The following is a 56249-nucleotide window of genomic DNA, read 5'->3' on the forward strand; positions in this document are numbered from 1 at the left end:
CCGGTATAGAGGTCGTAGGAGACTTCGACGCCGCTACTGAGGGTGGTGTTGATCTGGCTGCCGCTGGTGATTTGCCCGGTGGTGGGAGAAAAGTCGGAGGACTGCCCCTCCTGGGCGGTTAGCGAAGCAGAGAGGTTGACGCCGGGCAGGCGGTCGGCTTGGGCTTCTCGCAGGGCGGCTTGGCTGCGCTCAAGTTCGAGCAGGGCGATTTGCAGCTCTTGGTTGTTGCGGGCAGACAGCTCGATGGCCTGCTCTAGGGTGATGGCCTGAGCCTCTGTGATGCTCACTTCCCCAGGTCGAGTCGGCAGCAGCAGTGGGTTGGCCTCGGGGTCGAGGGCTGAAGAGGTCGGTGGGATTGCGGGTCTGCCAGTGGTTGCCGGGGCAGCAGGTGCCTCCTCAACCTCCAAGGGTTCCGTGACGGGTTCTTGCTGGGCTAGCAGTGAGGCCGGGGTGACTACATCAGCCTTCAAAGTTTGATTAGTGGAAGAGGAAGCGACTGCGGAGACAGGCAGCTTGGCTTGGGCAGAACTTTGGTGGGATAGCGGGAAAACTGCGATCGCAGTTCCCAGCCCCAGAGTCATCAAATAACGGTGAAAGATACCTTGCATAGATAATCGATGTCTGTCTGTTGTGGGGGAATTTGCTGGAGAAATAGTGTGCTTCTTCTAAAGACTTTCAGAGGGTTTCTGTGAAATAGAAGAGTTGCCCTGGCTATAGCTTCAGGGCAGTTATTTCAGAACAGGCAAGGTTCAAAGATTGAGCGATCGGAGCATTGCTTAGGGCATTCGTTAAGTAAAGTTCTAGGGGAAATTGATTGAAGTGCTGGCCATAGTTGACGTTAGATAGCAGCTGATATTCAGATTGCCTTTCAAGATAGGTGTTAAAGAAGGCAAGGCTGAGCAGCTTCAAGTACCGCTTTGCTACAGCTGGGTCAGCGCCAGCCAACTCATTCAGCAAACTGCTTTGCCCAGTAGAGACTGCATCATAGCTATGTCCTCCGCCTTGAATCAGCGCCAGGTACTTGTCAGAGGAATCTAGCCAGGTGAATGGGCAGATTTGCTCTAGCAGCGGTGGTGCAACCCAATCGTCACTGCCCGCCACTATGAGCAGGGGAGTGCTTAAGTGCTTTAAGCCTTCTTCTCCAAATAGAGCACTGCCAATTGGGTTAAACACAAAGGCAGCCTGAATGCGTTCGTCCTGTAATTCATAGTCTACGTTTGGCAGTTGGAGCGCTGAGCACTGCAATAACAGCGATACATTTGCCATATTCAAACTGAACTGAGTTTGGCTGCAAATGTGATTCAGGTTCGTAAAATCGATACTGGCCCCCACTAACGCCAAAGCCGTATAGCCGCCAAAAGAATGGCCCACAACTCCAATCTGCCGTAAGTTCAAGCGGTTTCGTCGGGGCCCAAACTGGTTGCGAGTTTGCAGTTCATCAAGCAAAAAGGTGATATCTCTAGGGCGCTCAATAAATTCGCTGGGTTCTGTCACCTCACGGGCCAAACCTCGTAAAAGGTTTTGCACCTGCTCAGTGTTGCTATTTGGATGCTCCACCACAGCTACAGCAAACCCATGAGAAGCTAAATGTTCCGCCAACTCAATCAGGTCCGTTCGGCTAGCGGCCAACCCATGAGAGAACACGATTACAGGAGCAGGACTGGTTGTAAGAGGTTGATAGAAATCTACGAGGATACGGCGCTGGCGCAGCTCATCAAAGAGCATTAACACCTCTTTATTCCAAGCGATTTCTCCCAACTCGCTAAGACTTGAGGTTGTCATCGCCTCAAAGTCAGTCATTTCCTGATTAGCCAGTTGAGCAATCAAGGTCATGGCCTGATGATTGCGATCGAAAAGCTGGTTGAATTGACCGACGATGTGCTGGGCATAGCTTGCATCAACTCGAAGGGTTGACGTAGGAAACTGCCTGATGACATTGAGCGGGGTTAAGCCCTCTGGTTCCGCTGCGGCTAAAATCAAGGCTCCTCGCAAACCCGAAAATCCATTTTGCCGAGCCCCGGTTTGAATCGTGTCTCCAAAAAAGCGCAGAGTCTCTTCACCAAAGGAAGAGTAGGTAAGCTGCCCGATCTCAACGGGGGATAAAGGGATTGGCTGGATTAAAAACTGGCGAATTTGAGTTAGCTGATCTTCAGGGAGGTAGCGCGCGTAAGCCTGCAGTTCGCTATCAACAGTTCCCTCATAAGCAAAGGCTTCTAGGGAAGAGACTGAAATTGAGAATTCAAAAAGCCTATAGGAAACCACTACCCTCTCTGCAGACCAGCTCGGCAGAGGGCGGATAGCGGCTAAAATTCCAACCGGCAAGGTTGCGATCGCAAAACCATATCTGAGCCATCGATTCCTCAAAACCATTTTCGTTTTCCTATCTCAATAAAGAAGGTGAAATCGGTTTGCTCTGCTCAAATCAGGATTTCGGCCTAGTGAGCCAGCGCTGCTGGGTCAGGGTGATTGGCTAATCGGCCATCCTCCATGTAGACAATGCGATCTGCGATATCGAGAATTCGGTTGTCGTGGGTGACGATTAAAATCGTGCAGCGCTGCTCTTTGGCGAGCTGCTGCATTAGGTTGACGACATCTCGGCCTGATTTTTTGTCTAGTGCGGCTGTGGGTTCATCGGCCAGAATGATTTTGGGGCGGCTGACTAGGGCCCGTGCGATCGCAACCCGCTGCTTTTGCCCACCAGACAAGTTCTCAGCGTAGTAATCGATGCGGTTTTCTAGGCCGACTGCTTTGATCATGTCGGCGGCCACCGTATCTAAGTCTCCCTGCAAATACTGCTCGTGCAGTTCCAGCGCCATGCGGACGTTTTGCTTAGCCGTTAGAAACGTCATCAGGTTGTGGGCCTGAAAAATGTAGCCAATCTGTTTGCGCAGCTGCAGTAGCTGCTGCCGAGTTGCCCCGCAAATCTCCTGGCCCAAAAGTTTGAGGCTGCCTTCTTGGGCAGATCGCAGCCCGCCCATCAGCGTTAGCAGCGTCGTTTTACCCGAACCCGACGGGCCGGTCATAATGATGATCTCGCCTGCCCGGATCTCAAGGTTGATATCAAACAGGGCCTGCTTTCGCAGATCTCCCTGACCAAAGTAATGGTTCAAATTCTGAGCCAAAATAACAGGCTGTTCTACGGCTGCAGCTGTTGCTACAGGAGATGAAAAGGTATCCATGGTGCACCAAATTCGCTAAATGGATTGCGATCGCAAATTCTTCTGATGGGCTTGGGCACTTTGCCCCTCAGCCCGGTTAAAAAATATCGGCTGGGTCGGCGCTGTAGAGCTTGCGCATAGCCACCGTTCCAGAACCGGCGCACATCACAAGGGTCAGCACCAGCACCGTAATCGCCCGGTCGAGCTTCATGCCAATGGGCAGCAGAGTGGCTGCATAGACAACCTGATAAAGCCCAGTCGCCAACAGCACACTGGGCACAAAGCCAATCAGCGCCAAAATTAGAGATTCCTGCAGCAATACCATCAGCAGGTAGCGATCGCTATAGCCCATCGCCTTGAGCGTGGCAAATTCCGGCAGGTGATCGGACACATCAGAGTAGAGAATCTGGTAGACAATCACCACGCCGACGATAAAACCAATCACGGTACCCAGACCAAAAATAAAGCCAATGCCGGTACCCTCAGACCAGTACAGCTTCTCAATGTCGGCAAAACCCTCCGGGGTCAGCACCGTGACATCATCGGGCAAAGTCGCCTGTAGCTGCTGCATAACCCCTTCAACGTCCGCACCTGGATCAAGCTGAATTAAGCCCACCTCAATCTGGCTAGGGGATCGTTCAGGAAACAGGTTGAGAAAGGTGGAATCGCTAACGACAACGTTGCCGTCAGCAGCAAAGGAAGACCCCATCTGAAACACCTGGTTTACCTGAAGCTGCCTGCCGTTTACCTGAACCTGCAGCGGCCCATTTTCAGCTAACAGATCGGGAATCGGGCCATACTCCGGTCGGCCCGCCCGGTCAAAGAGCGCTCCATTCAAAGGCTTGATGGCCTCCAGGTTTTGCTGAATCTCTGGGTTGGTAAAGGCCGGATTGGCCGGATCGACGCCCCAAATCAGGATGGTGCGGCTCAGCAAAGTCTCAGGATTGCGCCACTGGGCAGAAGCAATATAAAGCGGGCTGACGGTGGCCACGCCCGCCACACCCAACGCTTGATAAAGCCGCTCCCGCGGGCTGCTGCGAACAGCAAACAAAGTTTGAAACTGGGGGTTAGCAATCACTAGATCTGCATTTAGATCCTGATAGGGCTTGGTCGCAGCATCAAACAGTGCCCCCTGAAAGCCCATCTGCACAAACATCAAGATGTCGGCAAAGGCAATGCCAGATAGGGCAACTGCTAGGCGGGCCTTTTGCTTAGTTAGCAGCAGCCAGGCCAGGGGAGTTTTTCGGGTGCGAAATGGCAGCATGGGCAAGTTCCTAGGTTATTGAGCGGCTGGCTGAGTGGTTCTATACCGAACGTCCGTTATGCTTTGAGGCGCAGAAGTCTCTGGCTGAATCACGACTTGGACCTGTAGATTGGTCAGATTGGCAACGGTGCGGCTGGCTTCGGGGGTGAGGGCGATGCGAACTTCCACCACCCGACGGTCTAAGTTTTCGCCTGGCTGGTTGCTAAAAACGTTTTGGCGGTCGATCTGCAGGCCCACCTGCGAGACTACGCCCTGCAGCTCTCCACCAAAAGCCTGCCCGGTGACGACCGCAGCCTGGCCTGGCGTAACTCGGCCAACATCGCTCTGGTAGACCTCTGCCACTACCGCCATTTCATCGGTTTGGCCCAGATCGGCAATGCCGCTATCGGTGAGCTTTTCTCCCGGACGGGCATGGACTTTGAGCACCTGTCCGGCGATAGGAGCCCGGATATTGGCCTGCTCTAGGTTGGTTTGAGCTTGCTGGAGAGCTGCGATCGCACCCTCCACCTCAGCCTGAGCCACCTGCACATCTACCGGACGCACCTCCGCAATGCGATCTAAAGTTGCAGTTGCTTCCCGCAGCTGAGCCTGAAGGGTAGTCAGCGTGCGGTTGGCGCTCTCTCTGGCCTCGCTCAGCTGAGCTTGAGCGGTGGTCGCTGTCAGGCGATAGCCATCGAGAGTAGAGGCCGACACCGCCCCTTGCTGGTAAAGCTGCTCAAATCGCTGATACTCCCGCTCAGCGGTTTGCACTTCTGCCTCTAGGCGGGCAAGAGTAGCCGCCTGCACCGAGCGAGATCCCTCAATTTCGGCCTGCAGTCGGCTGATGTTGGCCCGCTGAGCCTGCAGTTCGCCCGTCTGAGCGCCAGCCTGCACTTGGGCTAAGCGAGCCTGGGCTGCTCGCACCCGCTCCTGGGCCTGCTGCACCTCATCCTGCAGTCGATTGCGAGAGTCGAGCACCGCGATCACCTGACCGGCCTCTACCCGATCGCCCTCTCCTACCTGGAGTTCTAGCAGGCGATCGCCATCGAGCGCCATGGGAGCCGCCACTTGAATCACCTCGGTAGCAGGTTCGAGCCGCCCGAGAGCAGCAATTCCTACAGGTGGCAGCACTTCAGCAGACGATTCCGCCTCTTCCCTAGCCTGGTTAAAGGTGGCAACACCGTAAACGGTTAGGCCGCTGACGGCTGCGATCGCACCGATAGCCAACCCCCACGCCCTACGATTCTTTAGCCTCAATACGCCCTGCAGCATCTCACAACCCTCGCCTCATAGCTAACAATCAACGACTTTTGACTCGGAAGCCTGCTGTTTTTCCAGATAGAGCCGCAGCATCTCCAGCAGCAGGCGGGCATGGTCTTGGAACGAAAAGCCTTCTGGCTCATACATCCGGTGCAGCAAAATGCCGTCTACAACACAGCCCAGAAATTCTAGAAGAGGCTTGTCCTCAATACCCAACAGCTCAGCTATCTGCGGCTCGCTCTCCCTCCAGACATCGTGAAATACCTGACAAGGAGACTTATTCTCACGCTGCTGATGCTGATAAAACTCGACCCAAATCAGGTTCTGCTTGATGAAATAGTCTTCGTGCTCAGCAACAAATTGAAGGGCCACTTCAGCTCGTTCGAGCGTTGCCTCTTTTTCACTCATAACAGCGATCGCATTTTTAATGTCCTGCAAAGACATCTCCCGCACTAGCTGTTCAAAGAGGGCTTCTTTGCTAGGGAAGTAGTGGTAAAGCGTGCCAGTAGACACCCCCAACCCTTGAGCAATTTGCCGCATTGTTAAAGCGGCGTATCCCTTCTCGGCAAACAAGTCGAAGCATTGCCTCAGTAACTCCCTACGGTATTGATCATGGTCAACAATCTTGGGCATAATCGCTCGAACGGCTTGGAATATAAAAAGTAGAGCTGCTTAAAAATAACTCCACTCACTGTCCAATATTTTATATCGAACGATTGTTATACAAATTTTATAACGCAGCTGAGCTTCCTTGTAAAGGGGTTGGCCGCCTAAAAAGCCATGCTATGCTAGAAGAACATTTGGGATTATTTTCGGTTGTGTAATTCGTCTTCAGGCGTTTCTCCGGATCTAACTCTCCTCAAATCTCGATTCGGAGATCTTTCATGTCTATCTACGTTGGAAATTTGTCTTACCAGGCTACTGAGGGAGACATTTCCCAAATTTTTGCCGAGTATGGAACTGTTAAGCGCGTTCAGCTGCCGACTGACCGCGAAACCGGACGGATGCGGGGCTTTGCTTTTGTAGAAATGGCTACAGATGCTGAGGAAGATGCGGCAATCGAAGCTCTAGACGGAGCTGAGTGGATGGGTCGCGACATCAAAGTTAACAAAGCCAAGCCGCGTGAAAGCAGAGGCCCTTCTCGCAGCAGCTGGTAAGCCAGCCATTAAAGTTCAACCGCTAGCAGGCTTTTAAGCTTGAGCGTTACAGTCTTGAGGGTAGACAAGGCGTCTACCCTTTTTGTTTACCTCTATTCAATCAATTCGTCTTCTTTAAGACAGACGCAAGCTTATCAGGAGATCGAATGGCACAAGTCACACTAGGCGAAGATGAGGGCATTGAGTCAGCCCTACGCCGCTTCAAACGAAAAGTATCTCGAGCGGGAATTTTCCCAGACATGCGGAAAAACCGCCACTTTGAAACCCCCATCGAAAAACGCAAGCGCAAGGCGCTCTCTAGACAAAAACGGAGACGCAGTAACTTCCGTTAAATTTCTCCGCCATACTGCCCCAAGCTAGCGTCTATGACAACCCTTCTAGCAAGATGGACAAGGCGTAGGGGCGGGTTCTTTTGCAGCTAGAAGTGCAGCCAATTTACAAATACTTGTAAAAGCTGTAGCTCATGCCTGGAAAACATTTAGAGGTTATCGAATGATGAAAGTTCCAGAATTAGTAAGTCGTTACAAAGCCGGACAACGAGATTTCAGAAACCTAAACCTGATTGCGGCAAATCTTAGAAACCTCAATTTTGCCGGTGCGAACTTCAGCGGCAGTAATTTCACTGGCGCAAATTTGACGGGAACCAATTTGAGCTGTGCCAACTTAACTGGCGCAAATCTAACCAAGGCCAAGTTCTCAGAAACCAACCTAACGCGCTCAAATCTCAGCAATTCTGATTTAAGTGGTGTTGATCTGAGCCGGGCCAATCTTAGGCAAGCATATCTCACTGGGGCCAACATGCCGCAGCCTATCTAGCCGTGGCCGATGTAGCCGCAGCTTGCGTAGAAGATTGAAACAGAGGTGCAGCCAGCTGCACCTCTGTTTCGTTAGGGTGTTTTGTTAGGGCCTAGCGGCTGTAAATTCGGGTAAGTTCTCGAATGCGATCGCTAATCTCTTGAGTTAGCAAATCAGAACTGCCGTAGCGCCAGCGCCAATTGCCAGGAATTTTGCTGGGATCATTCATTCTGGCCCAACCCTCTAGACCTAAGAGATCTTGCAGGGGAATGATCGCCAGGTCGCTAACAGTAGACAGCGCCAGCCGAATCAGCACCCAGTTGATCTCGCTAACAGCATCCGGGCTGGCATAGCCCAGGTATTGGGCAAAGAACTGTTTTTCCTCAGGTCTAAGCGTCGCCCACCAGCCCAACGTAGTGTCGTTGTCATGGGTGCCCGAGTACACAACGCTATTGCGGGCATAGTGGTGGGGCAGATGGGTGTCTTCGGGGTTGCCGTTAAAGCCAAACATCAGAATCTTCATGCCCGGAAAGTCAAACTGATCGCGCAGAGCCTCGACCTCCGGCGTAATGATCCCCAAGTCTTCAGCCATGATGGGCAGACTGCCTAGGCGCTCACCCAACGTTTTGAAGAACGCTTCGCCTGGGGCTTTAACCCATTCACCGTTAATTGCTGTGGCTTCTCCCGCAGGCACTTGCCAGTAGGCTTCAAAGCCTCGAAAATGGTCAACCCGTACAACATCAACATATTGCAGGGTCGCCTTAAAGCGCTGAGTCCACCAATCAAACTCGGTGCGCTGACATTCATCCCAATCGTAGACAGGGTTGCCCCAGAGTTGCCCAGTCTCACTAAAGTAGTCGGGCGGCACACCGGCAATGTAGGCCGACTCTAGGGTTTCGGGATTGAGCTTGAAGAGTTTGGGGTGAGCCCACACATCAGAGCTGTTGTGGCAGACGTAGATCGAGACATCTCCGACAATTTGGATGCCTTTGCCGTTGGTATAGGCGCGCAGTCTCGACCACTGCTCAAAAAACTTGAACTGTAAAAAGCGGTGGAACTGAATCTGCTCGTGCAGCGCTTCAGTTTTAGCCTGCAATGCTTCAGGCTGGCGGCGAGCCACAGCCTCTTCCCACTGGCTCCAAGGTTTGCCGTCATTGGCCTCCAGCAAAGCCATAAACAGGACAAAATCATCCAGCCACCAGGCCTGTTCCTGGCAAAACTGGTCAAACTGGGCCTGATTATCCCCAGTCAGTGACGCTTGAAATCGCTCAAAAGCTTTTCCTAGGAACTGTCGCTTGTGGGGAATGACCCGGCTAAACTCCACTCGATTGGGGTTGCTGTTGGGCAGCGGCTCCAGTTCATTGGTTTCCAGCAAGCCCTCTTCTACCAACCGCTCCAGGCTAATCATCAGCGGGTTGCCCGCAAAAGCGCTGAAGTTCATAGTGTAGGGCGAGTGGTCGTAGCCCGTAGGCCCCAGCGGAAGCACCTGCCACAGACTTTGACCACTGCGTTTCAGGAAGTCTACAAAATCATAGGCGGCCTGACCCAAATCCCCAATACCGAAGGCACTGGGAAGAGACGTGGGGTGCAGCAAAACACCGCTGGCGCGTTTAAAACTCATGGCAGACGGGCTGATAAGACAACAGAGGGCGATAGACCTAGAAAGTCCGTAACCCAATCCCTTGATAGGGGAAAAACAGCAAAGAGACAACTATCTTTAGGTGGGCTAAAGAATTCGATAGGGTGCCAGAAAGCATTTCGTTCTGCTGTTTACCGCTGTTTCAGCCCAGCCTTACTTGCCAATGCAGAACCGGCTAAAGATCTCGTCTAGCATTGACTCGGTGATCTCATTGCCAGTGATTTCTCCTAGAGCCTGAATTGCAATTCGCAGGTCAATCGTCCAAAAATCTAGGGGCAGCTGGTTGTTGATAGTTTCCTGCACCTGCTCTAGGGCGGCTTGGGCGCGAGCTAGAGCTGCTGCCTGTCGTTGGTTGATGGCTAGGTCTAGATTTGCCGCCGACAGATTATCCGCCTGCACGGTTTTGAGGATGGTTTGTTCTAGGGCTTCAATGCCTTGATTTTGGGCGGCTGCAGTGTAGACAACGGGAAGTGCCGAATCTGGCAGAGTGGGCAAAGAGCTGGAGTCTACCAGATCCAGCTTGTTGACCACAAAGATGAGAGGCCGGTGTTTGACCGTGTCATACAGCCGCTGATCCTCGGCTGTCCACCCGGCTGCGGCATCGAGGGTGAGCAAAACTAGATCGGCAGACTGGGCCGCTTGGCGGGATCGCTCAATGCCCATACGCTCGACCTGATCAGCCGCATCTCGAATCCCTGCCGTATCCAGCACCTGGACTGGGATGCCGCCGACCACTAGCTGAGACTCAACCACATCGCGCGTCGTGCCCGGCAGGTCAGTAACGATGGCGCGATCGCAACGGCTCCAGGCATTGAGCAAACTCGATTTACCCACATTGGGGCGACCCACAATCGCCACCTTCAGGCCGCTACGCAACAGCTCTCCCTGATGCGCTGTGTCTAAAATGCGGCGTACCTCCGCCAGCGCATCTGTCAGCTGCTGGCAAATGGCCGGTTCATCTAGGGGCGGCAGGTCTTCTTCAAAATCAATGCGGGCCTCTACCTCTGCCAGCATATCCAGACAGGCCGAGCGCAAGGTCTGAATCGGCTGCATCAACCGTCCTTGAAGACCTGCTAGGGCTGCTTGAGCCGCTTGAGGAGACTGAGCCCCGACTAAGTCGGCAATGCCCTCGGCCTGGGTCAGGTCCAGCCGACCGTTGAGAAAGGCGCGCAGGGTAAATTCTCCGGGCTGGGCCAGCCGGGCTCCTTGGGCAATGCAGAGCTGCTGCACTTGCTGCACCGCCATAATGCCGCCATGACAGTGAAACTCCACCACGTCTTCACGGGTGTACGACCGGGGAGTAAGCATGAGCAGCAGCAGCGCCTCGTCGATCACCTGCTGGGTTTGAGGATGGCAGATATGGCCGTAGAGAATGCGGTGGCTTTCCCATGGCTGCTGGCCTAGTGCTCGAAAGAGGGCCTTTGCGATCGCAACTGCCGTTGCTCCCGACAGCCGCACAATGCCGACACTGCCCTGTTGGGGCACAATCGCGGTTGCGATCGCAACAATCGTTTCTCCCTGGGTGATGGAATGAGCCATGGCACTCTTTAATTAAGCCTGATTCCATTGTGGGTGACGGGTTGCGGATTGCGGCGGTTTGAGAGGAGACGCGGAGAGGGGAAGCGGGTGAAGTGGCACAAGGGTTTTAGAGGCAAAAAGCAGCGATCGATACAATGGGCTATAGGGCTTCTACATTGCTAACTCGCTGGTCTATAGCACTCTCTGTCTTTAGAGATAGAGCGGCCTGAGTGGGATTGCACTGGCTTCCTAATCTTTTTTCTGAAACTGCGTCTTATGCCGATTCCGACATCTTCTCGAACTGGGCAACAGCGGAACCGTGTGAGATCGCAGCAAGACTGGCGACGGCGGCTTAAATACTATTATTGGCGTTTGCTGCGGCTTCAGGGCAATCCTCAGGAGATGGCGCGAGGACTGGCCTCGGGCGTTTTTGCCGGGTGTTTTCCGCTGTTTGGTCTGCAGACGATCATTGGCATTGCGATCGCAACCGTCTTGCGGGGCAACCGGATCTTGGCAGCTGCCGGCACGTGGATCAGCAATCCGCTGACCTACGTGCCGCTGTTTGCTTTTAACTATCAAGTAGGGCACCGGGCTCTGGGCGGTGGGCCTGGAGTAGCTTTTACCGACCTCGGTACTTTAAGGGCCTGGATGGAGATGGGCACCGAAGTCACTAGCCGACTAATGCTGGGCAGCACCATCGTGGGCCTATTGACTAGCCTCTTTAGCTACTACCTGGGCAGCGTGCTGCTGCGCCGTCTCCACGAACGCCGCAAACGTGCCCGGCTACGTCAGCGATAGGCCGCTGCCAGTTCGCAGGTGCTGGGATCTGGCTGCTGATAGATCGCGTTTACAGCTTTTGAGGCTTTGCCAGGGAGAATGCGATCGCCCGTCTCTGCAATCCTGAGGGCCTCACATCCAGGCGGTGCCGGAAAGACACAGGCCAGCTTGGCAGCCAGTGGTGGCGGCGCTTCAAACAGCACACTTGTAAAAGAGCCATCATTATGACGGCTGAGCAGCCGCGCCTGCTGCTCAAACAGCCGCAGCGCTACCACCGGATATACCTGTTGGGGAATGCCTAGCAGCGCCCAACCTTTGCTGTCTTTGGCGCGCCGAAAGCGAATGGTAGACCAGGCAGGGGGAGTTGAGACCGAAATAGAAGCGGTTGCCACAGTAGACATAAGCAGAATCTCAGAACGCAGGCTGACGAAGATCTCATACGTGATTCCAGCATAGATCATATGTACTATACTGTCAGCCCCCTCGCTTCCCTGCCGTCACTCGTTACCGCTATGCATCTCCCCCCATTTGAAAGCCCTTGGCGCATCTCTATTGTTGGCTGCTCCGGCGTGGGCAAGACTACCTTGGCCCGGCATCTAGCCACACAGCTGCAAATTTCCCACATTGAAATGGATGGTCTGTTTTGGTATCCCCACTGGCAGGCAGCGCAAACGGAAGAATTTCGCGATCGCATTAGCCACGCCGTTGCCCAACCGGAATGGGTGATCGATGGAAACTACCGCCAAGCTAGAGATCTAGTCTGGCAGCGGGCGACCCTAATTCTCTGGCTAGACTATCCGCGCTGGCGGGTAATGCAGCAGATTATCTGGCGCACCTGTAAGCGAGTTGTGCTGGCCCAGCCCCTATGGAACGACAACCGGGAGAACTGGCGGCAGGCTTTTTTTAGCCGCGACTCCATGATTTACTACGCCTGGTCCACGCACCCTCAAAGGCGAGAAGAATACAACTGGCTTTTCAGCCTGAGTGAGTTTGAAGGGCGGGTGGTGCGGCTGCGATCGCGTCAAGAAACTGAGGCTTTTCTAAACCAGCTGCCCACGTCTTCAAAAACGCCTTAGCCCCTCCGCCTACTAGGCATAAACTCCCTCCCCCCGTAGACTGAGGGAAAGGTGAAAAAAAACTAAGCACCGGGGAAATCATGCGGATTCTTTTTGTGGCAGCCGAAGCAGCCCCTGTCGCCAAGGTAGGCGGTATGGGCGACGTAGTGGGGTCTCTTCCCAAAGTGCTCCGGAAGATGGGGCACGACGTGCGGATTTTCATGCCCTACTACGGCTTTATGGCTGACAAGGTTGAGATTCCGAGTGAGCCTGTCTGGAAGGGGACTGCGATGTTTAACGACTTCGCAGTCTACGAAACAGTTCTGCCCAAGTCCGACGTGCCTCTATATCTCTTCGGCCATCCTGCCTTTGATCCGCGTCGAGTCTATGGTGGTGAAGACGAGGACTGGCGGTTCACCTTCTTTTCCAACGGCGCGGCAGAGTTTGCCTGGAACCACTGGAAGCCTGAGGTGATTCACTGTCACGACTGGCATACCGGCATGATCCCCGTTTGGATGCACCAGTCACCTGATATTTCCACAGTCTTCACTATTCACAACCTGGCTTACCAAGGACCGTGGCGCTGGAAACTAGAGCAGATGACCTGGTGCCCCTGGTATATGCAGGGCCACAACGTGATGGCTGCTGCAGTTCAGTTTGCCGATCGGGTAAATACCGTCTCTCCCACCTATGCTCAGCAGATTCAGACTGTTGACTATGGCGAGAAGCTAGAGGGGCTGTTGTCCTTTGTCGGTGGCAAACTCAGCGGCATTCTCAACGGCATTGATCCCGATAGCTTCGACCCGGCAGCCGACTCCTACATCGTCAAAAACTTCACGGCAGAGACGCTAGAAGATCGACGCGCTAACAAAATTGCGCTGCAGGAAGAGCTGGGCCTAGAGGTCAATTCCAAAGCGTTTGTGGTGGGTCTGGTCGGCCGCTTGGTCGAGCAGAAGGGACTGGACTTAGTGCTGCAAATTCTGGATCGGTTCATGGCCTACACCGATGCTCAGTTTGTGCTGCTGGGAACGGGCGATCGCTATTACGAAACCCAGATGTGGCAGCTAGCCAGCCGCTTTCGCGGGCGCATGGCAACTTACCTGCTCTATAGCGAAGGCTTAGGCCGACGCATTTACGCTGGGGCCGATGCCTTTTTGATGCCCTCGCGGTTTGAGCCCTGCGGCATCAGTCAGATGATTGCGATGCGCTATGGCTGTGTGCCCATTGTCAGACGAACAGGTGGGCTAGTAGATACCGTGCAGCACAACGACCCGATGAACCATACGGGGACCGGCTACTGCTTCGACCGCTACGAACCGCTCGACCTCTATACTTGCCTGATCAGGGCTTGGGAAGGCTTCCGCTACAAAGATGCTTGGCAGGAACTGCAGCAGCGGGACATGGCCACAGACTTTAGCTGGAAAAAGTCAGCCCTAGACTATATCAGGCTCTACAGCGATCTCTTGGGTCTCAACTACGAAGATCAGGTGCCTCAGTCTCTCCCGGAAAGTCTAGAAACCGCTGGAGAAGAGTCTGTAATGAGTGAGGTAATCGAGGTGCCCGTCAAGGCTTAAAAGGCTCACCCTGTGGCACCGCCTTTTCTCCAGATACTGCTGATCCGCCATGCCGAGTCGGAGGGCAACCCAGAAGGCCGGATGGTGGGCTGGCAGCCTACGCCGCTAACGGCAGTCGGGCGGCAACAGGCAGCAGCGCTGGGCCAGCGGCTGCTGGATCTGTCTTGGCAGCCTACCCACATTTACTGCAGTCCGCTTCTGCGATCTAAGGAAACGCTGCGAGGGATGGTAGCCAAGTTTGGCTGGGCCCTGCCTGACGCGGCAGCTCTGTTAAGTTCAGATGAAGACACACCGCTGCAGCCCTTACCCATTCCTTTAGTTTGGGCAGAGGAGCTGAAAGAGTATCAAAACGGGGTGTTTCAGGGATTGACCTGGGCAGAGGCACAGCAAAATTACCCCGACCTCTGCCAGCAATTAGAAGCTTCGCGGGACTGGCTCCCCATTCCTGGCGCTGAAACTTTAGAGCAGGGCCGGGCTAGAGCGGTTCAGTTTGTCGAGCACCTACTGAACCAGCATCAAAACGGCGATCGCATCTGGATCATCAGCCATCACTGGCTGTTGCAGCAGGTACTATCGGGGCTGCTGGGGTGCGATCGCACCTGGGGCTTTGCCATCTCCTACACGGCTTTGTTTGAGCTTTGGCTAGATCGTCAGCGCTGGCAAGCAGACGACCACAATCTTTGGAATAGTGAGCTTTGGCAAGTAAAACGGTTTAACGATTGTCAACATCTCCATCGCTCACTATAATTCGGGGATCATGACCGTTAGGATCAGGGCAAATGGGCCATTCTACCCAGCCTCCCTCTGGATCAATCCCGATGCAATCTATCGACGATATCTACTGCCAGGCTCGCCAAGGCAGCATTGCCGCCATCATTCAGATATTGAATGATAAGTTGGCCGACTCTAATATCCGTACCCGTGCGGTCTTGGATCAGGGTATTTTGCAGCTGCTGTGTGAGGCCCCCTCGCCTGAGCAGCTCCCCCAAGATAAGGTCGTCGACCGGGTCAAAGCCTTGCTAGAGGGCATGAGCCCCCGGAGCATTGGCCGGGTCAATATCAATGGCCGCATTGTGCAGGAGCAGCAGCTGCTCTGGCTCGATGAGATCAAGCGCGACCCCCAAAACCAGCTGCTTTGGTCAGAGCTGGTGACGCTGCAAAAACCTAATCCAGCAGTGCGGCTCTGGCAGGATATGCGCCTACCTCGCCAGCGCGGGCCCTATATCAATGTGCCCGCCAGTAAGACTAGCTCAGGCAACATCGGCTTTTGGCGAGGATTAATCGGCGGCGTCAGCCTGTGTGTGTTTCTAGTGCTGATGGGCTGGGTGCTCAAAGACTGGTTGGGCTTGGCAAACGGCCCTTTTGCTAACTTGAACAATCAGGAGCAGACAACCCCTGCCGCCGCTCCAGCCCCTGAGTCGATTGATCCCTTCGCTCAGGCAGTGCGGATTGCCCAGCAGGCGGCAAACGACGGTCAGACGGCCAGCACAGCAGCGGCATGGCTAGACTTGGCCTCTCGCTGGCAGCGCGCCTCAGATTTAATGGCTGAGGTACCGCCCGAAGATGCCCGCTATGCTACAGCTCAAGAACGGGTGCAGGCTTATCGGCAAAACAGCAGCATGGCCCTACAGCAGTCAGAACAGCTACAGGCAAGCCCTGAACCCGCTGCTCCATAAGGTGTAAGCAGTGGCATAGGAGTCTTTGCCGTACGGTCGCGATCGCAACCGTGCCCTGAACATCCCTGGCTAGGCAACAAAAGCATTCAGAAGCTAGAGGGCAAACTCTCCCAGGAAGATTATCGTTAGGAAAATCAATTTGCCCTTAGCTAACTGTTACTGCCTATGGCCGTTTCCCCACAAGACTTCTATTCGACTCAGCCCAAAGCCATCGCCCCCGAATATCTAGAAGCCTACGCTGAGCAAGATGCGATCGCAGGTCGTCCCAATCCACGCTTCAAGCAGTCGTCGATCTACTGCAGCCGCTATCTCCAGGTGCGCGTTGATCAGGTTGGGCCAGAAAGCCTGACCGACGCAGAGTGGGATCTGACCATCTTTTAAGCAGCAAACCACCCAAAATCCCCTAAAAATCTACGCCACGCTTCAGGTCAATACCTTTCTCAGCGTAATGCTTGTGGCAAAACACCTCTGAGTGAGCACTGGCTAGCGCAAAGTAGGCAGGGGGCTTCTTGCAGCGTCCGGTGATGATAACTTCGGTGTCTTTGGGCTTACGCAGCAGCGCCTGCACGATTGGCTCCTCGGGCAGCAGCTCTAAATCGACTGTAGGGTTTAGCTCGTCGAGAATGATCGTTTTGTAGAGGCCCGATGCGATCGCAGTGCGGGCAGTTTCCCAGCCCCGCTCTGCTTCAACGTAGTCAATCTCTTGCTGCTGTCCTCGCCAGACAATGGCATCGCGGCCACAGCGCTGGTGGTCTACCAGGTTGGGATAGCTCTTGCGTAGGGCAGCAATGGCAGCATCTTCGGTGTAGCCGTTGCCACCCTTGAGCCACTGCATCACCAACACCCGGTGCGACTTGTCCTGACTGATGCCGCGACCGATGGCCTGCAGCGCTTTGCCCAGGGCGCTAGTCGATTTGCCCTTGCCATCTCCGGTATAGATTTCAATGCCGTCTATGCCAGCCTCCCCGTGTTGTTGCGGCTTCATTTCAGAGTGCAGGTCGGCAATCTCCAGCAGCGGTTGGGGTGCGCCTCGACCCGTGGCAATGATTTCTAGGTGTTCTGGCTTACGCTGCAGGCTGCGCACCACCTCGTCTAGAGGCAGCAGACCCAGATCCAGCACCGGATTAATCTCATCCAGCACCACCACCGAGTAGAGGCCCGATGCGATCGCACCTTTAGCCACATCCCATCCCCGTTGAGCTTCCTGCTTATCAAAGCGAGTGATGTCTTGGGGACCAAAAAATTCCGCCCGTCCAGTGCGCACCTGGTCAATCAGGTGGGGAAACCCTCGCTGCAGCGCTTCAATGGCAGCATCTTCATCATAGGTACGGCCTGGCCCCTTCAAAAACCGTAGCAGCAGCACCCGGCTCTCCATCTCCATAAAGTGGTGAATGCCCAGCCCAATCGAGCGCAGCACCACACCGAGGGCTACCTGAGACTTGCCCTTGCCCTCCCCGTCGTAGACGTGGATTTGCCCTGTTAGTCGCTCGCTGTTTTGCTGCGCTGTCCGAATGCCGATGCCGCTTCTGATCATTGTGTTCGAATATGATTGTGAGGCCCAACTCAAGATTCTATCGGAACCTGAAAGCGCACCATCACGCTTCCCTAGAGCCTAAGCGGTTTTGGCGCTGCCTGCCTCTCGCACAAAGGGGGGATCAACCCGCAATCATTTTGAGAATCTAGGCCATAATTAAGCTCGCTCACCCGCAATCAGTCCTTTGCCTGCTTGCCCAGTGTTGCCCTGACGGTGTCTGGCTATGCCCTTTGCAGATTTTTTTGACGAACTAGGGGTCTTGCCCCTGCGTGCGATTGTATTCCAGAGCCTCTTGCTGCTGGTCGCCGTTGCCTTAGAAGCGATTATCCTGCGCCAGCGGCTGCGTATCGGCTACCGCCCCAGCGTGCAATACGCAGCCACCCTTAACCTGCTGGCAACCAGCCTGGGCTGGCTAACTTTTTTGAGCCTAGAGCCAGTCACCCCAGAGCCGCTAAGAACCCAAATTATCAGCTACATCCTGTTCAACCACTTCTACCTCAATGAGTGGGCAGGCAACCTGCCGATCATTTTGGTTATGGCTGGCATCATTTCTTTCTTCGCCACCCTCTGGATCAAACTCAAAGCGCTAGAGTGGCTGCTGAAGCTACTGGGCATTACCCCGATAGAAGAACCGGAGAAAGATCCCATCTTGTCTCGCAAGGAACGCTATGACTTAGCCCGGCGGGGGCAACAGGGAAAAGGCACCACTTCAACGAGAACCGTAGCCGTTCTGGAGGCCAATGCCGTCAGCTTTACAGCCATTCTGCTGCTGCTGCTGCTGCGCAACGCCATTGAATCTACCTATTAAACTGACTGACTGAGCCTGACTACAGAGCCCGCCTGATGTTTCCTTTCCTGCGAAACCTAATTATCTTTAAGATCTTCCAGCCGTTTTTTCAGACAGTTCGGGACTCCATTATCCCGTCTGATTATTTCTCCTGGAAGACGATGGTTTACCTCAGCCTGTTCTCCTGGCTGATGTCCTGGGTGGCTTACGGCTTTGAGGCCACTCGTTTTACAATTATGCTGCTGACCAGCTTTAGCTGGCTATTTTTAGCCTTTGGCGTAGGCTGGGGACTACAGGCCAACCATGTCAAACTCTTTGGCATTCCTCTGGCTCCTTGGGTTGCCGGAGCGATTCTGTGCGGCTTTATTTTCGGGCTGATTCCGGGCAACCAGATAGAGCTTTCGATCGTCACGTGGCCGCTGATCTCGGCTTTGATTATCATCGTCCCTCAGTTTCTCACCTGGGATGGAAAAGTCAAAGTTCCCCCACCTATAACGCGGCAGCAGGTCATTCTGGTATTTCTGATCAGCTTGCTGTTGAGTAGCTGGCTGCAGTTTTACTTCCGGATACAAAACTGGTTTGACGACTATCCCAGCCTGATGGCCGAAGATTTCGGTACCAGCGGTTTTGTCTACCGAGTGCCAGGCCGGGCCGCTCCCCTCTCAGACGGGGTCGCCCTGCTCACCCTGACCGAAACTACCCTGCAGCAGGAGCTGCACAATCGCCCTTGGTCTGGGGTTGAGCGCTGGCTCCTAAACATTAATGACCAGCTAGTCAACCTGCGGCGGGAAATTCGCGATCGTTTGGTTAGCCCCTCGCGAGAGCAGCGCTTTTGGCGCATAGACGTGCGGCCCGTCACCGCCAGCAATGGCTACGACTTGAAACTACAGGCTATTTGGCAAGGCCCCACTGCCGAGCCCAACGGCTATTACCTGGAGAAGTCCTGCCAACTCACGCGCGTTGAGCGCCCTACCCCAAGCCCTACTACGGGGCTTACCCCTGGCGCACCGGCTAACCCAACGCCAGCAGTAGGGGTTGCCCCGGCTGCTGGCGCTAGCACTACCCCCTGGTCTAACCTCACCTGCGACCTGCAAACCGAACGCAAGTCTGGACAGCCTGCCTAGTTCTGGCAGCATTCGTGGAATACTCAGTTTTGAAAGTATGTTTTGCAGGAAACATCAGAAATAACAGGCGGTTGCTGCGCCTAAGGGGTGTCCATGAATCTAGCCAGAATTGGGGTAATTGCCCGCAACGTGTTTTTTGAGGTCATTCGCGATCGCATTCTTTACCTAGTCGCCCTGTTTGCCGTGCTGATGGTGGCTGCGATCGCACTACTGCCCGATGTCTCCGCCGGAGCCCAAGATAAAATCACCCTCGATCTGGGGCTGGCCGCCATCAATTTACTCAGCGTAGTCGTCGCGGTATTCGTCGGCACTGGCTTGATTAACAAAGAGATTGAAAAGCGCACAGTGCTAGTGCTAATTGCCAAACCCGTCAGCCGACTAGAGTTTATTCTGGGTAAGCACCTGGGGCTGTCGGCAGTGCTAGCGGTGCTGATATTTCTGCTGGCCCTTATTTTTCTGGCAGTGGTTAGCCTCAGCGGCATCAGCTACCCGCTAGGCAGTATTTTGCTGTCCATTCTGTTCATGTTTCTAGAAGTGGTTCTGCTCACTGCCGTAGCCATTCTCTTTGGCGTTTTCACTAGCTCACTGCTGGCTACCCTGCTGACCTTTGCCGTGTTCCTGGTGGGGCACCTCAGCCAAGACATCGTTGCCCTGGGCCAGCTTAGCGAAAATGCTGGTCTCCAGCGGATCACCAATGGGCTGTATCTGGTGCTGCCTGACCTAGAGCGATTGAATCTCAAAAACGAAGCCATTTACGGTATGCAGCTGCTGCCCTCAGGGCTAGAACTGTCCAGCCACGTTCTCTACGCCCTGCTCTACACGGCCCTGCTGCTAGCCATTTCCGTTGGCGTTTTTACCCGCCGCCAGTTTTAAAGCCTTTCCCCCGGCAGCCGACAATCCATCAAATAGCGAGTAGTCTAGAGAAGATTGCCGTCTTCTACTCTGATTTGAGATATTCCTGACAACTATGGTGGCCGACAAGCTAAATAGGCTAAAAGCCCTGTTTGCGGAGATGGATCGGGCCTTGATTGCCTACTCCGGGGGCATCGACAGCACCCTGGTTGCAAAGGTTGCCTACGATGTATTAGGCGATCGGGCGTTGGCGGTAACAGCCAACTCCCCTTCTCTGCTGCCCGAGGATTTAGAAGATGCCCAAATCCAGGCAGCTGAGATTGGAGTACGCCATGAAATTGTCACTACCCATGAGCTAGAAAATCCTAGCTACGCTGCTAATCCAGTAAACCGCTGCTATTTCTGCAAAAGCGAACTGCACGACACCCTCAAGCCTCTGGCCTTAGAGCGTGGCTACCCCTACGTGGTAGATGGCGTCAATGCAGACGATCTGCAGGACTATCGTCCCGGTATTCAAGCAGCCAAAGAGCGGGGAGCGCGTTCGCCATTAGCAGAAGTGGGCATTACCAAGCTAGAAGTCCGGCAGATTGCTCAGAATTTGGGCTTACCCTGGTGGGATAAGCCAGCGCAGCCCTGCCTCAGCTCTCGCTTTCCCTACGGGGAGGCCATCACTGCTGAGAAACTTCAGCGGGTCGGTCGGGCTGAGCGCTACCTGCGACAATTGGGCTGCCGCACGCTGCGGGTGCGTTCGGCTGGCGACACGGCTCGCATTGAGCTGCCGGCCGAGGCGATTCGCTCGTTTGTAGCTGAGGTAGACTTGGAGGCTTTGGTTACCGCGCTACAGAGCTACGGCTTTACCTATGTCACCCTTGATTTAGAAGGCTTTCGCAGCGGCAAACTGAATCAGGTTCTACAGACCACTGGAGCAAACCGTTAGAGCACTACCTTTATGACTTATCTGTTGGCTGGCGACATTGGCGGGACGAAAACCATTCTGCGTCTCGTTAGAGTCCACCCAGATCCCACAGCCGCAACGGCCCGGACACTGCTAGAGAGCTGCTATGAGGAGCGCTACTTCAGTGCTGCTTATCCAGACTTGGTTCCGATGGTCAAAGCCTTTCTCCACGAAGCTGAGGCTCGAACTGGGGAACATCGGCAGCCTACGCGGGCCTGTTTTGCGATCGCAGGCCCCGTGGTCGACAACACCTCTAGCCTAACTAACCTCTCCTGGTCCCTCTCAGCCCAGCGCTTAGAGACTGACCTGCAGCTAGAAAAAGTCCATCTGATCAACGACTTTGAGGCCGTAGGCTACGGTACGCTGGGCCTGCAAGCCGACGACCTGCAAACGCTGCAGGCTGGGCAGTACGATGCCAATGCCCCAATTGCGGTGATCGGGGCAGGTACTGGCTTGGGGCAAGGCTTTTTGATCCCCAAAGGCGACACCTTCACCATCTTCCCCACAGAGGGCGGCCATGCCGACTTCGCACCCCGCTCAGAGTTAGAGTTTCAGCTTCTCAAATACCTGCGCGACAAGCACCAGATTTCCCGCGTCTCGGTAGAGCGGGTGGTGTCGGGCCAGGGCATTGTCTCGATCTACCAGTTTTTGCGCGACCGCCAATACGCCGAAGAATCTCCTAGTGTGGCCGAAGCCATCACCACCTGGGAGCGGCAGACTGGAATGCAGACTAAAACCGTCGACCCAGGCGCAGCAATCTCGCTAGCCGCCTTGGAAAAGCGCGATCGGCTCTGTGAAAAGACCATGGAAATTTTCGTCGAAGCCTACGGGGCTGAGGCAGGCAACTTAGGGCTGAAGCTGCTGCCCTACGGCGGACTTTATGTAGCAGGCGGGATCGCGGCCAAGAACCTGCCGCTAATGCAGACAGGAGCCTTCCTGCGGGCCTTTAGCGACAAAGGCCGGGTTAGCCACCTGCTAGAGAAGGTGCCGGTTCACATCATTCTTAATGCTCAGGTAGGCCTGGTTGGGGCTGCTCTCTGTGCTGCTCGGCTCTAGCTCGGTCTGCTGCCATCACCCCCAGAGGATAAAATCGAAACTGCAGTCGTTTTCTTCATGGGGTATGGCAGGGCACAGTAAATGGGCCAACATCAAACGGCAAAAAGCCAGGGTTGATGCCGTTAAGGGCAAAATTTTCGCCAAAATGTCGCGGGAAATTATCGTCTCGGCCCGCACGGGTGGCCCCGATCCGGATGGCAACTTTCAGCTTCGCACTGCTATCGACAAAGCCAAGGCAGCTGGAGTGCCCAACGACAATATTGAGCGAGCCATTGCCAAGGGAGCCGGTCAACTCGGTAGCGAAAACCAGCTAGAAGCCATCCGCTATGAGGGATACGGGCCGGGCGGTGTGGCCGTCTTGATTGAAGCACTGACTGATAACCGCAATCGCACTGCCGCCGACCTGCGAGCCGCCTTCAGTAAAGTTGGCGGTAACTTGGGCGAAACTGGCTGTGTCGGCTGGATGTTTGCGCAGAAGGGCGTCGTCACTCTGGCCGGTCCGATTGATGAAGACACCCTGCTAGAAGCTTCTCTCGAAGGTGGGGCAGAGTCCTACGAGCTAACCGAGATCGATGAAGATACGCCAGGGGCCGAGGTTCTTTGCGCTCCCACCGATCTAGAGTCCTTAGACGGAGCGCTAAAGCAGCAGGGCTACGACGTGCGCCAGGCAGAGCTGCGCTGGCTCTCTAACAACACGGTAGATGTGCAGGATACCGACCAGGCTAGGGCCTTGCTGAAGCTAATGGATGCCCTAGAAGACCTCGACGATGTTCAGTCGGTGACGGCTAATTTTGAGATGGCTGAAGACCTAATGGCCGCGAGCGCGGCCTGAATCGAGGAATTACCCTTGATCGGCCGGTTGCGATCGCGCCACAATATACATAACGTTACAAACCTCCCCACATTCTCTAACGCTGGCTTTTGGCCCTTTTCTTTGGCTCCTTTTTTATGGTGTCTTTTCCGTCTTCGCACCCGTCCTACTTACCCACTGCAGCCGCTGCTCTCGAAACCGGGCCTGCCACGGTCTTGACCGTTGATATTGCAATTGTGGGCGGAGGCATTATCGGCCTGACTTTGGCGGCCGCTCTACGTAACTCTGGTCTAACCATTGCCATTATCGAAGCCCAAACTCCAGAGCAGGCAGCCTCTCGGCAGCGGGCCTATGCCTTTTCGCTCACCTCAGCCCAGATTTTCCAGAACCTCGGACTGTGGCCCCTCGTTGCTCCCAACATCACCCACTTCCAAGGCGTGAGACTGTCCGACGGCGACCATCCTCAGACCGTCGAATTTTGCCCAGAGGATGCGGGCACTGATGCTGTTTACTATGGAGCCGAGCACTCCGTGCTAATGCGGGCTCTGCAGCAAGCGGTAGCGGCCGCCTCAATTCACTCTTTAAGTCCAGCCAGGGTGGTCGCGGTAAATGCTGAAGCAGCAGCAACCTGCCTCCAGGTCGAAAGGGACAATCACCAGCTTACGCTTCAAGCTACGCTGGTCGTTGCTGCCGATGGCGCTACATCACCGCTGCGGCAGCAGGCCGGTATCTCAACCTTCGGCTGGCGGTACTGGCAGTCCTGCATCACTGCCCTGCTAGAGCCAGAGCAACCCCACCAAAACACTGCCTACGAGCGGTTCTGGCCCAGCGGCCCCTTTGCCATATTGCCGTTGCCGGGCAACCGCTGCCAGATTGTCTGGACAGCCCCCCATGCAGAGGCCCAAGCCCTGCTAAACCTGCCCCGAGAGCAGTTCATGGCAGAGCTACACCGGCGCTACGGCAGCCAGATGGGTCGGCTCAAGCTGCTCAACGAGCCCCGTCTGTTTCCGGTACAGCTCATGCAGAGTCGCAGCTATGTGCAGCCTCGCTTGGCGCTAATTGGGGATGCGGCCCACTGCTGCCACCCTGTTGGTGGGCAAGGCTTGAATATGGGCATTCGCGATGCGGCAGCGCTGGCCGAGGTGCTGGTCGAGGCCCATCAACAGGGGGAGGATTTGGGGGCTTTGTCTGTTTTACGGCGCTATGAGCGGTGGCGACGACGGGAAAACTGGCTCATACTCAGCTTTACTGATTTCCTTACCCGCTGTTTTTCCAATCGATTCTTTCCCCTGGTATTGCTGCGACAGTTGGGAATAAATGTGCTGCATCAGGTGCGCCCACTCAGGCAGAGCGCTCTGAGGCTGATGACAGGCCGCTTTGGCCGCATTCCCCAAATTCCTGACCGCCGTTAATCCATTTCGTCAAACGCGAGCTCGTCCAACTCCTCTAGATGCCCCGCTGACTCGATCAAGTCATCACAGAGATCCTGCAGCGCTTGATTACGGCTGCGGCGAGAAATCCGACGATATTTTTTTGCCTGCAGCATGGGTTCGTGCTGCGCTCCCGCTTCCGTCGTCTTGATCTTAAAGGCAGCCTCCGGGTCGCGCTGCTGATTCAGCGACTCCTGCCGCTCCACAGCCTCCTCTAGCAAGACAAGATAGTGCTCATAGCGCTCCCAATCATTACCGACCGCACAGCCTGGTTCATCGCGGTGCAGGCAGTCACTAAACTGACAGGATTGCGCTGCCAAGCGCTGGCGAATCTCGGGAAAGCAGTCAGCCAGCTCTTCCGGTGCACAGGTGACATCCGGCTGGTTAAAGCCAGGAGTATCCGCTAGAAAACCGCCAGAGGGCAGCTCAAATAGCTCTACATGGCGCGTTGTGTGTCGCCCCCGGCCCAGCTTGCCCGAAACGGCTCCGGTTCGTAAATCTGCCGCCGGAATCAGGTGATTAATCAGGCTCGATTTGCCCACCCCTGAAGGTCCTGAGACCACCGTGATATGGTGCTTTAGCTGCTGGTTCAGCTCAGGCCAAATAGATTCTGTCTGGACGCTGATCATAGTCGGGGTATAACCCCAGGCATGAAGGCGGTCAATCCAGGCTTGACGGGTCTGCTCGTCCACCAAATCACGCTTGTTCAAACACAGATTGATTGCTATTCCAGTCGCCTCAGCTTTCACCAAAAAACGGCTGAGCTGAAAAGGATCCAGCTCAGGTTCGGACAGGGCAAACACCAGCAAAATCTGGTCAGCATTGGCAACCGGGGGCCGATCTAGTAGGGTAGAGCGGGGCAGCACCTGTGCGATCGCACCTCGTCCCCCAGCCCAGTCCGGCTCTTCCACCCGTACCCGATCCCCAACCATTACTCGCTGCCCCATCTTCTTTAGACGGGCTCGTCGAGTACACAGCAAGTTTTTAGGGCGTGGTTCCGACTGCACCGAATCCACCACCGGATTTGGCAGTGCTGGAGCAGGCTCTCCGGTCACCTCATTTAGCTTGACCCAGTAGTAGTTTGCTTGAACTGCCAGGACAGTGCCCCAGTAGCCCTGAGTTATTTCAGGTGCGATCGCCGTCCCTTCAGGCATGTGCCAAAACGCTTCCTATTCAGGTTTGCGAACATGCAGAGCAAAATAGTCTGAGCAATCCTGAACCTGCTCAATGCGATAGCCTTCCATCGTGAGGCTATCGGGAACCTGCTCCATGGGTTCCCCACCATCCAGCCAAACCTCTAGCATTGAGCCTGCTGGCATCTGCTCCAGCTTAAGCTTAGTTCTAACGAAATTAATGGGGCAGGGAGTACCGCGCAGGTCTAGTCGCTCCAGCGGGTTCTCCAAGTTTTCTGCTTGAGCGCCTACTGCTGTCTGGTTTGGTTCACTCATCCGCGAAACAGACCTCCCAAAAAACCTTCAATGCCGCCCTTATTAACTCGATCTCCGCTGATCTCCGCCAGTTTCTCGACCAATTCACGCTCCTCCGGCTTCAGCCGCGCTGGAATCGCAACCTGCACCGTCAGCAAATGGTCCCCCCGGCTTACCGGGTTACCTAAACGCGGCACCCCATGATCCTGCAGTGTTAGCACAGTTCCCGGCTGAGTACCCGGTGGGATATCTAGCTCAATCGGACCATCTACCGTAGGAACCTCCAGCTTGCAGCCCAAAATTGCCTGCAAATAGCTAATCTTCAAGTCAGAGAGAATATTGATACCGTCTCGCCGAAACTCGGCATCTTCGCTGACAAAAAGGTAGACATAGAGATCGCCTGCTGGTCCACTTCGCAGGCCAGCATCGCCCTCTCCAGACACCCGCAAGCGAGTCCCGTTGTCGACCCCGGCTGGAACCGTAATCTTCAGCTTCTTGGTCTCCTGATTTTGACCGCTGCCGCCACAAACAGTACAGCGCTCCTCAATCACCTCACCCGTGCCCGCACAGGTCGGACAAGCCGAAACCTGCGTAAAGCTGCCAAACGGAGTGCGCGTTGCCCGCCGCACCTGCCCCGTACCGCTACAGGTCGAACAGGTCCGAGGACGAGTACCAGGCTTAGCCCCACTGCCTGTACAGGTATTACAGGTTTCCAGGTGGCTGATTTTGATTTCCTTTTCGCCGCCAAAAACAGCTTCTTTAAAGTCCAGTTTTAAGTCCAGCCGCAGATCATCTCCACGGGTCGGGCCGCGCCGCCGCGCCGTCTGCCCCATCCCTCCAGAAAATCCGCTGAAGAAGCTCTCAAAGATATCAGCAAACCCACCCATGTCGTTAAAGTCGGAGTAGGCAGCCGTAGCTGCTCCACCGACCCCAGCTTCACCAAAGCGGTCATAGCGAGCCCGGATCTCCGGCTCTGACAACACTTCATAAGCCCGGTTAATTTCCTTGAAGGTTTCCTCAGCACCAGGATCTTTATTGACGTCTGGATGGTACTTACGCGCTAACCGACGATAGGCGCGTTTAAGCTCGTCTTGATCCGCATTCCGTGAAACGCCAAGAACTTCGTAAAAGTCACGGGCCATAGAGGACTACCTGGGCTACAGCGACAACCAACTTAAAGTCATTAAACCATTGTAGAAAGGGGTTATCCAGGTGACCAGGTGTGATTCCCGACCTTGCTGGTTAATCAATGGCTTCGTAATCGGCAGTCACCGTCGCATCTAGATCAGAGCTATCGCTGGTGTCTGAATCATCATCTGCTATGCCATCAGTCCCCGTTCCGGCTACGGTCGCACCGACATAATCAGCCGAATCATCATAGTCTTCCTGCCCGGTCTGCTCATACAGATTTGAGCCCACCGCAAACAGATTAGACTGGAGCGCTTCAATATGGTCTCGTAGTTCCTCTACAGAGATGGCGCGATTGGCCATTGCCGTTCGTAGCTGAGCCGCTTTTTCCTCAAGACCGGCCTTCAAGCTCTCATCCAAGAAGCTGCCATTGTCGCGAATAGTCGCTTCATAGCTGTAGAAGAGATTTTCTGCTCGGTTTTTCAGATCTACCAGCAGGCGGCGACGATCATCCTCATCCGCATACGTTTCAGCTTCCTGACGCATACGTTCAACCTCATCACCATTGAGGCCACCCGTATTGGTAATCCGGATGCTTTGCTCTCGGGCCGTGCCTTTATCGCGAGCTGACACTTGCAAAATACCGTCAGCGTCTATTTCAAAAGAAACCTCAATCTGAGGCACTCCACGCGGCGCTGGCGGAATACCCCGCAATTCGAACTTGCCCAGGCTCTTGTTGTCCTTAGCCATCGCCCGCTCACCCTGAAGCACATGGATCTCCACCGATGTTTGACCATCGGTTGCGGTTGAGAAGACCTGAGATTTGCTAGTCGGGATAGTAGTATTGCGCTCAATCACCTTGGTAAAGACCTCACCTAAAGTCTCAATTCCCAAGGAAAGCGGGGTAACATCGAGGAGCAGCAGGTCTTTAACCTCCCCGCCTAAAACCCCCGCCTGGATTGAAGCCCCAAGGGCCACCGCTTCATCAGGATTGACCGAGCGATCAGGGGTTTTGCCGTTGAAATAGTCAGAAATCGCCTTCTGAACTGCTGGGATCCGGGTAGAGCCGCCGACTAGAAGAATGCGATCGATATCGTCGGGAGTCAGGTCTGCATCCTTGAGCGCCTGGGCCACCGGCTCAATCGTGGCCTTCACCAAAGACGCTGCTAGCTGCTCAAATTGAGACCGACTGAGGCTCGTTTCTAAGTGCTTAGGCCCCGTGTCATCAGCCGTAATAAAGGGCAGGTTAATGGAGGTAGAGGCCATGTTTGAAAGCTCAATTTTGGCTTTCTCAGCAGCTTCTCGAATCCGCTGCAGGGCCATGCGATCTTTCGAAAGATCGATCCCTTCCTCAGTACGGAAGCTATTCGTCATCCATTCGACAATACAGTTATCGAAGTCATCTCCGCCAAGATGATTGTTGCCCGCCGTAGCCTTGACCTCAAAAACCCCGTCTCCTAACTGCAGGATAGACACATCAAAGGTGCCTCCACCCAAGTCAAAGACCAAGATCGTTTGATCTTGGTCCTGCTTATCTAGGCCATAAGAGAGAGCCGCTGCCGTAGGCTCGTTAATGATCCGTAGAACCCCCAAGCCAGCAATCGTCCCAGCATCTTTAGTAGCCTGGCGTTGGGCATCGGTAAAGTAGGCGGGTACGGTGATAACGGCCTGGGTCACTTCTTCTCCTAAGTAAGCTTCTGCATCCTGCTTGAGCTTCTGCAGGATCATGGCAGAGATTTCTTGGGGCGTGAAGTTCTTACCTCGAATTTGCACATCAACCGTGGTGTCCCGGCCTTTTACGCAGACATAGGGGACACGGGAGCGTTCAGTTTCAGTGTCTTCCCAGCGACGTCCGATAAACCGTTTGATGCTGTAGACAGTATTTTCAGCGTTGGTAACTGCTTGCCGCTTAGCTAGCTGCCCAACCAAACGGTCACCATTTTTACCAAAACCAACCATACTGGGGGTAGTACGCCCACCTTCAGTATTACTAATAACAACCGGCTTGCCGCCTTCTAAAACAGCAACACAGCTGTTGGTTGTGCCCAAATCAATCCCGATGACTTTACCCATAACTCGCGGTGCTATACAAATTCGGAGTAATCCCGGTACAGATGGCACCTCAAAGGTGACCCATCCTCTTCAAACGGCTCAACTTCTTGAAAGAAACTTAGCCATTTCGTAAATGGTTCCCTATTCGTTGAAAGAAATTACCCCTTTCATCAGGATCCTCTGCTCGAAGCTTGTAGTCTATTCTGCTGGGCTATCTTCACCTGAACTTGAACTTGCAGGCTCCGACTCGGGGGCCGCAGCTACCTTCACCATGGCATGTCGCAAGACCCGATCGCCCAAGACATAGCCCCTGACGAACTCCTCTAGGACATGTCCCTCAGGCTGCGCATGGGTAGGCTCTCGCATTACAGCTTCATGCAGGTTGGGATCAAACTCTTGACCTTCTGCCCGCATAGCAGATACGCCCAAACGCTTTAAGCAATCCACGAGCTGCTTGTAAACGCTTTGGTAGCTCTTGTGGATAGTCATTTCGGCCTCAGTTTGAGGCTTAATGTGGGACCGGGCCCGCTCGAAGTTATCAACGACTGGCAGCAGTTCGGTAACGGTGTTGCCTTTGATCTGAACTTCTAAGTCCTCTTTTTCCTTACTTGTCCGCTTGCGATAATTCTCAAAATCGGCGGCAATACGCATATACTGGCCGGTACGATCTTCTAGCTGTGCCTTGAGCCCTTCTATCTGGCGCTCTAAGTCAGCGACCGCTGAGGAATAGTCACCCCCTTGAGCAGTGCCTGCAGTTGACCCTGGATCGGCAGTCTCTTCAGCCATGACATAAACGTCTGCTTCAGCAGCATCGGAGGTCGATTCTAAGGGGTTACCCTCAAACTTGATGTCGATGGTGGCATCTTCCTCATGTAACTCTTCAATCTGCTGGGCAGATTCTGGAGAGGATACGTTGGGATTGTCAGTCCGATTTACGTCATCAATCATTGTGTCTGAGACCTGAATGGCTACACGTTACAACAGCATGGTTATCCCACTTGACCCCGTCTGCTGTTAGCCAGGAATGCTGGTGGCCCAGCATGAGGAGCATAGGGTCAATGAGATATGGCTGCTACTAGCCTAGCGGCAAATTGAGTATCTATATTAAGCTGCTGCCGGAAACAGGGCCACATTCTCTCCAAAGACAGGTTGCAGGCCATTATTTCAGGAATAGTTCGGCTGGCAGAGTTGGTGCAACACCAGAGGATGAGGCTATTATCAGGGACAGGAGCCATCTTGCTAAAGCAGTTGACATTAGTTACAGGATTCGACATCCGTCTTGGGGAAGCCATCTAGATGCCGCAGCTGCTTATGTTAAGCAGAGTTAAAGCAACTGTAGGTAAACCCTTACTTTCTGGGCACATTTGTTAAGGATTTGTTGGCATCAGTGATATGACTAACTCCTCATCATCTCGGCGGGCGCTGGTTTTACAAAGAAGTTTTTCGCCTTTTGGCAACAAGCTGATCCAGGCCGGCTTTGTTGATTCCGACCAGATGCAGCAGGCGTTGGCCGAGAGCCGCAAATCGGGGCGATCGCTGACGGATGTGCTGGAGGCTTTGACGGGTCAGCAGCTTTCTCCAGAGCTGCTGCGCCAGTACAAGAAGCAGCAGCTCTTTGAACTAAAAATTCTATACGGCGTCGAATCTCTCGATCCGGAACTAGACGACATTTCAACCACCCACGTCACCCAGCTAATCGACAGGCTGATTCCGGTAGACGTTTGCCGTCGGCATCAGCTAGTGCCCTTGTCCCACACGGAGGGAGAAGCAGGATCTGTCCTGGTGGCAATGGTTGATCCTGAGAACCTTGAGGCTCAAGACGATTTGAACCGAATTCTGCGGCCTCAGAACCTGAAGCTGCGGCGCATGGTGGTGACTGTTGAAGACTACCAGCGGCTCATCTCCTCCTATCTTGACGAAGCTGTTGCCCGGCAGAAGAAGGAAGAGTTTGAGCAGGCCGTCGATGTTAAAAGCGACCTAGAGGAGCTTGACGTTGGGGGGTTAGAAGAGGTCATCGACGGCGAGGCTGACCTAGGAGAGGCTTTGAAGGATGCTGGCGCTGCTCCTGTCATTGCGCTGGTTAACAAAATTCTGGTGAAGGCGCTGCAGGAAGGGGTCTCTGATATTCACGTGGAACCCCAGGAAGAGTTTTTGCGGGTGCGCTTCCGTAAGGACGGGGTGCTGCGAGAAGCTCTGCCAAAAATGCCGAAGAAGATTATTCAGGCGGTTACTGCTCGCTTTAAGATCATTGCCGAACTTGATATTGCTGAGCGCAGAGTACCTCAGGATGGCCGGATTCGTCGGGTTTTTCAGGGCCGCAAGGTAGACTTCCGGGTCAGCACACTGCCCAGCCGCTGTGGCGAGAAGGTTGTCCTGCGAATTTTGGATAACGAATCGACCCAGCTTGGACTGGATAAGATGATCACCGATGCCGCAACATTGCGGATTGTGCAGGATATGGCTTCGCGGCCCTATGGCCTGATTTTGGTGACGGGACCAACCGGATCGGGCAAAACCACAACCCTGTACTCAGTGCTCTCAGAACGCAACGACCCTGGCGTTAATATCAGCACTGCTGAAGACCCGATTGAGTACACCCTGCCCGGCCTGACTCAGGTGCAGGTAATTCGCGAAAAGGGCATGAACTTTGCCTCCATTCTGCGAGCCTTTTTGCGGCAGGACCCGGACGTGATTCTGGTGGGTGAAACCCGTGACCCGGAAACGGCCAAGACAGCCATCGAAGCAGCCTTGACCGGACACCTGGTACTAACCACACTGCACACTAATGATGCGGCGGGTGCGATCGCACGTCTCGACGAGATGGGTGTTGAGTCCTTCATGGTATCGAGTGCCCTGATTGGCGTCCTGGCTCAGCGTCTGATGCGCAAAGTGTGTTCAGAGTGCCGAGTTGCCTATCATCCCAACCAAGAGGAACTGGCTCACTTTGGCCTTAGTGCTTCCAGCGAGACAGACGTCACTTTCTACAAAGCCAACCACGTCGAGGACATGGAGGCAGCCAAACGAGATGGCTCTCTCTGTGCCACCTGTCAAGGCATCGGCTACAAAGGCCGAGTTGGCGTATATGAGGTGATGCGAGTGACAGAAAGGCTACAGAAGCTGATTTCTGAAGGCGCTCCCACCGAGCACATCAAAGAGGTTGCCGTTGAAGAAGGAATGCAAACGCTATTGGCCTATAGCCTGAATCTGGTCAGACAAGGCTACACCACGCTTGATGAAGTCGAGCGGGTGACCTTTACAGACACTGGCCTAGAAGCAGAGTTAAAGTCCAAGCGCAAGGCATCTCTGACCTGCTCATGCTGTGCTGCCCAGCTCAAACAGGAGTGGCTGGACTGCCCTTACTGTCTCACCGCCCGCTTCCAAGACTAAATCTCCAAGCCCCAATCGTGATTTGGGTGACAGCCTAATTGCTGCTTTGGGGCATGCTGAAAACTAAGCTCAATGCAACTACACGTGACTTGAGGTGGCTCTATGGAACTGATGATTGAAGATCTGATGGAGGAGGTAATTGAGCGGGGCGGGTCTGACCTGCACCTCTCCGCCGGCTTACCTCCCTACATCCGGATCAGCGGCAAGCTCACCCCGACCGAGCATGAGCCCATGACAGCCGAAGCCTGCCAGCGGCTGATTTTCCAAATGCTCAACAACACCCAGCGCAAGACCCTAGAGCAGACCTGGGAGTTGGACTGCTCCTACGGCGTCAAAGGGCTGGCCCGGTTCCGGGTCAACGTTTACAAAGATCGGGGTACCTACGCTGCCTGTTTGCGAGCGCTTAGCTCCAAAATTCCCAGCATGGAGATGTTGGGCTTGCCCAATATTGTTCGGGAGCTTTCAGAAAAGCCAAGAGGACTCATTTTGGTGACGGGGCCTACCGGTTCGGGTAAGTCTACAACCCTGGCCTCGATGATTAACAACATCAACCTGACTCGGCCGGAGCACATCCTCACCATCGAAGACCCGATCGAGTTTATCTACGAACCCCACAAAAGCCTGATTCACCAACGGCAGATTGGTGAAGACACCAAGAGCTTCTCTAATGCACTGCGGGCAGCCCTGCGGGAAGACCCTGACGTCGTTCTGGTAGGCGAAATGCGGGACCTAGAGACCATCTCCCTCGCAGTTTCAGCAGCAGAAACAGGTCACCTCGTCTTTGGCACGCTGCACACTAGTTCAGCTGCTCAGACTGTTGACCGGATGGTAGACGTTTTCCCTCCGGACCAACAGCAGCAGGTACGGGTGCAGCTTTCCAACTCTCTGGTAGCGGTCTTGAGCCAAACCCTGGTACCCAGACACAATCCGAAGCCCGGTGAGTTTGGCCGTATCATGGCTCAGGAGATCATGGTGGTCACGCCCGCTATCTCCAACCTGATTCGGGAAGGAAAAACGGCACAGATTTATGGCGCTATTCAGACCGGCGGCAAACTGGGCATGCAGACGCTAGAGAAAGTGCTGGCCGACCTTTACAAGGCAGGCAGCATTTCCTTTGATTCTGCGATGACAAAGACCTCTCGCCCAGACGAACTGCAGCGGCTCATTGGCTCCGGACCAGCCCCTACGGCAGCCGGTCAAAAAGTAGCAGCCCGACACTAAACCCCAATAATCGGCCTGTCTGCCAACACCAGGCAAGCCGTTAGCGGAAGGAGAGCAAACTAGCAATGTCTGCTCTCCTCCCCCTGCCACCTTTGCAACCCTCAAGCTGTTGTTGCGGCTGTTGCTACGGCCTCAACCGTGTTTTCTCCGCAGGGAACTGCAGGAGCACTTTTAGAGATTCTGTGTTAGCGTTTCAGCGATCTTTCGCAAGCTACTCAGGCATTCTCTTCCGTTCATTACCTACGAAAGTACCGTTGAACCATGCCTACCTACGTTGCAACAGGCCGTGACACGTTGGGAAATCAGCGCCGGGAACGGGTCTCAGCCGCTAACCCCAACGAAGCCAGAAATTTACTGAAGGACCAGGGCCTTTACGTCCAGGATCTGCAGGAAGAACGAGGTTTTAATATCGACTTCCAGGATCTGCAGACGGCGATGACCAAGGTGTCGGTGAAGGATAAGGCCATCTTTTCCCGACAGTTTGCTGCGCTGGTCAATGCTGGGGTCGCTTTGGTGCGCGGGCTCGGGGTGCTCTCTGATGAATGCCCTAACCCTAAGCTGAAAAAGGCGCTACTCGAGATTAACGCAGACGTGCAGCAGGGAACCAATCTCTCGGACGCAATGCGGAAGCACCCTTCCTGCTTTGACAACCTCTACGTTGCCCTGATCCAGGCTGGTGAGGTTGGCGGTGTGCTAGACGAGGTGCTGAACCGGCTAGCTAAGCTGCTAGAAGACCTGAACCGCTTGCAGAACCAGATCAAGGCAGCGATGGCCTACCCGGTTACGGTCGGCATTTTGGCCGTCGTGATTTTCTTGGCCATGTGTATGTTCCTGCTGCCCATCTTTGCTGACATGTTTGCTCAGTTTGATGCGGAGCTACCGGTCTTTACCCAGATGCTGCTGATGATCAGTGGCTTTTTGCGGCAGTGGTACAACTGGGTAATCACGATTGCCGTAATCAGTGCTGCGACCTTTGCCTACAGACGCTACTATGCGACACCGACGGGCCGCCGCAACATGGACCGCTTTTTCCTGAAGATGCCCCTTTTTGGTGATCTGATTCAAAAGACGGCAACTGCGCGCTTTTGCCGCACTTTTGGCTCCCTATCTCGTTCTGGGGTGCCTATCTTGACGTCGCTGGAGATCGTTCGAGATACCGCCGGAAACCAGGTCATTGCCGATGCTGTCGATGAGGCTCGCAAGGAAATTCAGACCGGCGGCATGATCAGCCTAGCGCTCCAGCAGCACAAGGTCTTTCCGGTAATGGCTATTCAGATGATTAGCATTGGTGAGGAAACCGGAGAGCTAGACGCAATGCTAATGAAGGTGGCTGACTTTTATGAGGACGAAGTTGAACAAGCGGTAAAAGCGCTGACTAGCATTATGGAGCCGCTGATGATCATGGTCCTAGGGGGCATGGTCGGCTCAATTCTAGTCGGAATGTACTTGCCCATGTTCAAAATCATGGATGTGGTTCAGTAAGCTCCTGAGCCCTAAACTCTGCCGCTCAATTCTGTTGCATTGAAAAGCTAAAAGGCGTACTGCAGTTGCAGTGCGCCTTTTTCAAGGTTTCACGGGACCGAGGCCGGGGAGCAGTAACAGACTACTGCAGCACTGAGGCCAGCTGATGCTGCTCCCAGAGAGAACGGTACAGACCACCTTGAGCCATGAGCTGATCGTGAGACCCGACCTGTAAAATGTGGCCCTGATCCATCACCAGGATGCGGTCAGCCGTGGCAGCAGCAGACATCTGATGTGAGATAAAGATCACAGTTTTTTGCAGCGTACCCTCAGAAAGTGACTGCAAAATTGCGGTTGCAGTGCGGTTGTCAACGCTGGAGAGGGCATCGTCTAGCACCAGGATAGGAGCATCGACGAGTAAAGCTCGGGCCAGGGCCGTTCGCTGTCGCTGCCCGCCAGAGAGGGTAATGCCCCGTTCTCCCACAATGGTTTTGTATCGCTGCGGAAAATTTAGAATTTCTTGGTCAATTTCGGCCTGCTTAGCCGCTAGTTCGACCTCTGGCAGCTCGCTGAGCGGATCCCCATAACGGATGTTGTTCTGGATGCTGGTGCTAAACAGGAAGCTGTCTTGCGGCACATAGGCAATGGCCCGACGCAAATCTGCCAGGGCGATTTGTGTGATGTCTTGACCGTCTAGGAACAGCTGACCGGGCTGGATGTTGAGCAGGCGGGGCAGGGCATTGGCCAGGGTGGATTTGCCTGAGCCTATAGGTCCTACGATCGCAACTGTTTCTCCCGGATAGAGGGTGAAATTTACCCCGTTTAAGGCGGGGCCGTTACTGCCTGGATAGGTATAGCTTAGGTTGTGGGCTTCTAGGCGACCTTTGACCTGGTCGACGGGCAGACTGAGCGCTGTGGGCGCGGTTTGAATCTGCGGCACTGCGTCAAGAATGGCTTCTACTCGGTCAATGCTCACTTCGCCACGCTGGTAGGCGGTAATGGTGAACCCTAACAGGGCAGTGGGGAAGACGAGACGCTCGACATAGAGAATGAGAGCCACAAAATCGCCTACGGTAAGTAGGCCGTCTGCGATCGCACCCGCCCCCGTTGCTAAAATGACCAGCAAACTGATGCTGGCTAAGCCCCCCAGCAGGGGAAACAGGGTGTTGCGGGTACGGGCTAGCGTCAGGTTGGCGTTGAGCAGACGCTGGTTGAGGTTTTCAAAGGCTCGCTGTTCGTTTTGCTCCTGGGCATAAATCTTGATCAGGGAGATGCCGCTCATGTCCTCCTGGATCAGATCGCTTAGGCGAGAAAGTTGTTCTTGTACCTCTATCTGTTCGGTGCGCAGTCGCTGACTAAACAGCTGCACCAGCACCAGCATCAGCGGATAAACTGCCAGCGCCACCAAGGTCAGCCGTACATTAATCGACAGCATAACTGGCACGGTCAGGGCGTAGGCAAAAACCGTGTTAGCCAGACTCAAAATGGCAAAGCCTAGCAGCCGTCGAATATTATCAACGTCGCTAGTCGCTCGGCTAATCAGTTCACCAGCGGTGTTGCGGGCAAAGTAAGCCGGATCTAGGGTTAGAAGATGCGTAAAGATGCGCTGCTTGAGGTCAAACTCGACCTGACGGCCTACGCCAAACAGCAAAATTCGAGAGGCCATGCGGATGAACAGCATTACGGTTGCCAGCAGCAGCACCAGCATGACGTAATACAGCACCCGATTGAAGCTGAAGGTAACCTGGAGGTCATCAATGCCGTTGCGGATCAGCAGCGGAATCCAGACACCTACGATGTTGACAATCAAGAGGGCAAAGATACCTAAGGCCGCAGTGGGCCAGTGGGGCCGCAGGTAGGTGCCCAGTTTCTGCAGTTGCGATCGCGCCATAGTTTCTGCCTTGTCTGCTCTCTTATCCTAGACGAATTCGAAAAACAGTCTAAAAGAGCACAAATGCAGTCAGCATCGATCCCCCGCTGGAGGCCGACAACAGCGCGATACGTAAGGCGGATTTAAGGGGCTACCGGAGGCTGCACAGTTTCGACAACCTGATCCCACTGCACGTTAAAGGGAGGCAGCCATCCTCTCAAGAAATAATAAATGGAGGTTAGCAGCTCTTCCCAATAGCGGGTTGTTAGCCATAGCGCTTCTACGTTGGGCACTAGGTCTGCTAAGCGGGCCAGGGTATCTCCAGGGGCTGGTGCATTTAGACCAAAGAGATCAGTAGGCCAAGCCACTACCTGTAAACCCTGCTGCTCAAAGGTCAGAGCTGAACGACGCATCGTCATAGCTGGGGCTACTAGCGCCACTCGAGTGGCTTCTCGATTCGGTACATTTTCTCTAAACAGGCCACGCTCCTGTAAAAAGGCCCTTAGATCAACGGCTGCCCGATACATATCCATTCCTGTCGGCTGCACCCGAATAGACCCAGTCGGCACGCCTCTATCGGCTAGCCGCTGCACGACTAACTGATCTCTAGCCTGACGCTCCGCTTCAGTACCCGTCACAGAGCCTGCCGTCACGACCACGAAGGGATCGGCCCCCTGAGCTCGCAGAGTGCCATAAAGTTCAGCACTGCTGTTTAGCCGAGCGCTCAATGCTGGGTCTAGCTGAGTGTCGGCATCAACTTGGCCGGGGAAAGCTCCTGTCGTAGCTCGCCCGTCTAAATTGTCACCCGCCACAAGAATGGCTGAAACCAGGGAAAAAGGGACAGGGTCTATGGTCGGACAAATATCAGCACAGAGGGCTCGCTGGTTAGCAAAAGCCCTGGAAATCGCCTGCTCAGATTGGTTGGCCAGACTACGAGCAATCAAAGGAATGCTGCTCAAGAGCAGAATCAGCAAGGCAATCAACACCTGCCGTCCATTGACATTTTTGAGACCCTTGCCCCCCAGAGAAAACAGCAGCAGCAGAATCGATGCCCCCAGGGGAGTCAGCGGCAGGGAAAGCACCTGCCAGATAGCCCCGATCGTCTGATCATTGGGCTCGATGAAGGAGAGCACAATGAGCGCCAGAATAATAGCTCCGCCCAACCAGGTGAGAAAGGGGCGGGGAATAAACCGGAGCAGCACCCAGTAGATGAGCAGACCAACGGCTGCCCAGATGAGAAGTCGCGTCAGCAGGACGAGTAACATGGTTGCCTGAAATCCCGCAGGAAATGGATTCCATACAGCTATCTAAAGCTGCAATGCCTACATGATGATACAGATGATCCGTCAAAATGGCGCATAATCAGCGACCAAGATTACAGGAGTTTCACTGTTATGCAAAATGATGCGGATCTCACGGTCGATCGGGGTGACGCTTGAGTGATGCTTTAAAGGCACAAAAGCGCATGTAACATGCGCTTTTAGCTATCTGGGGGCTTCCTAAAAGTTGCTGCAGCGGAACTGTCAGGGAGCTTAATGGCCCAGCCGATTTTCTTCAATCCAGAAAACTACTTCGTTTTCTGACTCCGCGTAAAGCGTCTTACCAGTGCGGGGGTCGAAAACGTACCACCAGGGCTGACCTGCCTCATCTTGCACCTGTTTTACCTGAAGCTGAGACTGGTTGGCTAGAGCTGTTTGCAGGTTGAACCAAGACTGGCGAAGGCGCTGAAGCCAGGAGATTTTTATGGGCTGAGCCCAGTTTGCTTCGAGTTGGTGCTGTTCTTGCTCTAGCAGCATCACTAGAGATCTGTTTTGCTGGGACTTTGCGATCGCAACCCGGCGATTCAAGTTAGACAGCAAGTTGGTTCGATGTTGTTCAAAGGCTTCTCGGTCAGACGCCTGAGTACGCGCAGTTCCAACCACACTACTCAGCATGGTATTCCCTCCTTAAATGACTGATTTCATTTTCAATCTAGTCAATTTCTGTATATTTAGCTACTATCTCAAGATTTTGTGTCAAGAATCCCTAGCATTATCAGGATTGTGGGAGTTTACACCCATTCGCTCAAGCCTAGCTACCAATAGTCTTTGCCTCAGACTAAGGCCGGGTTGAGGCAAAGCAAAAAGCGGTGCAGGAAGTCCTTCCTGCACCGCTTAAGTGGGATTAAACTACACAGACTGCAATTGTTAGACCAGCTGCAGGTCAGGGTACTCAGCAATTAGCTCATCTGCCGTCAGGGTTTCACCCGACTGTTGAGGCGTCCAGAGGACTTCGACCGCCAATAGACGCTCGCTGGAAATAGCTCCAATCTGGCTCAGAGCCCGTCGCAGATCCTGCTCGCTGTTGATAGTTGGCAGGTCAAGTTTGCCTTGAACGCCCACTACTACCGTCGCCACAATGTATTCACCAGGCTGGTTAGCGCTAGCGCTACCGGGTAGGGCAGCTGTGGGGTCTGCCTGCTGCAGACGGTTGTTGATGTTGGTCAACGTTTCACCCGTAAACTTGCTGCGCTCAGTCAGCGCTAGCCGGTTAAACTCCTGCTCAGCAGAAAGTAAGCGGGTTTGCGTATCGTCAGTAGAGGCATAGGCCCAGTAGTCGGGGTGGCGCAGCAGAGACAGTGTCGTTTCCTGCAGCAGCTGAGCTAGACCCTCGTCAGAAGACGTATTGGCCGTACGGGCAATACGATTTAGGTCTTCCTGCAGACTACGAGCTTCAGCCAGTAGTCCAACCTGAAGCTTAGCAACAGAAACAACGGGATTGGACTGGGAGCCGTAGCTAGATTCGTATTCTGTTTCGGTGGAAATGCCTCGGAAGCTACGAACTAGGAAGTTGGCGATGGCAAAGAAAATTAGGATCGAGAACAGACCCCCAAAGCCACCACCAATGCCAAAGATCGGCATGATGAAGGGGAAGCCAAAGCCTCCACCTGGGTAATATCCACCACCAGAGGGGCCTCGGTAAGTCCGGGTGGGGGGAGCGTAGGTCCGACTCGGTGCCCGGAAACTACCGCCTCCCATCCGTCCTCCAGCCCGGGCGGCCAAAGCACCATCTGCTTGACCCAGAACCAGGGTCAAGATCAGGCCAACTACGGCCAGGGACTTCAAGAAGGGCTTGAATCGTCGGAAAAGTTTTTGAGCCATTATCGTTCAAACACGCAATCGAAGGGGCGGCATAAGGATGTCTTGGAATGGGGCGAATAGGTGTCAGAAAGCCTAACTGCCAAGTGTCTGATGCCTAACCCAATTCCCTGCTGTAGATTGTCTCTCACGCATGCAAGAGGTGCAAACAGCGTAAAGACAGATAACCCTTTTCACTTCTTTACTTTAACGCCTGTCCCTGGCCCTGCCGAGGTGGATTACGCACCCTTTGGGGTGAATGACCGAACCTTTTTTAGGATTGACCGCCGCCTACGATAGTCACGATTTCTAGGCGATCGCCCTCCTGCAAGCAGGTGTGATCCCAGTACTGGCGATGCAGAATTTCGCCGTTGTATTCCACCGCCACCAGGCGAGGATTAAGGCCTAGCTGCTCTAGAAAAGCGGGCAGACCAGTCTGGGGAGCACAGGTGCGGGTTTCGCCGTTGACCTGAAGCTGAACTTGGGGCTGGGAGGGCGTCGATTGCATGATAGCTGTCAAGAAACACGGGCAGCCCGTAGGGTCTGCTGGTAATTAAGCTGGGCCACAAAAAACTGAGAAATCAGGGTGGGGTTTTCGGCCTGCATGATAGCCCGCACCACAGCCACTCGCTCGGCCCCCGCCTGAATCACCTCGGTCAGGTTATCTGGGTTGATGCTGCCAATGGCAAACCAAGGGATCGAGGCATGTTCAGCAGCGTAGCGAACGTAATCTAGCCCGGCTGCCGGTTTGCCCGGCTTCGTGGGGGTGGCATAGACGGGCCCAACCCCGATATAGTCAGCGCCTTCTTCAATGGCGCGGGCCATTTCATCAGGGTTGGTAGTGGAGCGACCTAGAATGCGCTGACTGCCTAGGATCTGGCGAGCCACTGCAATGGGCATGTCCTGCTGGCCCAGATGCACGCCGTCGGCGTCGATAGCCAAGGCCAAATCGACTCGGTCATTGACGATAAATAGGGCGCTGTAGCGATGGCAGAGTTCTCTCAATTGCCGAGCGTTTTCCAGGCGAATGCTGTCATCGGTATCCTTATCGCGGTACTGCACGATGGAAACGCCGCCCTGCAAAGCCGCTTCGACTGCCCAGAAAAGGTTCTCACCGGGAGTAGTGACCAGGTAGGTGTGCGATCGCATTAGCTGCTGAAAGCGATGATGGCCCAGCAACTCACTCTCTAGGCTATAGACCTGATAGCGCATATTCTTGCAGGCAGCAGCAAACTCGACTTTGTAGAGCTTGCCGTATTCTTCTAGCACCCGCAACGCCTCCTGCACCCGGCAAAAGTTTGCCTGTAGCACAGCGGTGAGGCTGCTGCGTTCAGCTTCCTGTGGATGGGTCAGGTGAGTGCCCAGATCTCCCGGAGTGTCCCTAGCCAGCCGAATCTGCGGCGTATGCCATTGGGCCAAGGTTTGGCGCAGATGCTTGATCTGCTCCGTCATCACCCCATGATTTAGGCCAAAGCGGCACCACTCCTCCACGATCCGCAGCCCCTCCCTGGCCCGATCCAGGTTGGCATCAAGAATGCGAAAAATAGCCAACTCCGTAAACTGGACAGGCTCACCTAACCCCCGCTCAAAATACCGTTCCTGCATAGCTGTAGGGATGCCGTAGGGATAAGGACATGATTTACGCCTTCAACATCCTACCAGGTCAGGTCAGGTCAATTTGACAGACGAGTTCTGGCCAAAAGTTCCTAGATGCCCTATCCTTAGCCAAGATTTCTGAGACAGCTCAACTGGCCCTACGAAAAGTTCTTCTAGTTAACTTTCGTTAACCTGTGTTCCTCTAGGCCCAGACCTGAGCTATCACTTGGGCGTCTTAACCCAATTGCTCCATCCCCACGCCGGTTTATGACAGCTCCTTCCCTGGTTCTCACCACTCTACTGACAGGGCTTCTCGTCACCCTTACCGGGCCGGGACAAGCTCAGACAGCTCCACCACCCCAAAACTCCACTCAACTAGACAGCAGTACCGTTGCCAACACCCCTCAGCCCAATCGTCAGTATGTGCTGATTCACGTCAGTGCAACGGCTGGCAGTGATGCGACCGGCGACGGCAGCCAAATGAAGCCGCTTCAGACCATTTCGCGAGCGCTGCAGATGGCTGAAGCCGGTACCGTCATTGTGCTGGCTCCAGGAGAGTACAGTGCCGCCAGCGGAGAGACGTTTCCGCTGCAGCTCCGGCCTGGGGTGACGGTGCAGGGTGCGCCCGGATCTGCCCGCAACGTAGCGGTTATCCTGGGTGGCGGCGCTTATCTCAGTTCTACCCAAGGCCAGGTAAACGTTGCCGTTTTGGCCGTTGATCGATCAGGCTTGGGCAATGTCATGGTCAGCAATACTAATCCCCAGGGCTATGGAGTTTGGGTGGAAACGGGTAGCCCAATTCTGCGTGAAAATCTCTTTGTCGGCAGCGGCCAGGCGGGGGTTTATGCTACTGGAGCGGGCCTGCCCCTAATTCAACGAAACTATTTCACTCAAAACGGAGTGGCGGGCCTGATCATTGGCAGTCCCTCCCAGGCACAAGTCCAGGCCAACGTCTTTGAAAACACCAACATTGGCATTCAGGTTGCTCCTGGTGCAGCTCCTCGCATTGAGGAAAACCGGATTGTTCAGAACCAAGACGGGCTAATCCTTCAAACCAATGCCCGACCTGTCTTGGAAAACAACACCATTGCCCGCAACCGCCGCAATGGATTGGTCGATTTCCAAGCCGCTACTCAAGCCGAGTCACCGTCAAACCTGGCAAATCTGAATCAACCCCTCTCTTTAGCGACCACACCTGTAGCGACCCCATCTTTTGCCAGTAATGCAGCCCCTCAGCCAGAGGTCTTTCCCCCCGCCACAACGCCTCTGCCCACTGCCATACTCGGCGATGAACCGCCCTCACCGAGGCCAGCCCTAGCAAATTCCCAGATGCAGGCTGAGCCGGAGCTGCCGGCTGCCGACATGGCCCCCGTTACCGTAGCATCTCCAGAGACCGCTCGGTCAGCCAGTACAGTAGCCGTTGCTCCACCAGCCTCACCAGCCTCGGCTTTAGAAACTGCTAACTCTGAACCTGCTACAGGGGTATTGCCTGAACTAGAGGAGCAGCCTCTCAGCAGTGTATTGCCCGAGCCCGAACCGCCTGAGGTGGCCTTATCGGCACCTGTCTTGCCAGCTGAACTGCCGGCACAGGCTGCAGTAGTTGACCTACCTGTACCTACACCTACCTCTGCACCAGTCATCGTCTCTGATCCACCGCTGTCCCAACCTGCACTGCTAGAAGCTGACTCACGGCCAGAACCTGCTGCAGCTTCACTTGCGGTACCAGAACCTGCTCTACCAGAACCTGCCGTAACCGAGCCAGCCACTGTGGACGTACCGACCCCGACAGCTCCCCAGCAGTCGGCAGCGGCTGAGCGAGAGAACATAACTGCCTTACGGGCTCGAATTTTAGCCCAGCGGCAGCCGCAACCAGCCAGTTCAGCTGCGGGGGGACCGGATACTCCGTCTGAGACAGAGGCTGTTGATCTAGCTGTAATTCCTTCTTCGGGGGCGACCCCGGCTACAGAGGCTCTGGATACGCCACAGTCAGGAGGTAATATTACGGCGCTGCGGGAGCGGTTACTCCGCAACCGAACCGCAGCCCAAGCAGGCACAGCCGACAATTCGGCTGAAGCGGTTGCAATTGATGTCACGCCACCGCCGGTAGAGGCCGTAGCCCAACCTGATCCCCAAAACCTGGCAGCCCTAAATCAGACCCTGCCGCTGATTCCGACAGAGGGTAGCTTACCAGCCTCACCTGGGCCAGATGTGCCCGCCTTGTCGGCTCCCAGCGGGAGTTTGCCGCTACTCCAGGTGCCCAGTCCCAATATTCCTATGGGCAGCGGTGGAACGATGCCGGAAATTTTGGCCAGCAGTAGCTTCGTTGGCAGCGGTCCGCCGGCTCCTCCCTCCCGCGCTGGCAGCCTGGGACTTAACTACAAGGTCTTTGTACCCGCTGCCGACGAAGCTGCTCAGAGCCAGGTGCGGGCTATCGTTCCCGATGCTTTTCGGGTGAGGATGAACGGGCAGCTGATGATGCAGGCCGGAGCCTTTACTGACCAGGCAACGGCAGATGCGATCGCAAACACCCTAATCCAGCAAGGCCTCGATGCTAGAGTTCAGCACATGCCCTAGCGGTGCCACTCAGTAACGCCGCCCGGCTTGTCGATTAGCGTAATGCCGTGAGCCTGCAGCTCGTCTCGCAGGCGGTCGGCCTCGGCAAAGTCCTTCCCTTTGCGGGCAGCGTTACGCTGATCGATCAGGGCTGCAACCTCTGTATCCGAGAGTCCTGTAACAGGGGCCTCTTCCATCTCAGGCTGAGCCTCTAGGCCCAATACCTGAGCCAGACACACCAGCGTCTGCCACTGCTGGCGCAAGCTGTCTGATCCGGTGTCGGCTTTGCCTTCGTGGACGATCAGGTTGCCCGCGCGGCGCAGATCCTTAGCCAGGTCAAACAGTACTGCCCGTCCCCCGGGAGTATTGAAGTCATCGTCCATTGCTGCCTGAAACTGCTGGACAGCAGGGCTATCACGGTCAATTCGCATAGCTGCCGGATTGCCGAAGTCAGGGTCATCTACATCGGGCCAGCCCAGCTCTTTACCAAACTGATAGCCGAACAGCAACCCTTCCTTGAGGGTGTGCCAGCTATTTTGAGCAGATGCGATCGCATCTGCCGTAAAGTCCACCGGCTTGCGGTACTGCGCCTGCAGCAAAAACAGCCGCACCGCCATCGGATCAGGCCCATCAGGCGCATCCAAAAGCTGGCGGATGGTGGTGAAGTTGCCCAGCGACTTGGACATCTTTTCCCCATCAACATTCACCATGCCGTTGTGCATCCAGTAGCGAGACAGGGGTTGCCCCGTTGCGGCCTCCGACTGGGCAATCTCATTTTCATGGTGGGGAAAGACTAAATCGCTGCCGCCTAAGTGAATGTCGATGGTAGTTCCCAAATGCTCACGAATCATGGCGGAGCATTCGATGTGCCAGCCCGGTCGGCCTGGTCCCCAGGGAGACTCCCAAAAAGGTTCTCCGGGCTTGGCTCCTTTCCACAGGGCAAAGTCAAACGGATCGTGCTTTCGGACTTCTTCACTGCCGACTCGTCCCCCAGCTCCAGCCTGCATATCGTCAAGGTTGCGGCCTGATAGTTTGCCGTAGCCTTCAAACTTGCGAACTGCGTAGTACACATCTCCCGCCGCCGGGTAAGCGTAGCCCTTGTGCTCCAGCTCCGAAATCAGCCGCTGAATGCCGTCAAGAGTTTGGGTAGCGTAAGTGTATTTATCGGCTTCGAGGATGTTGAGCCGCGCCATGTCCTCCAAATAGGCCTGAGTGTAGCGCTCTGCCACCGCCTGCATAGAAGACTGCTCATTCTTTGCCCGATTGAGAATTTTGTCGTCAATATCGGTAAAGTTCTGGACGTACTGAACGTTGTAGCCGCGCCACAGCAGATAGCGCCGCACCGTGTCCCAAACCACATAGCAGCGGGCATGGCCTAGGTGGGAGTAGTCGTAAACTGTGACGCCACAGCAGTATATTCTCACGCTGCCTGCTTCTAGCGGCTCGAAGGGTTCTTTCTTGCGAGTCAACTTGTTGTAGAGAGAAAGGCTCATGGTGAGGGAGGCTATGGGCACATTGAACGATTCAACACCTAAAGGGAGCCTAGATCAATCCTGCTTCTAGGCTCCTTATTAGAAATGACGAATACTTGTCCCTATTTTAGTTCCGCTGTTGCCTCAGCGAATCTAAAGATGACCCTGGTGGGTGACGGCATTGCCAGGTGCAAAGTTCCAGAATGGTTGCAAGCAGCGAGGGAATCTCAAAACCAGCTTACAGCAAAGGATTGAGCGATCGCTGTGCCCCCACCTAATGGAGTTAGCCCCAATGGAAATTACAACGTTTGAACTGCTGGTTAAGCGCATTGCCCCACTGCCCCCAGCGGCTATTCCGGGAGCAGATGCGATCGCAGCCGTCGCCCGCCGAGTTGTGCAGGGATACTTTCTAACAATTTCTAACCTAGAAGACAAAGACCTCACCTTCCGCCTGGAATTTGTGGTGAGCACCCCCAACCCGCCCGATCCTGACCGCACCCTGACCAGCAACGCCGATCTGCTGATTGACATCGCTGGGGCTAATACACCGCTGACCCTTTCCCAAGCTGGAGATACCTTTAGAGGCTCATTCCGCCTACCTGCTAAGCAAACAGCCTCAGTGCAGCTCCTGCCCAAGCTGCCCCTAGATCTGCTGAGCAATCCCAATCCCGACCTGGAAATCCGCGGCTTTGTGAGGCTGCGGCTGCCCGCCATCTTCCAGGGATTCCCTGGTCCCTTTATCTTTGGGCCGCAGAATGATCGCCCCGTCAAGGTGCTGCTCAACCCCGAAACCCGAGGCACCTTTCTGCCCAACGACTTCCCAGCCTCAACCAGTGGCGAGTTTGACCAGATCAACTACCCAATGGCTCTGGCTAGTGGTCAAGCGCTCAACGAAGTTCCCCCAGAAAGAGGCTTCCGGCCTCCCTTCTCGCAAGATCTGGTGGCTCAACTGGCAGCGGAGTTGCCTGAGCGGTTCCGCCCCCGCCTTGATGGGCTCTCTGAGGTACAGCAGGCCGAGGCCCTAGTTGAAATTTTGAGCCAGATTGAGCCCTCCCAGGAAAACCTTAATAACGTCAGCGACCTGCTGTCGAAGCTGAATATTCCTATCCGGATGGAGGCAATCAATCGCTAATTGAGCTTGGCGCTGTTTGAACTCTTCTAATTTGAACTGTTCTGTTTGAACCGTGCAAAGGGGCGAATTGCGGTTCGCCTCTTTGCCTCAGCCTTTAACCCCCCATTTAACCCCCGCTGCTTATGCTGCCTCAATTTCAGCCCCTTTCCTTTAGCTGGGTAGCGCTCCATCCCCAACCCAAAGGCGTCATTCAATTTATTGGTGGAGCCTTTTTTGGCACGTTCCCAACGATTTTTTACCGCCACCTGCTAAATGAGCTTTTTCAGGCAGGCTATACCCTGGTTGCGCTGCCCTTTCGGTTTAGCTTCCGGCACTGGTCTATTGCTTTGAGCCTTTTAGACGAGCAGCAGAGCCTGCGTCAGCTGCTGCCCGCTCAGGCCCAGAAACGAGGATATGCAGCCGACATCTACTCAGAGTCAGACAGCTACTTCTGGTTGGGGCACAGCCTAGGGTGCAAGTACATAGCGCTGCTGGAGTTGCTGAGCGGCAAAAACTACCCAGCCGCCATTAGCGAAGTGATTGATGCCCAAACGGCTGAGTGGCTACAGCATAAGCTGGCCGGTAAAGAGCAGGCAATCTGCAATCAGCCCTCCCTGCTCATGGCCCCTGATATCAGCGACACGACAACCGCGATTCCCATAAGGTCGCTAGCGCATCTGTTGGATCGTCTAAGGCTAGGCGTACGGCCTACGCGGCAGCAAACCCAGCAGCTGATCGACCGCAGCCAGCTATTTCGGCTAACTGGCATGATTTCGTTTGATCGGGATACAGTGGCTGGCAGCATCCAAGACACCTGTGAGGCTGAGAGCGATGTGCTGTGGCTATATTGTCATCTTCAAACCCAAGGGCTGCTGCACCATGAACTTCCGGGCAAGCATCTAGAGCCGGTAGGCGTTCGAGTTGGCGGCTTTATCGTAGATCTCAACCCGCTGGATAAGTTTCTAAAACCGCTGTCTCAATGGCAAACAGGCGCAAAAGTGCTGACATTTCTTGACGAACTGTCCCTGCGGCTTACCCCTACTGCCTCCGATCCCGTGATCCCTACTGTTTCTGCCCCTTCCTCTATCCAAAAGGCCGTGGCAGTCGGCAAAATGGAAGCTACTATAAATGATGTTGCTTCTTCTGGTGTTGGGTGATTTTTTGAGTCTCACTGATGCCGAGAAGCTGCCCATCTAGCTAGCTACACGGAATCGCGCCACCATGACATCAGTCGTTACCTCTGACCCACAAAAGCGCATGGATGATGCCAAGCACGGATTGCCCGTCACCATCATCACCGGGTTCCTTGGCAGCGGTAAAACGACCCTGCTAAACCACATCCTGAGTAATCAGGAAGGGTTAAAAACCGCTGTGCTGGTTAACGAGTTCGGGGAAATCGGCATCGATAACGACCTGCTGATTGCCACCGAAAGCAGCGACGACACAATGGTAGAGCTGAGCAACGGCTGTATCTGCTGCACCATCAACAACGATCTGATGGATGCTGTCTTCAAAGTGCTGGAGCGGCAGGACAAAATTGACTACCTGGTGGTCGAAACAACCGGACTGGCCGACCCCCTCCCTATCGCCCTCACCTTTTTAGGCACAGAGCTGCGGGACTTGACCCGGCTCGACTCGATTGTTACCGTGGTCGATGCTGAGAACTACAGCGTGGATCTCTTTAACAGTCAGGCTGCCTACAACCAGATCGCTTACGGAGATATCCTCCTGCTCAACAAGGCTGATCTGGTGGACGAGGCCGATCTGGATCTGCTAGAAGTCAAAATCCGCGACATCAAAGAAGGGGCCCGAATTATTCGTACGACGAAGGCTCAAGTGCCCCTGCCGCTTATCCTCAGCGTCGGGCTGTTTGAGTCGGACCAGTATTTCAAGGCTGATAAGGCGCAGGGTCACGATCACGATCATGACCACGACCACGCTCATGAGCATCATGATCACTCAAGCTGCGACCACGACCACGGCCACTGCGAGCACGATCACGACCACGAGCACCATCACCACTCCAACCACCTAGAGGTCGATGGGTTTACCTCGCTGTCCTTCGAAAGCGATCGCCCCTTTGCTATTCGCAAGTTCCAGTATTTTCTAGACAATCAGTTGCCTGAGAGCATCTTCCGGGCTAAGGGCATTCTCTGGTTTGATGAAAGCCCCAAGCGCCACGTCTTTCACCTCAGCGGCAAGCGCTTTTCTCTAGATGACGAGGAATGGAAGGGCAGCCCTAAGAACCAGCTAGTGCTAATTGGGCAGAACTTGGACCACGAGGGGCTGCGATCGCAAATTGAAAGCTGCCTAGCCGTCCCCTCCACCAGCCGGGGCAAAGGCTTTGGCCGATAGGTCATGCAGCATCCTGACTGTCTGGCCTGTCAAACCCTTGCAGGACAAGTCACAGTGCCCGGTGGCACGATCGCCGAGAATGAGTGGTGGCTGGCAGACCATTGCGTGAGTGCTTATGGTGTAGGCGCTGTAGTGGTTAAGTCCAAACAGCACCGGGAAAATCTGTGGGACTTAAGCTCAGCAGAATCGGCCTCTCTGGGGCCTTTTTTGCAGCAGATTTCTCAGGCCATTTCAGAGGCGCTGGGGGCAGAGCGGGTCTATGTTGGCCTGTGGGTTGATCAGCCGCCTTACCACGTCCACTTTGTGGTACAGCCCCGCTATCCGGGCAAAGCCGAATTAGGCCTCAAAGGACTGGAACTGCAGGTATTTCGGTCCCTCGGCAAACCGCCCAGCGCCACCGAGATGGCTGAAGCTGCCGGTAAGCTCAAACAGTATTTGCAGTCCCAACAGCCACAGACCTAAAGGCAGACAATGCGTGTCGTCATTCAACGAGTCAGGGCTTCCAGCGTCTCGGTAGAGGGCAACCTGGTCGGCCAAATCAGCCGAGGCCTAAATTTGCTGGTGGGCGTTGCTCCGACCGATACGGCTGCCGAACTAGACTGGATGGCGCGCAAATGCCTGGATCTGAGACTTTTTCCAGCAGAGGGCAGCGATCGCTGGGAGCAATCCGTGCAGGAGATCGGTGGCGAACTCTTAGTCATCAGCCAGTTCACCCTGTATGGAGACTGTCGCAAAGGCCGTCGCCCTTCTTTTGATCAGGCGGCTCCTCCAGCTCAGGCAGAGGTCTTGTATAACCAGTTTGTCGAGAAGCTGCGACAGAGCGGCTTGCGGGTAGAAACAGGCCAATTTGGAGCCATGATGCAGGTTCATATCGAAAACGATGGCCCCGTTACCCTGCTGTTAGAGCGATCAGCGGCAACAGATAGCTAAGCAAGACTTATCAATTTTCGAAAAGCCATAAGTCAGCTTTTTTGATTAGCGGATCGCGTAGGGTTGGGCTAAAGTAAATAAGCATTTCTCATTATTAAGTTTTTCTTAAACTGCTCCATGTCTGACTCAGCATTCGAGCCTCCACAGTCACCAAGAGTTTTGGTTCATGCCTCTGAGGTTGCCCCTGTTAAAGCAACTCCAGGAGTGACCCTCTTTTGCGACTTTGATGGTCCTATCGTCGATGTCTCTGATCGCTACTATGCCACCTACCGCATGGGTCTAGAGCACATCCAAGCGGTCAGCCAGAAGCAGGTGCCCATTCAAGTTCGCTACCTCTCCAAAGTTCAATTTTGGGCCTTTAAGCAAAACCGGGTGCCCGATCGGCAAATTGCTCTGTGGTCTGGCCTAGAGGGATCGCAGATTAACGACTTCCTAAGCTATGTAGCCCAGATCGTTAATCAGCCCACGCTGCTGCACCAAGACCGGCTCCAGCCTGGTGTGCGGCAGTCGCTGAAGCTGCTGCGCTGCCACGGCATCCGCGTGGTTCTAGTGACACTGCGGGCACCAGAGCAGGTCGTAGCCTTTCTAGAGCAGCACCATCTGGATTGGGCCTTTAGCGGCCTCTACGGTATGCCTCAAACAGATGCGGCTTATGCTAACCAAGCTAATCATAAAATTCAGCGGCTGCGAGATGCGATCGCAGACCAGCACCACCACGACTACAGCACCCAAACCTCGTGGATGATTGGCGACACCGAAGCCGATATCATGGCTGGCCAGTCTGCCGGTCTACCCACAGCCGCTTTGACCTGTGGTATCCGCAGCAGCAACTACCTTAAGGCTTTTCGCCCTACCCTACTATTGCCCGACCTTTGGAGCACTGCCCAACACATCACTAATCAGGTTGCCTTAAGGGTGTAATGATCAAAGGCCTAATCAAATGCCCAGAGACGCGGGTATCGCATCTTCAGGCTAAAGCGTAATCAAAAAGGTAGGCGACTAAGAGGTCAAATCTTGAGGTGCGTAGCGCTCCCACCAACGGTTTAGTGGGTAGTAAACGGCAGGTGCCCAAAGACTGCTCAAAATGGCTGAACTCAAAGCCACCCGCTGGTGAAACTGCCAGATTTCTCCCAAAGACGGGTAGAGAGAATTTGCAGAAAACAGCCGATCGATGCTGACCTGAAGCGCCATCACCGTCTCAGCCACCACCGCCATACCAAAGACAATCAGCGCAATCGAAATAATGTCTTCTTGAATGTATCGCTGCTTTTGCAGGCGAGCCGTCAATACCCCTACCACGATTAAGCTGAGCGTGTGGGTCGGGTGAGGAGCCGTTATGGAATCTTGCAGTAGGCCCATCACTAGACCTGCGATCGCACCTTGGGAAGGCGTCCGCTTGACACTCCAGGCCACCACCCAAATCAGCATCCAGTTAGGCGCAACTCCCAACAGCTCCATCCCTGGAATACGACTAGGAGATAAAACTAGACACAGTAAAACAGACCCCACCGTCACCAAAACATTGAGCCGGCGCTGGCGAAGAGAAACCGGAGACGAGGGCAGCTTAAGTGGAGAAGTCATGGTCTGGCGGGGTTCCTGCCACTATCTGAGTTAGGCGCGAGCGGATCGTCAACCGTTTCACTGGCTTCAAAAGGATGAATGACCACCCACTCCAAAACCGGCAGGGGTGAGGTCAGCTGAATCGTCGCCTCTGGCGCAGGGCTTTTCGTAAGGTCTAAAGATTCAATGCGGCCAATGGGAATATCTCGTGGAAACAGGCGGCTGTAGGAAGAGGTAACCACCACATCTCCTGCCTTCACATCGGGAGACTTGTCAAAAAACTCCATGACCAGCCGATTATTAGACTGACCTCGTACATAGCCCATGATCCGGCTGCGGCTGACTTTTGCCCCCACTCGACTAGTAGGGTCACTCACCAGCAAAACTCGGCTGGTGCTGGGAGAAACCGCCACAATTCGGCCCACCAGCCCGCCTGGCCCAGTCACTACATAGCCAGGTTTTACCCCGTCACGGCTACCTCGGTTGAGAATAGCCTGCTGCCACCAATGATCTGCGCTGCGACCAATAACAGCCGCTGGAATGCCTACACCCGATTGAGCATCTTCGTACTCCACCAGCTCACGCAGTGAGCGATTTTGGCTCTCTAACTCAACCAGGCGCTGCTGCAGCTCTGAAACATAGCTACTTTCTAGCCGAGCCTCCCGGCTGATGCCTGGCTGTAGCGGTCGGGTTATCCAGTGGTAGGCTTCAGACAGCACAAAACCATTGGTTTGGCGGAGAATAACAGCAGAACCAACAGCCAGAAAAACTAGCCCCGATCTCAGAGCATGTCGATTCCACCAACGGCGCAGGGCAAACATCAAAACTCACAGCAGCTAAAAGGTCATAATCACCTAGAGACCAGATCGCCCACTAAAGACGCGACCCATCTGGGTAAAGTTCTCTAGCACCAGACCCGTCCCCAACACAACGCAGCTCAGAGGATCCGCTGCCACATGCACTACGATGCCCGTCTCATGGCTGATCAAAGTATCGAGCCCTTTTAGCAGAGCACCGCCGCCCGCCAGCATAATACCGCGATCGATAATGTCAGCAGCCAGTTCTGGAGGTGTGCGCTCCAGCGTGCGCTTAACCGCTTCTACAATCACTGACAGCGGTTCTGCCATGCTTTCGCGAATTTCTGCGCTCTTGACGGTTACTGTCCGGGGCAGCCCTGACAGCAGGTGCAGACCGCGCACGTCCATCGCAATTTCGTTGTCATCGGGATTGGGATAGGCAGAGCCAATGGAAATTTTGATTTCCTCGGAAGTGCGTTCCCCGATCACCAGGTTGTGTACTTTCTTCATGTACTGGGAAATAGATTCACTCAGCTCATCCCCAGCCACTCTGACAGATTCGCTCAGCACTGTTCCCTGCAAACTCAGGACGGCGACCTCAGTGGTTCCACCCCCGATATCCACAATCATGTTGCCTGTTGGCTCGGCTACTGGCAGCCCGGCTCCAATGGCAGCCGCGACCGGCTCATCAATCAGGTACACCATGCGGGCACCTGCCTGTTGAGCTGCATCCATTACAGCTCGTCGCTCAACCCCAGTGACGCCACTGGGAATGCCGATTACGATGCGGGGCGACACCAGAGTTCGGCCTTCGTGAACCTGCCGAATAAAGTGCTTGAGCATGAGTTCAGCAGTATCGAAGTCGGCAATAACCCCATCTCGCAGAGGTCGTAGAGCAACCACGTTGCCGGGAGTACGACCCAGCATTCGCTTAGCTTCTTCCCCAACCGCCAGGGGTTTTTTCTCAGTTCTATCGATTGCCACCACAGAAGGTTCCTGCAGGACAACTCCTTTACCAGATACATACACAAGGGTATTGGCTGTTCCCAGATCAATACCCATATCTCTTGAAAATGAAAAGCGGTCGAAGAGAGCCACAGGTGGTAACGTCCCTAAAACTTGGCGAACAGGTAGCTAATACAGATGCCGAAGTGGATTCTATTACGTTTCGTATCGAGCCGTCTAGTAAGACATGAATCCTTTCTCGGAGAAAAAGGCAGGATTTCAGGATAGATGCTAATAAATTTTCCTGTTTTTGCCAGCCTTTCTAAAAATCGTTCTTTTAGGCTTCTCTACAGATAGCCCTGGACCTCCCTGATGAAGCCCGTTGCCCCAAAAAGTTCCCTAGTTTTTTGCTATTGGGTAGATTTCGGCTCATCAAGCAGAGGTCTCACTCTACAATGCTTTAATGAATGCCTCTCTATTATTTCCCAATTCCCTATGAGTATAAACGCTGTTACTTTGGTAGGGCGGGCCGGAGGTGACCCGGACGTCAAATACTTTGAATCGGGCAATGTGGTCTGCAACCTCACCTTGGCCGTTAAACGCCGCAGCCGCAATAGCGATCAGCCTGACTGGTTTAATTTAGAGATCTGGGGACGCAGTGCTGAGGTGGCTGCAAACTATGTCCGCAAAGGCAGTCTGATCGGAGTAACTGGCTCACTCAAGCTAGAAAGCTGGCAGGATCGAGCTACAGGTGCGGCGCGGTCAAAGCCGGTCATTCGGGTAGACCGACTGGAATTGCTGGGGTCTCGGCGCGACAGTGAGTCTTCAACCTCAGAAAACTTTGCAGACGACGAGTTTTAACCCATAATCTCGCAGCTGTTCCAGGTGGGATAGGGCATTACCCGCACTTTCCCCTCGAAGGGAATGTCTAGCTTGGCCACACCGCTAGCTCCATTAATGATTAAGTGCTGCCTCAAAAACCCCCTGGCTTCTTCGAGGGAGTTTAGGTAGTAGTTGATCACATAGAGGTAAGGCTTAAGCTGGTTTGCCCGTGCGGGAGCCAATTCCCACATGGTTAGCCTAACCCCACTTGGCCGCTCTGAGATGCGGAAATGGAGAATATGATCCGAGGCTAGGGCGTACATGATGCTCCAAAGAAGACCGTAGATGGACGACGTTAATCCTTAAGCTCCCTGACTGCTGCTGGCTCAAGTGTGAGCGCTCAACATTCTGAAATTTGCCCAAGACCCGCTGAAACTTCACCCGAATCAAATATATAGTCACAAGCTTAATTCGCCAATAGATCTTCTCCAACTCTTGCCGTTTCAAAATGAAAATGTAGGCAATTTAGTGGAAACAGCATCATTCGCTATTGATGTGTTCTATTTCGCTGTCTAAAAATAAACGCCGAACTCAAGCCGCATAGGATCAGCAAAACCCAGTTTCCCCAGCGAACATAGGGTGTGAATGTTTGCCGCCGATAGATAATTGCCTTGTGTGTAACGTAGGTGCTGGGGGTAGCTAACCATTGAGTTCTTCCCTGCGAATCAACAACTCCCGATAGGCCGGTGTTGGTTGCCCGCACCGCCCAGCGATCGTTTTCAATCGCTCGAATCACGTCTAGGGCATGGTGCTGCACCATCATGCGAGGGGGGTAGGGGTCGTTGTTGGAAGCCGTCAGGATAAATTCGCCGCCATTGCGGGCCTGCTCCCGGAAGAGCCAGCTATAGGCAGATTCGTAGCAAATACCTACAATGGCCGGACCTAAACGAGTAGTGAACTGCTGATTAGGGTCGCCCTGTACCAAGTAGCTGTCTAGCGGCGATAGCCGCCCAATGAGTTGGCCAAGAAGGGATTCAAAGGGCAGGTACTCCCCTAGAGGCACAAGCTGCACCTTGTTGTAGCGACCTGCGGCCATTCCTTGATTGTTGATCTCCAGCAGGCTTTGAGTCAGGCGAGGTTTTGGCTGCTGAGAATCGGTGGCAAAGGTGCCTAGCCAAAGGGGGACTCCAGCGGCTTCAGTGGCTTGCACTAAAGAGTTAGTTTGACCTACACTAACGTCCCAAATAGCTGGAATGGCTCCTTCTGGCGTCAGCACTGCGTCAACTCCTTGGGCCACCAATGCTTTGTAGCCTTCGGTGTAGCCGTCCATCGCCCGGCGAATGCCTTCTGGCGTCAGCTTGACGCGCGTAGGCACGTTGCCCTGAATCAAGCCGATAGCCACTGCCGAAGTCGGATTGTCTGCAGAGCTACCTATAAACATGGCTGCTCCTAGGCCATGAGCGGCAACCAGCAGTGCGATCGCACCCCCCACCAACAACCTAAACCGATGGCTTGGAGCAGCAGCGGCCGACTGATTAAAAAAGACCCACCACGCTTCTGCCAGCAAGCCATTAAATCCCACTAAAACTGCCGCTACTAACAACTGTCCCGACAACTGGCTCAGCTGCAGGATTACCAGATTACCGGGGCTTTGGGTGAGGGCCAGGGCTGACCAATCGAGGGGGGTGTGGTTGCGCAGCTGCTCCAGCAGGACCCACAGAACCGCGCTGTTTAACACCCGAACCCCTGGCCCAGTGGCTTTTAAGCGGCTGAGGTAGTGCAGACCTACGGCCCATAGCCCCACAGTCACCGCCCCCCAAAGGGTGACAAAACTCCAGGCAAAGGCTGCGATCGCAACACTTCCCAACCAGGGCACCCCCATCCAAGTCAGAGGATGGAGGTGGGTAATCCAGGAGAGAACGCTGCCGTGAAAGCCCACTCCCCAGATCAAGCCATAGGCAAACACAACCCGCCAAGACTGCCCGTTACTGGCTAGAACCAGCTCCCAGAGGGGAATCAGGCCGAACCAAGCCAGCGGCCAGAGC

At 54.5% G+C, this 56249-nt stretch carries 54 protein-coding genes (1 of these 54 running past the window's edge); 27 read left to right on the forward strand and 27 right to left on the reverse strand.

Annotation, left to right across the window (positions count from 1 at the left end; translation table 11 throughout):
- From H6G13_RS23030 to H6G13_RS23055, 6 genes are all read right to left on the reverse strand, one after another.
- On the reverse strand, window positions 1–608 hold a 608-nt coding region (locus H6G13_RS23030), incomplete at its 3' end, for a TolC family protein (protein WP_190487289.1).
- A 103-nt stretch (window positions 609–711) separates the two neighbouring features.
- Window positions 712–2370: an alpha/beta hydrolase gene (locus tag H6G13_RS23035; RefSeq protein ID WP_190487291.1), complete on the reverse strand. Its 1659-nt coding sequence runs from the start codon at window positions 2368–2370 to the stop codon at window positions 712–714.
- Window positions 2371–2435: 65 nt separating this feature from the next.
- The gene (locus tag H6G13_RS23040) at window positions 2436–3179 is read right to left on the reverse strand and encodes a DevA family ABC transporter ATP-binding protein (protein WP_190487293.1); all 744 of its coding nucleotides are present in this window, start codon (window positions 3177–3179) and stop codon (window positions 2436–2438) included.
- Window positions 3180–3255: 76 nt separating this feature from the next.
- On the reverse strand, window positions 3256–4422 hold the full coding sequence (gene devC / locus H6G13_RS23045) for an ABC transporter permease DevC (protein WP_190487295.1): 1167 nt from the start codon (window positions 4420–4422) through the stop codon (window positions 3256–3258).
- Window positions 4423–4437: 15 nt separating this feature from the next.
- Window positions 4438–5673 (reverse strand): HlyD family efflux transporter periplasmic adaptor subunit, encoded by a 1236-nt coding sequence (locus H6G13_RS23050; protein ID WP_190487297.1) that lies wholly within the window; start codon window positions 5671–5673, stop codon window positions 4438–4440.
- 21 nt (window positions 5674–5694) lie between these two features.
- The gene (locus H6G13_RS23055) at window positions 5695–6294 is read right to left on the reverse strand and encodes a TetR/AcrR family transcriptional regulator (RefSeq protein ID WP_190487299.1); all 600 of its coding nucleotides are present in this window, start codon (window positions 6292–6294) and stop codon (window positions 5695–5697) included.
- Between the two features lie 251 nt (window positions 6295–6545).
- On the opposite strand from H6G13_RS23055, the gene H6G13_RS23060 reads away from it, so the two are divergent.
- From H6G13_RS23060 to H6G13_RS23070, 3 genes are all read left to right on the forward strand, one after another.
- Window positions 6546–6818, forward strand: coding sequence for an RNA-binding protein (locus H6G13_RS23060; protein ID WP_190487301.1), 273 nt, complete (start codon window positions 6546–6548; stop codon window positions 6816–6818).
- A gap of 146 nt (window positions 6819–6964) precedes the next feature.
- The gene (rpsU, locus tag H6G13_RS23065; protein ID WP_190487303.1) at window positions 6965–7150 is read left to right on the forward strand and encodes a 30S ribosomal protein S21; all 186 of its coding nucleotides are present in this window, start codon (window positions 6965–6967) and stop codon (window positions 7148–7150) included.
- Window positions 7151–7310: 160 nt separating this feature from the next.
- Window positions 7311–7634, forward strand: a complete 324-nt coding sequence (locus H6G13_RS23070; protein WP_242028489.1) for a pentapeptide repeat-containing protein — start codon at window positions 7311–7313, stop codon at window positions 7632–7634.
- A gap of 91 nt (window positions 7635–7725) precedes the next feature.
- Here the strand turns inward: H6G13_RS23070 and malQ are convergent, their stop codons facing one another.
- Together malQ and mnmE are read right to left on the reverse strand one after the other, a co-directional pair.
- Window positions 7726–9234 (reverse strand): 4-alpha-glucanotransferase, encoded by a 1509-nt coding sequence (gene malQ / locus H6G13_RS23075; RefSeq protein ID WP_190487305.1) that lies wholly within the window; start codon window positions 9232–9234, stop codon window positions 7726–7728.
- Between the two features lie 171 nt (window positions 9235–9405).
- Window positions 9406–10791 carry a tRNA uridine-5-carboxymethylaminomethyl(34) synthesis GTPase MnmE gene (gene mnmE, locus H6G13_RS23080; protein ID WP_190487306.1) on the reverse strand — a complete coding sequence of 462 codons (1386 nt, stop codon included), beginning with the start codon at window positions 10789–10791 and terminating at the stop codon, window positions 9406–9408.
- 255 nt (window positions 10792–11046) lie between these two features.
- Here mnmE and H6G13_RS23085 point away from each other — a divergent pair, with 255 nt between their 5' ends.
- The gene (locus H6G13_RS23085) at window positions 11047–11568 is read left to right on the forward strand and encodes a DUF2062 domain-containing protein (protein ID WP_190487308.1); all 522 of its coding nucleotides are present in this window, start codon (window positions 11047–11049) and stop codon (window positions 11566–11568) included.
- Here the strand turns inward: H6G13_RS23085 and H6G13_RS23090 are convergent.
- Window positions 11559–11948: a hypothetical protein gene (locus H6G13_RS23090; protein WP_190487310.1), complete on the reverse strand. Its 390-nt coding sequence runs from the start codon at window positions 11946–11948 to the stop codon at window positions 11559–11561. The two genes, H6G13_RS23085 and H6G13_RS23090, sit on opposite strands and share 10 nt — an antisense overlap.
- 111 nt (window positions 11949–12059) lie before the next feature.
- Here H6G13_RS23090 and H6G13_RS23095 point away from each other — a divergent pair, with 111 nt between their 5' ends.
- From H6G13_RS23095 to H6G13_RS23115, 5 genes are all read left to right on the forward strand, one after another.
- On the forward strand, window positions 12060–12623 hold the full coding sequence (locus H6G13_RS23095; RefSeq protein WP_190487312.1) for an AAA family ATPase: 564 nt from the start codon (window positions 12060–12062) through the stop codon (window positions 12621–12623).
- Between the two features lie 80 nt (window positions 12624–12703).
- Window positions 12704–14176, forward strand: a complete 1473-nt coding sequence (gene glgA, locus H6G13_RS23100) for a glycogen synthase GlgA (RefSeq protein WP_190487314.1) — start codon at window positions 12704–12706, stop codon at window positions 14174–14176.
- A gap of 12 nt (window positions 14177–14188) precedes the next feature.
- Window positions 14189–14923: a histidine phosphatase family protein gene (locus H6G13_RS23105; protein ID WP_347277520.1), complete on the forward strand. Its 735-nt coding sequence runs from the start codon at window positions 14189–14191 to the stop codon at window positions 14921–14923.
- 71 nt (window positions 14924–14994) lie between these two features.
- Complete coding sequence (locus H6G13_RS23110; RefSeq protein ID WP_190487317.1) at window positions 14995–15852, forward strand: hypothetical protein; 858 nt, start codon at window positions 14995–14997, stop codon at window positions 15850–15852.
- A 165-nt stretch (window positions 15853–16017) separates the two neighbouring features.
- Window positions 16018–16233 carry a hypothetical protein gene (locus tag H6G13_RS23115; RefSeq protein WP_190487319.1) on the forward strand — a complete coding sequence of 72 codons (216 nt, stop codon included), beginning with the start codon at window positions 16018–16020 and terminating at the stop codon, window positions 16231–16233.
- A gap of 22 nt (window positions 16234–16255) precedes the next feature.
- Here H6G13_RS23115 and H6G13_RS23120 read toward each other — a convergent pair whose 3' ends face one another.
- Window positions 16256–17386 carry a cob(I)yrinic acid a,c-diamide adenosyltransferase gene (locus H6G13_RS23120; protein WP_190487321.1) on the reverse strand — a complete coding sequence of 377 codons (1131 nt, stop codon included), beginning with the start codon at window positions 17384–17386 and terminating at the stop codon, window positions 16256–16258.
- 223 nt (window positions 17387–17609) lie between these two features.
- On the opposite strand from H6G13_RS23120, the gene fraC reads away from it, so the two are divergent.
- From fraC to H6G13_RS23155, 7 genes are all read left to right on the forward strand, one after another.
- Window positions 17610–18194: a filament integrity protein FraC gene (fraC, locus tag H6G13_RS23125; protein ID WP_190487322.1), complete on the forward strand. Its 585-nt coding sequence runs from the start codon at window positions 17610–17612 to the stop codon at window positions 18192–18194.
- A gap of 35 nt (window positions 18195–18229) precedes the next feature.
- The gene (locus tag H6G13_RS23130; protein WP_190487324.1) at window positions 18230–19297 is read left to right on the forward strand and encodes a DUF5357 family protein; all 1068 of its coding nucleotides are present in this window, start codon (window positions 18230–18232) and stop codon (window positions 19295–19297) included.
- Between the two features lie 93 nt (window positions 19298–19390).
- On the forward strand, window positions 19391–20170 hold the full coding sequence (locus tag H6G13_RS23135; RefSeq protein WP_190487326.1) for an ABC transporter permease: 780 nt from the start codon (window positions 19391–19393) through the stop codon (window positions 20168–20170).
- Window positions 20171–20264: 94 nt separating this feature from the next.
- Window positions 20265–21086: an ATP-dependent sacrificial sulfur transferase LarE gene (gene larE, locus H6G13_RS23140; RefSeq protein ID WP_190487328.1), complete on the forward strand. Its 822-nt coding sequence runs from the start codon at window positions 20265–20267 to the stop codon at window positions 21084–21086.
- 12 nt (window positions 21087–21098) lie between these two features.
- A complete protein-coding gene (locus tag H6G13_RS23145; RefSeq protein ID WP_190487330.1) occupies window positions 21099–22160 on the forward strand; it encodes a glucokinase in 1062 nt (353 codons plus the stop codon).
- Between the two features lie 64 nt (window positions 22161–22224).
- Window positions 22225–22992: a YebC/PmpR family DNA-binding transcriptional regulator gene (locus H6G13_RS23150; protein ID WP_190487332.1), complete on the forward strand. Its 768-nt coding sequence runs from the start codon at window positions 22225–22227 to the stop codon at window positions 22990–22992.
- A 116-nt stretch (window positions 22993–23108) separates the two neighbouring features.
- A complete protein-coding gene (locus H6G13_RS23155) occupies window positions 23109–24383 on the forward strand; it encodes an FAD-dependent hydroxylase (RefSeq protein WP_190487334.1) in 1275 nt (424 codons plus the stop codon).
- Here H6G13_RS23155 and rsgA read toward each other — a convergent pair.
- The 5 genes from rsgA to grpE all read right to left on the reverse strand — a co-directional run bounded on the left by rsgA (window position 24380) and on the right by grpE (window position 29956).
- A complete protein-coding gene (gene rsgA / locus H6G13_RS23160; protein ID WP_190487336.1) occupies window positions 24380–25555 on the reverse strand; it encodes a small ribosomal subunit biogenesis GTPase RsgA in 1176 nt (391 codons plus the stop codon). The genes H6G13_RS23155 and rsgA overlap by 4 nt on opposite strands.
- A gap of 15 nt (window positions 25556–25570) precedes the next feature.
- Window positions 25571–25849 carry a sulfurtransferase TusA family protein gene (locus H6G13_RS23165; RefSeq protein WP_190487338.1) on the reverse strand — a complete coding sequence of 93 codons (279 nt, stop codon included), beginning with the start codon at window positions 25847–25849 and terminating at the stop codon, window positions 25571–25573.
- Complete coding sequence (gene dnaJ, locus H6G13_RS23170) at window positions 25846–26970, reverse strand: molecular chaperone DnaJ (protein WP_190487341.1); 1125 nt, start codon at window positions 26968–26970, stop codon at window positions 25846–25848. The genes H6G13_RS23165 and dnaJ overlap by 4 nt, the downstream gene beginning before the upstream one ends.
- Before the next feature lie 100 nt (window positions 26971–27070).
- Complete coding sequence (gene dnaK, locus H6G13_RS23175; RefSeq protein WP_190487342.1) at window positions 27071–29029, reverse strand: molecular chaperone DnaK; 1959 nt, start codon at window positions 29027–29029, stop codon at window positions 27071–27073.
- Window positions 29030–29206: 177 nt separating this feature from the next.
- A complete protein-coding gene (gene grpE, locus H6G13_RS23180) occupies window positions 29207–29956 on the reverse strand; it encodes a nucleotide exchange factor GrpE (RefSeq protein ID WP_190487344.1) in 750 nt (249 codons plus the stop codon).
- A 444-nt stretch (window positions 29957–30400) separates the two neighbouring features.
- Here grpE and H6G13_RS23185 point away from each other — a divergent pair, with 444 nt between their 5' ends.
- The 3 genes from H6G13_RS23185 to H6G13_RS23195 all read left to right on the forward strand — a co-directional run bounded on the left by H6G13_RS23185 (window position 30401) and on the right by H6G13_RS23195 (window position 35098).
- Entirely contained in the window at window positions 30401–32395 is a 1995-nt protein-coding gene (locus H6G13_RS23185) for a GspE/PulE family protein (RefSeq protein ID WP_190487346.1), read from the forward strand.
- Between the two features lie 102 nt (window positions 32396–32497).
- Window positions 32498–33616 carry a type IV pilus twitching motility protein PilT gene (locus tag H6G13_RS23190; RefSeq protein WP_190487349.1) on the forward strand — a complete coding sequence of 373 codons (1119 nt, stop codon included), beginning with the start codon at window positions 32498–32500 and terminating at the stop codon, window positions 33614–33616.
- 261 nt (window positions 33617–33877) lie between these two features.
- Window positions 33878–35098 carry a type II secretion system F family protein gene (locus tag H6G13_RS23195; protein ID WP_190487350.1) on the forward strand — a complete coding sequence of 407 codons (1221 nt, stop codon included), beginning with the start codon at window positions 33878–33880 and terminating at the stop codon, window positions 35096–35098.
- Window positions 35099–35219: 121 nt separating this feature from the next.
- Here the strand turns inward: H6G13_RS23195 and H6G13_RS23200 are convergent, their stop codons facing one another.
- The 6 genes from H6G13_RS23200 to H6G13_RS23225 form a co-directional block, all read right to left on the reverse strand.
- Window positions 35220–36968: an ABC transporter ATP-binding protein gene (locus tag H6G13_RS23200; protein ID WP_190487353.1), complete on the reverse strand. Its 1749-nt coding sequence runs from the start codon at window positions 36966–36968 to the stop codon at window positions 35220–35222.
- Between the two features lie 122 nt (window positions 36969–37090).
- A complete protein-coding gene (locus tag H6G13_RS23205) occupies window positions 37091–38212 on the reverse strand; it encodes an ElyC/SanA/YdcF family protein (RefSeq protein ID WP_190487354.1) in 1122 nt (373 codons plus the stop codon).
- Between the two features lie 267 nt (window positions 38213–38479).
- Window positions 38480–38881, reverse strand: coding sequence for a hypothetical protein (locus H6G13_RS23210; protein ID WP_190487355.1), 402 nt, complete (start codon window positions 38879–38881; stop codon window positions 38480–38482).
- A gap of 252 nt (window positions 38882–39133) precedes the next feature.
- A complete protein-coding gene (locus H6G13_RS23215; RefSeq protein ID WP_190487356.1) occupies window positions 39134–40087 on the reverse strand; it encodes a DUF1517 domain-containing protein in 954 nt (317 codons plus the stop codon).
- A gap of 250 nt (window positions 40088–40337) precedes the next feature.
- A complete protein-coding gene (thiS, locus tag H6G13_RS23220; RefSeq protein WP_190487357.1) occupies window positions 40338–40571 on the reverse strand; it encodes a sulfur carrier protein ThiS in 234 nt (77 codons plus the stop codon).
- 8 nt (window positions 40572–40579) lie between these two features.
- A complete protein-coding gene (locus H6G13_RS23225) occupies window positions 40580–41668 on the reverse strand; it encodes a thiamine phosphate synthase (RefSeq protein WP_190487358.1) in 1089 nt (362 codons plus the stop codon).
- Window positions 41669–41926: 258 nt separating this feature from the next.
- Here H6G13_RS23225 and H6G13_RS23230 point away from each other — a divergent pair, with 258 nt between their 5' ends.
- Entirely contained in the window at window positions 41927–44233 is a 2307-nt protein-coding gene (locus H6G13_RS23230) for a DUF1565 domain-containing protein (protein ID WP_190487359.1), read from the forward strand.
- On the opposite strand, the gene cysS is transcribed toward H6G13_RS23230, so the two are convergent.
- A complete protein-coding gene (cysS, locus tag H6G13_RS23235) occupies window positions 44230–45705 on the reverse strand; it encodes a cysteine--tRNA ligase (RefSeq protein WP_190487360.1) in 1476 nt (491 codons plus the stop codon). The genes H6G13_RS23230 and cysS overlap by 4 nt on opposite strands.
- A 271-nt stretch (window positions 45706–45976) precedes the next feature.
- On the opposite strand from cysS, the gene H6G13_RS23240 reads away from it, so the two are divergent.
- From H6G13_RS23240 to H6G13_RS23265, 6 genes are all read left to right on the forward strand, one after another.
- Window positions 45977–46816 (forward strand): hypothetical protein, encoded by an 840-nt coding sequence (locus H6G13_RS23240; protein ID WP_190487362.1) that lies wholly within the window; start codon window positions 45977–45979, stop codon window positions 46814–46816.
- Window positions 46817–46938: 122 nt separating this feature from the next.
- Entirely contained in the window at window positions 46939–47952 is a 1014-nt protein-coding gene (locus H6G13_RS23245; RefSeq protein WP_190487364.1) for a DUF1350 family protein, read from the forward strand.
- A gap of 64 nt (window positions 47953–48016) precedes the next feature.
- Window positions 48017–49150 carry a GTP-binding protein gene (locus H6G13_RS23250; RefSeq protein WP_242028490.1) on the forward strand — a complete coding sequence of 378 codons (1134 nt, stop codon included), beginning with the start codon at window positions 48017–48019 and terminating at the stop codon, window positions 49148–49150.
- 3 nt (window positions 49151–49153) lie between these two features.
- Window positions 49154–49612 (forward strand): diadenosine tetraphosphate hydrolase, encoded by a 459-nt coding sequence (locus tag H6G13_RS23255; protein WP_190487366.1) that lies wholly within the window; start codon window positions 49154–49156, stop codon window positions 49610–49612.
- 9 nt (window positions 49613–49621) lie between these two features.
- On the forward strand, window positions 49622–50080 hold the full coding sequence (dtd, locus tag H6G13_RS23260; RefSeq protein WP_190487368.1) for a D-aminoacyl-tRNA deacylase: 459 nt from the start codon (window positions 49622–49624) through the stop codon (window positions 50078–50080).
- Between the two features lie 117 nt (window positions 50081–50197).
- Complete coding sequence (locus H6G13_RS23265; protein ID WP_190487370.1) at window positions 50198–51001, forward strand: HAD hydrolase-like protein; 804 nt, start codon at window positions 50198–50200, stop codon at window positions 50999–51001.
- Between the two features lie 78 nt (window positions 51002–51079).
- Here H6G13_RS23265 and mreD read toward each other — a convergent pair whose 3' ends face one another.
- Genes mreD through H6G13_RS23280 form a run of 3 tightly spaced genes read right to left on the reverse strand, consistent with a single transcriptional unit; the run spans window position 51080 to window position 53535 of the window.
- Window positions 51080–51661: a rod shape-determining protein MreD gene (gene mreD, locus H6G13_RS23270; RefSeq protein ID WP_190487372.1), complete on the reverse strand. Its 582-nt coding sequence runs from the start codon at window positions 51659–51661 to the stop codon at window positions 51080–51082.
- Window positions 51658–52461 (reverse strand): rod shape-determining protein MreC, encoded by an 804-nt coding sequence (gene mreC, locus H6G13_RS23275; protein ID WP_190487374.1) that lies wholly within the window; start codon window positions 52459–52461, stop codon window positions 51658–51660. Before mreC ends, mreD begins: the two co-directional genes overlap by 4 nt.
- Window positions 52462–52494: 33 nt before the next feature.
- The gene (locus tag H6G13_RS23280) at window positions 52495–53535 is read right to left on the reverse strand and encodes a rod shape-determining protein (RefSeq protein WP_347277521.1); all 1041 of its coding nucleotides are present in this window, start codon (window positions 53533–53535) and stop codon (window positions 52495–52497) included.
- 342 nt (window positions 53536–53877) lie between these two features.
- On the opposite strand from H6G13_RS23280, the gene H6G13_RS23285 reads away from it, so the two are divergent.
- The gene (locus H6G13_RS23285) at window positions 53878–54243 is read left to right on the forward strand and encodes a single-stranded DNA-binding protein (RefSeq protein ID WP_190487378.1); all 366 of its coding nucleotides are present in this window, start codon (window positions 53878–53880) and stop codon (window positions 54241–54243) included.
- Here H6G13_RS23285 and H6G13_RS23290 read toward each other — a convergent pair.
- Together H6G13_RS23290 and lnt are read right to left on the reverse strand one after the other, a co-directional pair.
- Window positions 54240–54527, reverse strand: a complete 288-nt coding sequence (locus H6G13_RS23290; protein ID WP_190487380.1) for a hypothetical protein — start codon at window positions 54525–54527, stop codon at window positions 54240–54242. The two genes, H6G13_RS23285 and H6G13_RS23290, sit on opposite strands and share 4 nt — an antisense overlap.
- A gap of 224 nt (window positions 54528–54751) precedes the next feature.
- Window positions 54752–56249 carry the 3' portion of an apolipoprotein N-acyltransferase gene (gene lnt / locus H6G13_RS23295; protein WP_190487382.1) on the reverse strand. 134 nt of this gene lie beyond the right edge of the window, so the window shows 1498 of its 1632 coding nt (coding positions 135–1632); its start codon lies off the right edge, out of view — the gene reads right to left on this strand; its stop codon occupies window positions 54752–54754.

Source organism: Pseudanabaena sp. FACHB-2040, from assembly GCF_014696715.1.
GTDB lineage: Bacteria > Cyanobacteriota > Cyanobacteriia > Phormidesmidales > Phormidesmidaceae > JACVSF01.

What these genes read in the sequence shown, in the direction of transcription:
- dtd (WP_190487368.1), top strand. Translation starts at nt 49,622, where the DNA reads ATGCGTGTCGTCATTCAACGAGTCAGGGCTTCCAGCGTCTCGGTAGAG.
- H6G13_RS23055 (WP_190487299.1), bottom strand. Translation starts at nt 6,294, where the DNA reads ATGCCCAAGATTGTTGACCATGATCAATACCGTAGGGAGTTACTGAGG.
- H6G13_RS23215 (WP_190487356.1), bottom strand. Translation starts at nt 40,087, where the DNA reads ATGGCTCAAAAACTTTTCCGACGATTCAAGCCCTTCTTGAAGTCCCTG.
- H6G13_RS23285 (WP_190487378.1), top strand. Translation starts at nt 53,878, where the DNA reads ATGAGTATAAACGCTGTTACTTTGGTAGGGCGGGCCGGAGGTGACCCG.
- rsgA (WP_190487336.1), bottom strand. Translation starts at nt 25,555, where the DNA reads ATGCCTGAAGGGACGGCGATCGCACCTGAAATAACTCAGGGCTACTGG.
- cysS (WP_190487360.1), bottom strand. Translation starts at nt 45,705, where the DNA reads ATGAGCCTTTCTCTCTACAACAAGTTGACTCGCAAGAAAGAACCCTTC.
- mreD (WP_190487372.1), bottom strand. Translation starts at nt 51,661, where the DNA reads ATGACTTCTCCACTTAAGCTGCCCTCGTCTCCGGTTTCTCTTCGCCAG.
- H6G13_RS23290 (WP_190487380.1), bottom strand. Translation starts at nt 54,527, where the DNA reads ATGTACGCCCTAGCCTCGGATCATATTCTCCATTTCCGCATCTCAGAG.
- H6G13_RS23195 (WP_190487350.1), top strand. Translation starts at nt 33,878, where the DNA reads ATGCCTACCTACGTTGCAACAGGCCGTGACACGTTGGGAAATCAGCGC.
- H6G13_RS23110 (WP_190487317.1), top strand. Translation starts at nt 14,995, where the DNA reads ATGCAATCTATCGACGATATCTACTGCCAGGCTCGCCAAGGCAGCATT.
- mnmE (WP_190487306.1), bottom strand. Translation starts at nt 10,791, where the DNA reads ATGGCTCATTCCATCACCCAGGGAGAAACGATTGTTGCGATCGCAACC.
- malQ (WP_190487305.1), bottom strand. Translation starts at nt 9,234, where the DNA reads ATGAGTTTTAAACGCGCCAGCGGTGTTTTGCTGCACCCCACGTCTCTT.
- H6G13_RS23185 (WP_190487346.1), top strand. Translation starts at nt 30,401, where the DNA reads ATGACTAACTCCTCATCATCTCGGCGGGCGCTGGTTTTACAAAGAAGT.
- H6G13_RS23200 (WP_190487353.1), bottom strand. Translation starts at nt 36,968, where the DNA reads ATGGCGCGATCGCAACTGCAGAAACTGGGCACCTACCTGCGGCCCCAC.
- H6G13_RS23205 (WP_190487354.1), bottom strand. Translation starts at nt 38,212, where the DNA reads ATGTTACTCGTCCTGCTGACGCGACTTCTCATCTGGGCAGCCGTTGGT.
- H6G13_RS23130 (WP_190487324.1), top strand. Translation starts at nt 18,230, where the DNA reads ATGTTTCCTTTCCTGCGAAACCTAATTATCTTTAAGATCTTCCAGCCG.
- H6G13_RS23240 (WP_190487362.1), top strand. Translation starts at nt 45,977, where the DNA reads ATGGAAATTACAACGTTTGAACTGCTGGTTAAGCGCATTGCCCCACTG.
- H6G13_RS23035 (WP_190487291.1), bottom strand. Translation starts at nt 2,370, where the DNA reads ATGGTTTTGAGGAATCGATGGCTCAGATATGGTTTTGCGATCGCAACC.
- H6G13_RS23225 (WP_190487358.1), bottom strand. Translation starts at nt 41,668, where the DNA reads ATGCAGGAACGGTATTTTGAGCGGGGGTTAGGTGAGCCTGTCCAGTTT.
- H6G13_RS23135 (WP_190487326.1), top strand. Translation starts at nt 19,391, where the DNA reads ATGAATCTAGCCAGAATTGGGGTAATTGCCCGCAACGTGTTTTTTGAG.
- H6G13_RS23155 (WP_190487334.1), top strand. Translation starts at nt 23,109, where the DNA reads ATGGTGTCTTTTCCGTCTTCGCACCCGTCCTACTTACCCACTGCAGCC.
- H6G13_RS23050 (WP_190487297.1), bottom strand. Translation starts at nt 5,673, where the DNA reads ATGCTGCAGGGCGTATTGAGGCTAAAGAATCGTAGGGCGTGGGGGTTG.
- H6G13_RS23060 (WP_190487301.1), top strand. Translation starts at nt 6,546, where the DNA reads ATGTCTATCTACGTTGGAAATTTGTCTTACCAGGCTACTGAGGGAGAC.
- H6G13_RS23115 (WP_190487319.1), top strand. Translation starts at nt 16,018, where the DNA reads ATGGCCGTTTCCCCACAAGACTTCTATTCGACTCAGCCCAAAGCCATC.
- H6G13_RS23085 (WP_190487308.1), top strand. Translation starts at nt 11,047, where the DNA reads ATGCCGATTCCGACATCTTCTCGAACTGGGCAACAGCGGAACCGTGTG.
- H6G13_RS23095 (WP_190487312.1), top strand. Translation starts at nt 12,060, where the DNA reads ATGCATCTCCCCCCATTTGAAAGCCCTTGGCGCATCTCTATTGTTGGC.
- H6G13_RS23190 (WP_190487349.1), top strand. Translation starts at nt 32,498, where the DNA reads ATGGAACTGATGATTGAAGATCTGATGGAGGAGGTAATTGAGCGGGGC.
- dnaJ (WP_190487341.1), bottom strand. Translation starts at nt 26,970, where the DNA reads ATGGCCCGTGACTTTTACGAAGTTCTTGGCGTTTCACGGAATGCGGAT.
- grpE (WP_190487344.1), bottom strand. Translation starts at nt 29,956, where the DNA reads ATGATTGATGACGTAAATCGGACTGACAATCCCAACGTATCCTCTCCA.
- H6G13_RS23090 (WP_190487310.1), bottom strand. Translation starts at nt 11,948, where the DNA reads ATGTCTACTGTGGCAACCGCTTCTATTTCGGTCTCAACTCCCCCTGCC.
- H6G13_RS23120 (WP_190487321.1), bottom strand. Translation starts at nt 17,386, where the DNA reads ATGATCAGAAGCGGCATCGGCATTCGGACAGCGCAGCAAAACAGCGAG.
- H6G13_RS23040 (WP_190487293.1), bottom strand. Translation starts at nt 3,179, where the DNA reads ATGGATACCTTTTCATCTCCTGTAGCAACAGCTGCAGCCGTAGAACAG.
- H6G13_RS23250 (WP_242028490.1), top strand. Translation starts at nt 48,017, where the DNA reads ATGACATCAGTCGTTACCTCTGACCCACAAAAGCGCATGGATGATGCC.
- mreC (WP_190487374.1), bottom strand. Translation starts at nt 52,461, where the DNA reads ATGTTTGCCCTGCGCCGTTGGTGGAATCGACATGCTCTGAGATCGGGG.
- H6G13_RS23265 (WP_190487370.1), top strand. Translation starts at nt 50,198, where the DNA reads ATGTCTGACTCAGCATTCGAGCCTCCACAGTCACCAAGAGTTTTGGTT.
- fraC (WP_190487322.1), top strand. Translation starts at nt 17,610, where the DNA reads ATGCCCTTTGCAGATTTTTTTGACGAACTAGGGGTCTTGCCCCTGCGT.
- larE (WP_190487328.1), top strand. Translation starts at nt 20,265, where the DNA reads ATGGTGGCCGACAAGCTAAATAGGCTAAAAGCCCTGTTTGCGGAGATG.
- H6G13_RS23230 (WP_190487359.1), top strand. Translation starts at nt 41,927, where the DNA reads ATGACAGCTCCTTCCCTGGTTCTCACCACTCTACTGACAGGGCTTCTC.
- dnaK (WP_190487342.1), bottom strand. Translation starts at nt 29,029, where the DNA reads ATGGGTAAAGTCATCGGGATTGATTTGGGCACAACCAACAGCTGTGTT.
- H6G13_RS23150 (WP_190487332.1), top strand. Translation starts at nt 22,225, where the DNA reads ATGGCAGGGCACAGTAAATGGGCCAACATCAAACGGCAAAAAGCCAGG.
- thiS (WP_190487357.1), bottom strand. Translation starts at nt 40,571, where the DNA reads ATGCAATCGACGCCCTCCCAGCCCCAAGTTCAGCTTCAGGTCAACGGC.
- devC (WP_190487295.1), bottom strand. Translation starts at nt 4,422, where the DNA reads ATGCTGCCATTTCGCACCCGAAAAACTCCCCTGGCCTGGCTGCTGCTA.
- H6G13_RS23245 (WP_190487364.1), top strand. Translation starts at nt 46,939, where the DNA reads ATGCTGCCTCAATTTCAGCCCCTTTCCTTTAGCTGGGTAGCGCTCCAT.
- H6G13_RS23070 (WP_242028489.1), top strand. Translation starts at nt 7,311, where the DNA reads ATGATGAAAGTTCCAGAATTAGTAAGTCGTTACAAAGCCGGACAACGA.
- H6G13_RS23165 (WP_190487338.1), bottom strand. Translation starts at nt 25,849, where the DNA reads ATGAGTGAACCAAACCAGACAGCAGTAGGCGCTCAAGCAGAAAACTTG.
- H6G13_RS23255 (WP_190487366.1), top strand. Translation starts at nt 49,154, where the DNA reads ATGCAGCATCCTGACTGTCTGGCCTGTCAAACCCTTGCAGGACAAGTC.
- glgA (WP_190487314.1), top strand. Translation starts at nt 12,704, where the DNA reads ATGCGGATTCTTTTTGTGGCAGCCGAAGCAGCCCCTGTCGCCAAGGTA.
- rpsU (WP_190487303.1), top strand. Translation starts at nt 6,965, where the DNA reads ATGGCACAAGTCACACTAGGCGAAGATGAGGGCATTGAGTCAGCCCTA.
- H6G13_RS23145 (WP_190487330.1), top strand. Translation starts at nt 21,099, where the DNA reads ATGACTTATCTGTTGGCTGGCGACATTGGCGGGACGAAAACCATTCTG.
- H6G13_RS23210 (WP_190487355.1), bottom strand. Translation starts at nt 38,881, where the DNA reads ATGCTGAGTAGTGTGGTTGGAACTGCGCGTACTCAGGCGTCTGACCGA.